51 protein-coding genes (2 of these 51 only partly in view) are annotated in these 55,695 nt (G+C 68.1%); 21 read left to right on the top strand and 30 right to left on the bottom strand.

Translation table 11 applies throughout. The features are described 5' to 3' along the window. Both BM060_RS24015 and BM060_RS24010 read left to right on the top strand, forming a co-directional pair. A protein-coding gene (locus BM060_RS24015; RefSeq protein WP_074983699.1) for an MATE family efflux transporter crosses the window boundary here: on the top strand, positions 1 to 949 show its 3' portion. Its footprint begins 377 nt before the window's first position; only the last 949 of its 1,326 coding nucleotides appear in the window; its start codon lies beyond the left edge, outside the window; its stop codon occupies positions 947 to 949. Between the two features lie 37 nt (positions 950 to 986). Then, on the top strand, positions 987 to 1,205 hold the full coding sequence (locus BM060_RS24010) for a DUF2970 domain-containing protein (protein WP_009619245.1): 219 nt from the start codon (positions 987 to 989) through the stop codon (positions 1,203 to 1,205). On the opposite strand, the gene BM060_RS24005 is transcribed toward BM060_RS24010, so the two are convergent. Continuing rightward, positions 1,202 to 2,281: an ABC transporter substrate-binding protein gene (locus BM060_RS24005; RefSeq protein WP_074983697.1), complete on the bottom strand. Its 1,080-nt coding sequence runs from the start codon at positions 2,279 to 2,281 to the stop codon at positions 1,202 to 1,204. The two genes, BM060_RS24010 and BM060_RS24005, sit on opposite strands and share 4 nt — an antisense overlap. Before the next feature lie 344 nt (positions 2,282 to 2,625). Between BM060_RS24005 and BM060_RS24000 the strand changes: the two genes are divergently transcribed. From BM060_RS24000 to BM060_RS23990, 3 genes are all read left to right on the top strand, one after another. Continuing rightward, positions 2,626 to 3,120 (top strand): PaaI family thioesterase, encoded by a 495-nt coding sequence (locus BM060_RS24000; protein ID WP_009619242.1) that lies wholly within the window; start codon positions 2,626 to 2,628, stop codon positions 3,118 to 3,120. A 238-nt stretch (positions 3,121 to 3,358) separates the two neighbouring features. Continuing rightward, on the top strand, positions 3,359 to 5,017 hold the full coding sequence (locus tag BM060_RS23995) for a nitrite/sulfite reductase (RefSeq protein ID WP_074983694.1): 1,659 nt from the start codon (positions 3,359 to 3,361) through the stop codon (positions 5,015 to 5,017). Beyond that, positions 5,001 to 5,504 carry a DUF934 domain-containing protein gene (locus BM060_RS23990; RefSeq protein ID WP_074983691.1) on the top strand — a complete coding sequence of 168 codons (504 nt, stop codon included), beginning with the start codon at positions 5,001 to 5,003 and terminating at the stop codon, positions 5,502 to 5,504. Before BM060_RS23995 ends, BM060_RS23990 begins: the two co-directional genes overlap by 17 nt. 938 nt (positions 5,505 to 6,442) lie before the next feature. Here the strand turns inward: BM060_RS23990 and BM060_RS23985 are convergent. Then, complete coding sequence (locus tag BM060_RS23985; protein ID WP_074983689.1) at positions 6,443 to 7,021, bottom strand: TetR/AcrR family transcriptional regulator; 579 nt, start codon at positions 7,019 to 7,021, stop codon at positions 6,443 to 6,445. Between the two features lie 135 nt (positions 7,022 to 7,156). On the opposite strand from BM060_RS23985, the gene BM060_RS23980 reads away from it, so the two are divergent. Beyond that, entirely contained in the window at positions 7,157 to 8,008 is an 852-nt protein-coding gene (locus BM060_RS23980; protein ID WP_074983686.1) for an alpha/beta hydrolase family protein, read from the top strand. Between the two features lie 22 nt (positions 8,009 to 8,030). Here BM060_RS23980 and BM060_RS23975 read toward each other — a convergent pair whose 3' ends face one another. Beyond that, positions 8,031 to 9,023: a YhdH/YhfP family quinone oxidoreductase gene (locus BM060_RS23975; RefSeq protein ID WP_074983683.1), complete on the bottom strand. Its 993-nt coding sequence runs from the start codon at positions 9,021 to 9,023 to the stop codon at positions 8,031 to 8,033. 55 nt (positions 9,024 to 9,078) lie between these two features. After that, on the bottom strand, positions 9,079 to 10,101 hold the full coding sequence (gene sohB, locus BM060_RS23970; RefSeq protein WP_074983680.1) for a protease SohB: 1,023 nt from the start codon (positions 10,099 to 10,101) through the stop codon (positions 9,079 to 9,081). A 205-nt stretch (positions 10,102 to 10,306) separates the two neighbouring features. On the opposite strand from sohB, the gene BM060_RS23965 reads away from it, so the two are divergent. From BM060_RS23965 to BM060_RS23950, 4 genes are all read left to right on the top strand, one after another. After that, complete coding sequence (locus BM060_RS23965; RefSeq protein ID WP_074983677.1) at positions 10,307 to 11,017, top strand: histidine phosphatase family protein; 711 nt, start codon at positions 10,307 to 10,309, stop codon at positions 11,015 to 11,017. A 55-nt stretch (positions 11,018 to 11,072) separates the two neighbouring features. Next, complete coding sequence (locus BM060_RS23960; protein ID WP_009619228.1) at positions 11,073 to 11,384, top strand: SCP2 sterol-binding domain-containing protein; 312 nt, start codon at positions 11,073 to 11,075, stop codon at positions 11,382 to 11,384. 257 nt (positions 11,385 to 11,641) lie between these two features. Further along, positions 11,642 to 12,712 (top strand): phosphotransferase family protein, encoded by a 1,071-nt coding sequence (locus tag BM060_RS23955; protein WP_074983675.1) that lies wholly within the window; start codon positions 11,642 to 11,644, stop codon positions 12,710 to 12,712. Between the two features lie 25 nt (positions 12,713 to 12,737). After that, complete coding sequence (locus BM060_RS23950) at positions 12,738 to 13,505, top strand: SDR family oxidoreductase (protein WP_074983672.1); 768 nt, start codon at positions 12,738 to 12,740, stop codon at positions 13,503 to 13,505. A 757-nt stretch (positions 13,506 to 14,262) separates the two neighbouring features. Here the strand turns inward: BM060_RS23950 and BM060_RS23945 are convergent. Then, positions 14,263 to 14,910 carry a hypothetical protein gene (locus tag BM060_RS23945; protein ID WP_074983670.1) on the bottom strand — a complete coding sequence of 216 codons (648 nt, stop codon included), beginning with the start codon at positions 14,908 to 14,910 and terminating at the stop codon, positions 14,263 to 14,265. A 100-nt stretch (positions 14,911 to 15,010) separates the two neighbouring features. On the opposite strand from BM060_RS23945, the gene BM060_RS23940 reads away from it, so the two are divergent. After that, positions 15,011 to 15,802, top strand: a complete 792-nt coding sequence (locus BM060_RS23940; protein WP_074983668.1) for a TSUP family transporter — start codon at positions 15,011 to 15,013, stop codon at positions 15,800 to 15,802. Positions 15,803 to 15,824: 22 nt separating this feature from the next. On the opposite strand, the gene nudC is transcribed toward BM060_RS23940, so the two are convergent. From nudC to BM060_RS23915, 5 genes are all read right to left on the bottom strand, one after another. Next, the gene (gene nudC, locus BM060_RS23935; RefSeq protein WP_074983665.1) at positions 15,825 to 16,667 is read right to left on the bottom strand and encodes an NAD(+) diphosphatase; all 843 of its coding nucleotides are present in this window, start codon (positions 16,665 to 16,667) and stop codon (positions 15,825 to 15,827) included. Next, positions 16,667 to 18,346: a FimL-related protein gene (locus BM060_RS23930; protein ID WP_074983662.1), complete on the bottom strand. Its 1,680-nt coding sequence runs from the start codon at positions 18,344 to 18,346 to the stop codon at positions 16,667 to 16,669. The genes nudC and BM060_RS23930 overlap by 1 nt, the downstream gene beginning before the upstream one ends. 39 nt (positions 18,347 to 18,385) lie before the next feature. Continuing rightward, the gene (locus BM060_RS23925; protein ID WP_074983660.1) at positions 18,386 to 19,198 is read right to left on the bottom strand and encodes a crotonase/enoyl-CoA hydratase family protein; all 813 of its coding nucleotides are present in this window, start codon (positions 19,196 to 19,198) and stop codon (positions 18,386 to 18,388) included. A gap of 137 nt (positions 19,199 to 19,335) precedes the next feature. Then, complete coding sequence (locus tag BM060_RS23920) at positions 19,336 to 20,688, bottom strand: amino acid permease (RefSeq protein WP_074983657.1); 1,353 nt, start codon at positions 20,686 to 20,688, stop codon at positions 19,336 to 19,338. A 37-nt stretch (positions 20,689 to 20,725) separates the two neighbouring features. Then, positions 20,726 to 22,993, bottom strand: coding sequence for an Orn/Lys/Arg family decarboxylase (locus tag BM060_RS23915; RefSeq protein ID WP_009619217.1), 2,268 nt, complete (start codon positions 22,991 to 22,993; stop codon positions 20,726 to 20,728). A gap of 517 nt (positions 22,994 to 23,510) precedes the next feature. Between BM060_RS23915 and BM060_RS23910 the strand changes: the two genes are divergently transcribed. Both BM060_RS23910 and glpD read left to right on the top strand, forming a co-directional pair. Next, complete coding sequence (locus tag BM060_RS23910) at positions 23,511 to 24,266, top strand: DeoR/GlpR family transcriptional regulator (protein WP_043266861.1); 756 nt, start codon at positions 23,511 to 23,513, stop codon at positions 24,264 to 24,266. Between the two features lie 141 nt (positions 24,267 to 24,407). Continuing rightward, on the top strand, positions 24,408 to 25,946 hold the full coding sequence (gene glpD, locus BM060_RS23905) for a glycerol-3-phosphate dehydrogenase (RefSeq protein ID WP_074983655.1): 1,539 nt from the start codon (positions 24,408 to 24,410) through the stop codon (positions 25,944 to 25,946). 6 nt (positions 25,947 to 25,952) lie between these two features. On the opposite strand, the gene BM060_RS23900 is transcribed toward glpD, so the two are convergent. Genes BM060_RS23900 through glnH form a run of 5 tightly spaced genes read right to left on the bottom strand, consistent with a single transcriptional unit; the run spans position 25,953 to position 30,057 of the window. Continuing rightward, on the bottom strand, positions 25,953 to 26,855 hold the full coding sequence (locus BM060_RS23900) for a MurR/RpiR family transcriptional regulator (protein WP_074983652.1): 903 nt from the start codon (positions 26,853 to 26,855) through the stop codon (positions 25,953 to 25,955). Continuing rightward, positions 26,855 to 27,910, bottom strand: coding sequence for a C45 family autoproteolytic acyltransferase/hydrolase (locus BM060_RS23895; RefSeq protein ID WP_245322932.1), 1,056 nt, complete (start codon positions 27,908 to 27,910; stop codon positions 26,855 to 26,857). Before BM060_RS23895 ends, BM060_RS23900 begins: the two co-directional genes overlap by 1 nt. A gap of 10 nt (positions 27,911 to 27,920) precedes the next feature. After that, the gene (gene glnQ, locus BM060_RS23890; RefSeq protein WP_009619208.1) at positions 27,921 to 28,643 is read right to left on the bottom strand and encodes a glutamine ABC transporter ATP-binding protein GlnQ; all 723 of its coding nucleotides are present in this window, start codon (positions 28,641 to 28,643) and stop codon (positions 27,921 to 27,923) included. Continuing rightward, positions 28,640 to 29,296 (bottom strand): glutamine ABC transporter permease GlnP, encoded by a 657-nt coding sequence (gene glnP, locus BM060_RS23885; RefSeq protein ID WP_069866202.1) that lies wholly within the window; start codon positions 29,294 to 29,296, stop codon positions 28,640 to 28,642. The genes glnQ and glnP overlap by 4 nt, the downstream gene beginning before the upstream one ends. Before the next feature lie 17 nt (positions 29,297 to 29,313). After that, positions 29,314 to 30,057 carry a glutamine ABC transporter substrate-binding protein GlnH gene (gene glnH, locus BM060_RS23880; RefSeq protein ID WP_074983645.1) on the bottom strand — a complete coding sequence of 248 codons (744 nt, stop codon included), beginning with the start codon at positions 30,055 to 30,057 and terminating at the stop codon, positions 29,314 to 29,316. 366 nt (positions 30,058 to 30,423) lie between these two features. Here glnH and BM060_RS23875 point away from each other — a divergent pair, with 366 nt between their 5' ends. Together BM060_RS23875 and BM060_RS23870 are read left to right on the top strand one after the other, a co-directional pair. After that, positions 30,424 to 31,752, top strand: coding sequence for an aspartate aminotransferase family protein (locus BM060_RS23875; protein ID WP_074983643.1), 1,329 nt, complete (start codon positions 30,424 to 30,426; stop codon positions 31,750 to 31,752). A gap of 9 nt (positions 31,753 to 31,761) precedes the next feature. Next, complete coding sequence (locus BM060_RS23870; protein ID WP_074983640.1) at positions 31,762 to 32,325, top strand: carboxymuconolactone decarboxylase family protein; 564 nt, start codon at positions 31,762 to 31,764, stop codon at positions 32,323 to 32,325. 587 nt (positions 32,326 to 32,912) lie between these two features. Here the strand turns inward: BM060_RS23870 and BM060_RS23865 are convergent. From BM060_RS23865 to BM060_RS23835, 7 genes are all read right to left on the bottom strand, one after another. Beyond that, the gene (locus tag BM060_RS23865) at positions 32,913 to 33,992 is read right to left on the bottom strand and encodes a PAS domain-containing protein (protein ID WP_074983637.1); all 1,080 of its coding nucleotides are present in this window, start codon (positions 33,990 to 33,992) and stop codon (positions 32,913 to 32,915) included. Positions 33,993 to 34,094: 102 nt separating this feature from the next. Then, positions 34,095 to 34,799, bottom strand: a complete 705-nt coding sequence (locus BM060_RS23860; protein WP_074983635.1) for a type 1 glutamine amidotransferase — start codon at positions 34,797 to 34,799, stop codon at positions 34,095 to 34,097. 163 nt (positions 34,800 to 34,962) lie between these two features. Beyond that, the gene (locus tag BM060_RS23855) at positions 34,963 to 35,304 is read right to left on the bottom strand and encodes a ribonuclease E inhibitor RraB (protein ID WP_009619201.1); all 342 of its coding nucleotides are present in this window, start codon (positions 35,302 to 35,304) and stop codon (positions 34,963 to 34,965) included. A gap of 235 nt (positions 35,305 to 35,539) precedes the next feature. Next, a complete protein-coding gene (locus tag BM060_RS23850) occupies positions 35,540 to 36,439 on the bottom strand; it encodes a DMT family transporter (RefSeq protein ID WP_074983633.1) in 900 nt (299 codons plus the stop codon). Between the two features lie 106 nt (positions 36,440 to 36,545). Then, positions 36,546 to 37,307 carry an SDR family oxidoreductase gene (locus BM060_RS23845; protein WP_074983631.1) on the bottom strand — a complete coding sequence of 254 codons (762 nt, stop codon included), beginning with the start codon at positions 37,305 to 37,307 and terminating at the stop codon, positions 36,546 to 36,548. Continuing rightward, positions 37,307 to 38,248: an alpha/beta hydrolase gene (locus tag BM060_RS23840; RefSeq protein WP_074983629.1), complete on the bottom strand. Its 942-nt coding sequence runs from the start codon at positions 38,246 to 38,248 to the stop codon at positions 37,307 to 37,309. Before BM060_RS23840 ends, BM060_RS23845 begins: the two co-directional genes overlap by 1 nt. Beyond that, positions 38,232 to 39,707 carry a flavin-containing monooxygenase gene (locus BM060_RS23835; RefSeq protein ID WP_074983627.1) on the bottom strand — a complete coding sequence of 492 codons (1,476 nt, stop codon included), beginning with the start codon at positions 39,705 to 39,707 and terminating at the stop codon, positions 38,232 to 38,234. Before BM060_RS23835 ends, BM060_RS23840 begins: the two co-directional genes overlap by 17 nt. Before the next feature lie 153 nt (positions 39,708 to 39,860). Here BM060_RS23835 and BM060_RS23830 point away from each other — a divergent pair, with 153 nt between their 5' ends. Beyond that, positions 39,861 to 40,868 (top strand): AraC family transcriptional regulator, encoded by a 1,008-nt coding sequence (locus tag BM060_RS23830; protein ID WP_074983626.1) that lies wholly within the window; start codon positions 39,861 to 39,863, stop codon positions 40,866 to 40,868. Here BM060_RS23830 and BM060_RS23825 read toward each other — a convergent pair. Next, complete coding sequence (locus tag BM060_RS23825) at positions 40,865 to 41,776, bottom strand: LysR family transcriptional regulator (RefSeq protein ID WP_074983624.1); 912 nt, start codon at positions 41,774 to 41,776, stop codon at positions 40,865 to 40,867. The two genes, BM060_RS23830 and BM060_RS23825, sit on opposite strands and share 4 nt — an antisense overlap. 115 nt (positions 41,777 to 41,891) lie before the next feature. On the opposite strand from BM060_RS23825, the gene BM060_RS23820 reads away from it, so the two are divergent. Together BM060_RS23820 and BM060_RS23815 are read left to right on the top strand one after the other, a co-directional pair. Beyond that, complete coding sequence (locus tag BM060_RS23820; RefSeq protein ID WP_074983621.1) at positions 41,892 to 43,649, top strand: amidohydrolase; 1,758 nt, start codon at positions 41,892 to 41,894, stop codon at positions 43,647 to 43,649. Positions 43,650 to 43,783: 134 nt separating this feature from the next. Beyond that, a complete protein-coding gene (locus tag BM060_RS23815) occupies positions 43,784 to 44,527 on the top strand; it encodes a TorF family putative porin (RefSeq protein WP_074983619.1) in 744 nt (247 codons plus the stop codon). A 488-nt stretch (positions 44,528 to 45,015) separates the two neighbouring features. Here the strand turns inward: BM060_RS23815 and BM060_RS23810 are convergent, their stop codons facing one another. Continuing rightward, entirely contained in the window at positions 45,016 to 46,251 is a 1,236-nt protein-coding gene (locus tag BM060_RS23810) for a methyl-accepting chemotaxis protein (protein WP_370686625.1), read from the bottom strand. Positions 46,252 to 47,024: 773 nt separating this feature from the next. Here BM060_RS23810 and BM060_RS23805 point away from each other — a divergent pair. Both BM060_RS23805 and BM060_RS32620 read left to right on the top strand, forming a co-directional pair. After that, positions 47,025 to 47,312 (top strand): colicin Z C-terminal domain-related protein, encoded by a 288-nt coding sequence (locus BM060_RS23805; RefSeq protein WP_069866230.1) that lies wholly within the window; start codon positions 47,025 to 47,027, stop codon positions 47,310 to 47,312. Positions 47,313 to 47,323: 11 nt separating this feature from the next. Further along, positions 47,324 to 47,698, top strand: a complete 375-nt coding sequence (locus BM060_RS32620; protein WP_135499791.1) for a hypothetical protein — start codon at positions 47,324 to 47,326, stop codon at positions 47,696 to 47,698. A gap of 7 nt (positions 47,699 to 47,705) precedes the next feature. On the opposite strand, the gene BM060_RS23800 is transcribed toward BM060_RS32620, so the two are convergent. After that, positions 47,706 to 48,278, bottom strand: coding sequence for a DUF4124 domain-containing protein (locus BM060_RS23800; RefSeq protein ID WP_074983614.1), 573 nt, complete (start codon positions 48,276 to 48,278; stop codon positions 47,706 to 47,708). A gap of 343 nt (positions 48,279 to 48,621) precedes the next feature. Here BM060_RS23800 and BM060_RS23795 point away from each other — a divergent pair, with 343 nt between their 5' ends. Beyond that, positions 48,622 to 49,158: a C40 family peptidase gene (locus BM060_RS23795; RefSeq protein WP_074983612.1), complete on the top strand. Its 537-nt coding sequence runs from the start codon at positions 48,622 to 48,624 to the stop codon at positions 49,156 to 49,158. A gap of 346 nt (positions 49,159 to 49,504) precedes the next feature. Here the strand turns inward: BM060_RS23795 and BM060_RS23790 are convergent, their stop codons facing one another. The 5 genes from BM060_RS23790 to BM060_RS23770 all read right to left on the bottom strand — a co-directional run. Beyond that, positions 49,505 to 50,563, bottom strand: a complete 1,059-nt coding sequence (locus tag BM060_RS23790) for an OmpA family protein (RefSeq protein ID WP_074983609.1) — start codon at positions 50,561 to 50,563, stop codon at positions 49,505 to 49,507. 1,267 nt (positions 50,564 to 51,830) lie between these two features. After that, the gene (locus tag BM060_RS23785) at positions 51,831 to 52,913 is read right to left on the bottom strand and encodes a M14 family metallopeptidase (protein ID WP_074983607.1); all 1,083 of its coding nucleotides are present in this window, start codon (positions 52,911 to 52,913) and stop codon (positions 51,831 to 51,833) included. Positions 52,914 to 53,026: 113 nt separating this feature from the next. Next, positions 53,027 to 54,295, bottom strand: coding sequence for an MFS transporter (locus tag BM060_RS23780; protein WP_083426829.1), 1,269 nt, complete (start codon positions 54,293 to 54,295; stop codon positions 53,027 to 53,029). 17 nt (positions 54,296 to 54,312) lie between these two features. Continuing rightward, positions 54,313 to 55,500, bottom strand: coding sequence for a M20 aminoacylase family protein (locus BM060_RS23775; protein ID WP_074983603.1), 1,188 nt, complete (start codon positions 55,498 to 55,500; stop codon positions 54,313 to 54,315). Between the two features lie 98 nt (positions 55,501 to 55,598). Beyond that, on the bottom strand, positions 55,599 to 55,695 hold the final stretch of the coding sequence (locus BM060_RS23770) for a LysR substrate-binding domain-containing protein (protein ID WP_074983600.1). 812 nt of this gene lie beyond the right edge of the window; only the last 97 of its 909 coding nucleotides appear in the window; its start codon lies off the right edge, out of view; the stop codon is at positions 55,599 to 55,601.

The raw sequence follows: 55,695 nt of genomic DNA, 5'->3' as shown, positions 1-55,695 counted from the left end.
CGTGCCCTACTTCGAGTGGCGCACGCTCTCGGTGCTGGCCGTGGGCCTGAACTTCTCCTTCCGCGGCTACTGGAACGGCACCCGGCGCTCGGGCACCTACATGCGCACCCTGGTGGTCATGCACCTGGCCAACGCCGCCATCAGCTACAGCCTGATCCACGGCCTGTTCGGCCTGCCGCGCATGGGCGCGGTGGGCAGCGGCCTGGGCACCACCCTGGCGCTGTACCTGGGCTCGGCGATCTACGCCTGGATCACCTGGCGCGACGCCCGCCGGCACGGCTTCCTCGCGCGCCGCCCGAGCGAGCGGGAAATCCGCGTGATGCTGCGCCTGTCGCTGCCCAACTCGCTGCAGCAGTTCTTCTTCGCCGCCGGCATCACCCTGCTGTTCTGGATCATCGCCCAGGTCGGCACCCGCGAGTTGGCGGTGGCCCACGTGCTGATCAACCTGGCGCTGTTCCTGATCCTGCCCGGCATCGGCCTGGGCATGGCCGCCACCACCCTGGTCAGCCAGTGCATGGGCGAGCGCGACTTCGACAGCGCCCACCGCTGGGGCTGGGACGTGGTCAAGGTCGCCGCCTGCGGCCTGGCGCTGCTGGGCACGCCGTTCTGGATGTTCCCCGAGGCGATCCTGCGGCTGTTCGTCAGCGACCCGGCGCTGATCGAGCTGGGCCGCGTGCCGCTGATGTTCACCGGCCTGGGCATGGTCATCGACGCCACCGCCCTGGTGCTGACCCAGGCGCTGCTCGGCGCCGGCGCCACGCGCACGGTGATGGCCGTCAGCCTGGGCAACCAGTGGCTGTTCTTCCTGCCCCTGGCCTACCTGGTCGGCCCGGTGCTGGGCGGCGGCCTGCTGGCGATCTGGAGCATGCAGATCATCCAGCGCGGCCTGGCCTCGGCAATCTTCGCGGTGATGTGGCAGAAGCGCCAGTGGACGCAGATAGAACTCTGAGGCCGGCTATGCTTGTCCCACAGCAAAGGAGGCTTTCATGAACGACGATCCGCAGAACCGCCCGCCGAGCTTCTGGCAGATGCTGCAAAGCGTGCTGGCCGCCGCCTTCGGCGTGCAGAGCGGGAAGAACCGTGCCCGCGACTTCACCCACGGCAAGCCCAGCCACTTCATCGTTCTCGGCGTGGGCTTCACCCTGGTCTTCGTCCTGTTGCTCTATGCCCTGGTGCGCCTGGTGCTGCACTTGGCCGGCGTCTAGTCCAGCAGCGGCTGCAGGGAGAAGCGGTAGGCCTTCTGCTTCGGGTGCAGGGCCAGGCTGAAGTCGCGGAAGTCCAGGCCGTAGCCGGGGCGCTCCAGGTTGGCGCGCAGCTTCTGCGCGCGGCGCTTGTCCAGCAGGATGAACACCGGCAACTGGCGGTCCTTGCCGCCATGGGCGGCGAAGTCCACGCCGGCGTCGTAGTCGTGCAGCAACACCATAGCCCAGCCGCCGAGGGTGAAGTGGCCGCTCATGGCCACGCTGATGCGGCCGTCGATCACCGCGTCGAGCATCTCCGAGGAATTGTTCAGGCCGCTGAACAGCATGTCGCGGCCCGGCACGCGCCCCGCCTCGCTGGCCGCCTTCATCGCGCCGAAGGCCATCTCGTCGTTGGCCGACCACACCAGCCGCACCTGCGGATAGCGCCGCAGCAGTTGCTGCGCCTGCTCATAGGCGCGCTGGCGGTCCCAGCCGCCATAGACCACCTGCAGCAGACGGGCCCGCGGGAAGTCGGCCAGGGCCCGGCGCATGCCCTGCTCGCGCAGCTGCGCCACCGGCGCCTGGGCCAGCCCGGAGAAGGCCAGCAGGTCCAGTCCCTGCCCCGCCGCCGCGCCGGCCTTGAGCAGGCGGTGGGCCATCAGGTAGCCCGCCTCCTCCTCGTTGGCCACCAGGCTGCCGATCCAGTTGCGGTAGCGCTCGCGGCTGCCGCCGACGATGCGCTGCTGGTCGGTGGTCAGCATGTTGTTCACGGCGAACAGGCGCACCGGGGTATCGGCGAACAGGCGCAGCAGTTCCGGGCCGATGTAGCCCTCGTTGGTGAACACCAGGTAGTCGGGCAGCTGGCCGTCGCGCAAAAGCTCGCGCGCCTGCTGCAGGGAGCGTTGCGGGTCGCGCTCGGCGTAGAGCACGCGCAGCGGCATGCCCAGGTCGCCGGCGGCGGCCTGCATGAAGCGGCTATAGCTGAGCCAATAGGGCTCGTTGGACCGCCCCGGGTTGAGGAACACCACCGACGCCGCCTGGCAGCCCAACGACAGCGACAGACCGACGACCAGCAACCAGGACCTGCACAGAAGACTCAAGAACCCACACCCCACCGACCGGAAGCCGGCGAAGTATAGCCATTTGCCTTCATTGTGTTCGCCCACCCCTGACCGGTGGAGCGAAATTATTGATGGCTCACCCAGAATATCGCCGTAGCCACCACCAGCAGGATGAGGATCAAGGCCGCGCGGGCGTCGATCACGCTGTCGCGATTCTCGTTACGGGATTCTTCGCTCATGTTTCCCCCATTTGTTATTGCTGTTTTCGGTGGACCCACCAGCAGTTAAGACCAGGGCACGGGCAGCGACAAGGCGCGGCCCTTCATGAGGGCGGCGAAACCGGCTAGGCTGGGGCCGTTTCCGCGACAAGAACAAGGCTCCCCATGGACAATCTTTCCCTGCAAGACCGCGCCGCGCCCGAAGGCATCTGCTACGGCTGCGGCGGCAGCAACCCCCACGGCCTGCACATCAAGAGCTACTGGCACGAGGACGGTATCCACGTGATGGCCGAGCACCTGCCCGAGGCCAAGTACACCGGCTGGCCGGAACTGGTCTACGGCGGCCTGATCGCCATGCTGGTGGACTGCCACTCGAACTGGACGGCGATGGCCTACCACTACCGCGCCGAAGGCCGCGAGCCGGGCAGCCTGCCGCGCCTGGACTGCGTCACCGGCAACCTCGGCATCAAGTTCATCAAGCCCACCCCGATGGGCGTGCCGCTGACCCTGCGCGCGCACGTGGAAGGCGAGCTGGGACGCAAGAGCCGGATCATCTGCGAGGTGTACGCCGGCGACGTGCTGACCGCCATCGGCGACTCCATTTTCGTCCGCGTCGATGCCGCTCAGCTGGGCGCCCAGGCCCACGGCCGCGAAGGCTGAGGACCTGCCGCGAGGGCCTGCGGCCAGGCGCCGCAAGCCCTGGCGCGGCGCCGGTGGGTGGAGAAGGCTCCCACGGATTCCTCGCTTATATCAGAAAGTTCTCGCCATATACTCAAACTTCACTTTTACGCATATTCCCTAACTGGTATCTTGCCCGCCACTCCGCGTGGAGCGCGTTGCCGTGCGCGCTCGGAAGCGTAGTACGCCCGAGCGCTATAGCCTGACAGCAGGATTTTTCATGTACGTATACGACGAATACGATCAGAGGATCGTAGAGGATCGCGTCAAGCAGTTCCGCGATCAGACCCGCCGCTACCTGGCGGGCGAACTGACCGGCGAGGAATTCCGCCCGCTGCGTCTGCAGAACGGCCTGTACATCCAGCGCTATGCGCCGATGCTGCGTATCGCCGTACCCTATGGCCTGCTCGCCTCCCGGCAGCTGCGCAAGCTGGCGCAGATCGCCCGCGACTACGACAAGGGCTACGCCCACATCAGCACCCGGCAGAACGTGCAGTTCAACTGGCCGGCGCTGGAGGATGTACCGGACATCCTCGCCGAGCTGGCCACCGTGCAGATGCACGCGATCCAGACCAGCGGCAACTGCATCCGCAACACCACCACCGACCAGTTCGCCGGCATCGCCCGCGACGAGCTGGTGGACCCGCGCCCCTGGTGCGAGATCATCCGCCAGTGGTCGACCTTCCACCCCGAATTCGCCCACCTGCCGCGCAAGTTCAAGATCGCCGTCAACGGCGCCGTGAGCGACCGCGCCGCCATCGAGGTGCACGACATCGGCCTGGAAGCGGTGAAGAACGAGGCCGGCGAGCTGGGCTTCCGCGTGCTGGTCGGCGGCGGCCTGGGCCGTACCCCGATCGTCGGCAGCTTCATCAACGAATTCCTGCCCTGGCGGCACCTGCTGTCGTACCTGGACGCCATCCTGCGCGTGTACAACCGCTACGGCCGCCGCGACAACAAGTTCAAGGCGCGCATCAAGATCCTGGTCAAGGCGCTCACCCCGGAAGTCTTCGCCGAGAAGGTCAACGCCGAATGGGCGCACCTCAAGGATGGCCCCAGCACCCTGACCGACGCGGAAGTGCAGCGCGTTGCCGCGTTCTTCGTCGACCCGGCCTACAAGGCCCTGGAAGACCAGGACGCCGCCCTCGCCGCCCTGGACGCCGAGCACCCCGGCTTCGCCCGCTGGCGCGAGCGCAACACCTTCGCCCACAAGAAGCCCGGCTACGTCGCCGTGACCCTGTCGCTCAAGCCCACCGGCACCGCCCCGGGCGACGTGACCGACAAGCAGCTGGACGCCATCGCCGAGCTGGCCGACCGCTACAGCTTCGGCGAAGTGCGCAACAGCCATAACCAGAACATCATCCTCGCCGACGTCGAGCAGGCGCAGCTGTTCACCCTCTGGGGCGAACTGCGCGAGCTGGGCTTCGCCAGCCCCAACGTGGGCCTGCTGACCGACATCATCTGCTGCCCGGGCGGCGACTTCTGCTCCCTGGCCAACGCCAAGTCGATCCCGGTGGCCGAAGCCATCCAGCGCCGCTTCGACGACCTCGATTACCTGTTCGACATCGGCGACATCGACCTCAACATCTCCGGCTGCATGAACGCCTGCGGCCACCACCACGTGGGCCACATCGGCATCCTCGGGGTGGACAAGAAGGGCGAGGAGTTCTACCAGGTGTCCCTCGGCGGCAGCGCCGGCCGCGAAGCCAGCCTGGCGCAGATCCTCGGCCCGTCCTTCGCCCAGGACCAGATGGCCGACGTGATCGAGAAGCTGATCAAGGTCTACGTCGAACGGCGCACCGAAGAGGAACGCTTCCTCGATACCTACCGCCGCATCGGCATCGACCCCTTCAAGGAGCGCGTATATGCAGCGAATCATTAAGCACCGCGAAGTGGTCGACGACCGCTGGCACCTGCTGCCCAAGGACGCCACCCTGGAGAGCGTGCCCAACAGCGACGACGTGATCATCCCGCTGGCCCTGTGGCTGGAACACGGCCCGGCCCTGCGCGGCCGCGACGGCGGCCTGGGCGTGTGGCTGGACTCCGACGAGGAGCCCGAAGCCATTGCCGGGGACCTGGACAGGTTCCAGGTGATCGCGGTGAACTTCCCGGCCTTCACCGACGGCCGCGGCTTCAGCACCGCGCGCCTGCTGCGCGAGCGCTACGGCTACAAGGGCGAGGTGCGCGCCATCGGCGACGTGCTGCGCGACCAGCTGTTCTATATGCAGAGCTGCGGTTTCGACGCCTACGCCATTCGTGCGGACCGCGATCCGCATGACGCGCTGGCCAGCCTGGATGACTTCAGCGAGGTCTACCAGACGTCGGTGACCCAGCCGCAGCCGCTGTTCCGGCGGCGGCAGTTGGCCTGATCGGTAGCGACATGAAAAAGCCCCGCCTTGGCGGGGCTTTTTCGTTGGGTCGGGGTCCTGCTTCTCGTAGGAGCGAGCTTGCTCGCGAACCTTTATCCCGCGCTCCGATCCCCACCCCCGTCATTCCCGCGAACGCGGGACGCGGCTCCATCGCGAACAGCGCTTGCGCTGGCCCGAAGGGGAATAACCCAGAGACTTTTGGGGTTGGGCTCGGCGTAGCGCGCAGCTCCGAGTGCGTTGATATCTCTCGTTTCGCCCCCTCGGGCGAGTCCCTTTTGTCAAACAGTGGAAGGCCACCCCCGCAAAAAGGAACCAAAAAGGCTTGCCCCAACATACGGGCCCGATAAAGCCGGGCTACCCTCACGAACTCCCCCGCCACGGAGGCCCGAACTAGGCGTCCCCCCCGAGCGTACGTCCCTGTAGCCCATCGGGGCTCTCGCGACATCCATGTCGCATGACCTCCTGAGCGCCGGTTTCGCTCGGCCTTCTGAAGGGACGTTCCGGTGCGCTCGGAGGTTTCTCTGGAAGTCCGAATCGCGGACAGAGTCCGCTCCTACGGTTACAGGGAAGCACGGGCGTAGGAGCGGACTTTGTCCGCGATTGGACTCAACGCCCCCGCCGGACACTCCGGTGGCACGAATGGCCCCCTCTCCCGCTTGCGGGAGAGGGCTGGGGTGAGGGCGCTCTTGATCCCCGACCGTCGGCGTTATCCGCCGAATCGCGGACAGAGTCCGCTCCTACGGTTCCAGGAAGCACGGCTTTTCGTAGGATGGCGTTGAGCGAAGCGATACCCATCACCACGGCAGCATGGGTATCGCAAGCTCAACCCATCCTACGGAGAGCACCTCGGCGCAAGGAGCGGACTTTGTCCGCGATTGGACTCACCGGCCACCCCGGTGGCACGGCCAACGGCGCATAACCACGAACGGCTATGCGCCCTACGCCCTCACACTCCCCCAGGCAATCTCCGCCAACAGGTCCCGGCAATCCGCCAGCTCCACCCGCGTCCGCCCGGCCAGCCAGTTGCGCACGTAATCGTGGGTGGGGCCTATCACCACCGAGTTGAACAGCTCGAAGGGCATTTCCCGGAAGGCGCCGGCCTGGCGGTGCACCGCCAGCAACTCGGCGATGCGCCGGCCCTGCTGGCGGTTGGCTTCGCGCAGTTGTTCGCCCATCTCCCCCGCCTCCACCCGGCCGCGGTTGTGCAGGATGAAGCGGGCCCAGTCCGGGTGCGCCACCACCCAGTCGATGTAGCAGGTGACGAACAGCTTGACCGTGGCCTCGGCGCCCATGCCCTCGCGCAGCCCGGCGTCGAGCAGGGCCGCGTACTGGCCGATGCCTTCCAGGTAGAGCGCGCCGATGATCCGCTCGCGGTTGCCGAAGTGGTGGTACAGGCTGCCGATGCTGGCGCCGGAGCGGTCGCGGATCATCTCGATGGTGGTGGCGTCCACCCCGGATTCGCTGAAACAGGCCAGCGCGGCCTGGAGGATGTCGTCTTTGCGGGAAGCTCGGCCCATGGGGTTCCTTGTACGGATCGTTTCTAGAATATTTTTCTAGAATTAATTTCTAGCCTTCGTATACTGCCCTGAGGCACCGCCATCCTTCAACCCGAATCCACGCGGCCTGACCGGCCAGCCCCAGGAGCATGCAGCATGACCACCCCGCAGCCCCGCGAGATCGACAACGGCCAGGGCCAGCGCCTGGCCAGCCACTGGTACCGGCCGCAGGGCGAGATGCTCGGCGCCGCCCTGATCGTCCCGGCCATGGGCGTCGAGCAGCGCTTCTACGGCGCCTTCGCCAACTGGCTGGCCGAGCGCGGCTATCTGGTCGTGACCTTCGATTACCAGGGCATGGGCCAGTCGCGCAGCGGCCCGCTGCGCGAGGTGAAGGCCAACGTCGTCGACTGGGGCCGCCACGACTGCAGCGCCGTGCTCGCGGCGGTGGCCGAGGCCGCGCAGGACAAGCCGCTGTACTGGATCGGGCACAGCCTGGGCGGGCAGATCCTGCCCTTCGTCGACGGCCGCGGGCGCATCACCCGGGCCTTCAGCATCGCCAGCGGCAGCGGCTACTGGCGCGACAACACCGCCGGCCTGCGCGGCCGCGCCTGGCTGCTCTGGCACTTCATCGCGCCGACCGTCACGCCGCTGCTGGGCTACTTCCCGGGCCGCCGCCTGGGCATCGTCGGCGACCTGCCGCGCGGGGTGATCGAGCAGTGGCGGCGCTGGTGCCTGCACCCGCAGTACGCCCTGGGCGAAGGGGAGCAAATGCGCATCCGCTATTCGGCGGTGCACACGCCCATCGTTTCGCTGTCCTTCACCGACGACGAGATGATGTCCCAGCGCAGCACCGAGGCCCTGCTGGGCTTCTACCGCAGCGCGCCCAAGGTGAGCCGGCGCATCGCCCCGGAACAGCTGGGCGTGAAGCGCATCGGCCACTTCGGGTTCTTCCGCGAGCAGTTCGCCGACACGCTGTGGGAGGGCTACCTGCTGCCGGAGCTGGGCTGAACGCCCGGCCCCGGCGCGGGCATCAGTCGAGGTTCACCAGCAGCCGGCCGACCAGCTTGCCGGCGAGGATCTGGTGGATGGCGGTGGACAGGTCGTCGAGGCGGATTTCGCGCACCAGTTCCTCCAGGCGCGGCAGCTTCCACTGCAGCGAGAGCTTGTCCCACATGGACGCCTTGACCACCAGCGGCAGCTCCACCGAGTCCACGCCCAGCAGGTTCACCCCGCGCAGGATGAACGGCAGCACCGTGGCCTTGAACGCGGCGCCGGCGGTCAGCCCGCAGCAGGCCACGCTGCCGCCGTACTGCAGCGACTTGACCACGTTGAACAGGATGTCGCCGCCGACCGTGTCCACGGCGCCGGCCCACTGCTCCTTGAGCAACGGCTTGTCGACGCCATCGGCGACGGTGGCGCGGTCGATGATCTGCCGCGCGCCCAGGCCGTTGAGGAACTCGGCCTGCTCCAGCTTGCCGGTGGAGGCCGCCACGCTGTAGCCCAGCTGGGCCAGCAGCATCACCGCGATGCTGCCGACGCCGCCGCTGGCGCCGGTGACCAGCACCGGGCCGGAGGCCGGGGTCACGCCGGCCTGCTCCAGCTTGTCGACGCACAGCGCCGCGGTCAGGCCGGCGGTGCCGAGGATCATCGCCTCGCGCAGGCTCAGGCCCTGCGGGCGCTTGATCACCCAGGCGGCCGGCACGCGGATGTACTGGCCGAAGCCGCCCGGGGTGTTCATCCCCAGGTCGTAGCCGGTGACTATCACCTCGTCGCCGGCGACGAACTCGCCCACCGAGGATTCCTCCACCACCCCGGCGGCATCGATGCCGGGGGTGTGCGGGTACTTGCGGGTCACGCCCCGGTTGCCGCTGGCCGACAACGCATCCTTGTAGTTCAGCGACGAATACCGCACCCGGATCAGCACCTCGCCGGCCGGCAGCTGGCTGGTGTCGCGCTCGACCACCTGCTGCTCGTAGATGCCATGCGGGGACTCGGTAACCCAGAGGGCCTTGAATGCACTCATCACGCTCTCCTTCTGCAAAGCCTGCCGCGCGGACGCCCCTGCGCCCGCGCCGGAATCATTGCCAGTAACGGCTGCGCCCCAGGCGCTCCCACCAGCTCAGCAGCACGCGGTCGATCACCGTGCTGGCGCCCACGCCCAGGCGCTCCTGGACGCTTTTCTTCTGTACGTACTGCAAGTGGTAGACGTCCGACTCGCGGGCGCGTTCGGCCAGGTACTCGTCGCTGGTCTTCAGCTCGTCCACCAGCTTGCGCCCCAGCGCCGCCTGGCCCAGCCAGACCTCGCCAGTGGCGATTTCCTCGATGGCGAGCTTCGGCCGGTAGTGGGCGACGAAGCCCTTGAACAGCTCGTGGGTGGACTCCAGGTCCTCCTGGAACTTCTCGCGGCCCTTGTCGGTGTTCTCGCCGAACACCGTCAGGGTGCGCTTGTACTCGCCGGCGGTGAGCACCTCGAAGTCGATGTCGTGCCGCTTCAGCAGGCGGTGCACGTTGGGCAGCTGCGCCACCACGCCGATGGAACCGAGGATGGCGAAGGGTGCGGACAGGATGCGCTCGCCGATGCAGGCCATCATGTAGCCGCCGCTGGCGGCGATCTTGTCGACGCACACGGTCAGCGGCACGCCGGCCTGGCGGATGCGCGCCAGCTGCGAGGCGGCCAGGCCGTAGCTGTGGACCATGCCGCCGCCGCTTTCCAGGCGCAGCACCACTTCGTCCTTGGGCGTGGCCAGGCTGAGCAGCGCGGTGATCTCGTTGCGCAGGTGTTCGGTGGCCGAGGCCTTGATGTCGCCATCGAAGTCCAGCACGTAGACGCGGCTCTTCTGCGCGCCGGCCTTCTTCGCCTGCTTGGCGGCCTTGTGCTCGGACTTGCGCAGGGCCTTGAGCTTGTCCTTGTCGAGCACGCTGCCTTGCAGGCGCTCACGCAGCTCCTTGTAGAAGTCGTTGAGCTTGCGCACTTCCAGATGGCCCGAGCTGCGCCGCCCGCGGCCGCGCAGGGCGGCGACCACCACCAGCACCACCAGCACCGCCACCAGCACGGTGAAGGTCCTGGCCAGGAAACCCGCGTAATCCAGAAGAAACTCCACACTTCCCCCTATCAACCTGTGCCCCGCCCGCCGACCGGGCCGGGGAATCCCGCAAGCATACCCAGCCCGCCGGGCCGCAGCCAGCGCTGGCGAACGCCTTCATCAGCGTTGGGAATAGCATTCAAACAAGCGTATGTTTTTTCGTTGACAGCCCTGGGCCTTCCTCATACCCTCGCCGGAACTTTCCCCCTGCCGAGGTCCGTGCGTGGGCAGCATCTATCTGATTCGACATGGCCAGGCTTCGTTCGGCGCCGACGACTACGACGTGCTCTCGACGACCGGCGTGCGCCAGGCCCAGGTCCTGGGCGAACACCTGGCGGGCCTGGGCCTGCGCCTGGACCGCTGCCTGGCCGGCGACCTGCAGCGCCAGCGCCACACCGCCAGCGAAGCCCTGGAACGCATGCGCGAAGCCGGGCTCGACGTGCCGGAGTTGGAGATCGACGCCGCCTTCAACGAGTTCGAGGCCGACGCGGTGATCCGCGCCCACCTCGACGACCTGCTGCAGCACGAGCCCCAGGCCCTGCACATCCTGCGCAACGCCGCGCAGCACCGCGGCGAGTTCCAGCGCCTGTTCTCCTACGTGATCGCCCGCTGGGTTTCCGGCGAGCACCACAAGGAAGGCCTGGTCAGCTGGCAGGAATTCCTCGACACCGTGCACGACGGCCTGCAGCGCCTGCTGCGCCAGGCCAGCGGCAAGGACAACATCGCCGTGTTCACCTCCGGCGGGACCATCACCGCCGTGCTCCAGCAGATCGTCGGCATGCCGGCGATCAAGGCCTTCGAGCTGAACTGGCAGATCGTCAACACTTCGCTCAGCCGCCTGAAGTTCCGCGGCGACGAAGTGTCCCTGGCTTCCTTCAACAGTCACGTGCACCTGGAACTGTTGAGGGCGCCGGAGCTCATCACCTACAGATGAGCCCGGCCCATTGCGCCCCCGGGCGCGCGAGAAAACCTAGAAAAGGGATAGAACCATGAGCGTTGCTGACATCGTCTCCACCATGAAGAGCAAATTCAACGCTGGCGCCGCCGCCGGCCTGGACCTGGTCTTCCAGTTCAACATCGAGGACGGCGACAACCACTACCTGGTGGTCAAGGATGGCACCTGCGAAGTCGTGCAGGGCGATGCGCCGAACCCCAACGTCACCCTGATCATGGACAGCGAGACCCTCAAGGGCATCACCAGCGGCGAAACCGACGGCATGCAGGCCTTCATGGCCGGCAAGCTGCGCGCCGAAGGCGACATGATGCTGGCCATGAAGCTGGGCGAGCTGTTCCCGGTCTGACCTGGAGCGCTGCCTGCCGGCACGAGAAACCGGGGCCCCGCGGCTCCGGTTTTTTTTCGCCCGCGCCGCTCTGGCAAAGGCGTATCAGGCAGCCTGATCGGGGTCCAACACGCTCGCCAATAACGCCCTGCGGCGCTTGTGGGGGTAGGAAGCGAGCATTAGATTAGCCAATTATCTCGGGACACCATTATTGCCCTGCATGATGGATCCCGGGCGCCGCTGCCCCGGCAGCTACCGACTACAAGAAAGGGATAAGCATGTCGCTGACTGACCAGTCCACCCGCATCCGCCAAGGCGAAGAGCTCGACGCCGCGGTCATCGATCCCTACCTGAAGGCCCACATTCCCGGCCTGCAGGGCGAGCCGAAGATCAGCCAGTTCCCTGGCGGCGCCTCGAACCTGACCTACCTGCTGGAATACCCCAGCCACGAGCTGGTGCTGCGCCGCCCGCCGTTCGGCCGCAAGGCCAAGTCGGCCCACGACATGGGCCGCGAATACCGCATCCTCAACCAGCTCAACGCCGGCTTCCCGTACTGCCCGAAGGCCTACGTGCACTGCATCGACGAGTCGGTGATCGGCGCCGAGTTCTACGTGATGGAGCGCGTCAACGGCATCATCCTGCGCGCCGACCTGCCGCCGGAGCTCAAGCTCGACGCGCAGCAGGCCAACACCCTGTGCAAGAACTTCATCGACCGCTTCGTGGAACTGCACAACGTCGACTACCAGGCCTGCGGCCTGGGCGACCTGGGCAAGCCCGAAGGCTACGTGCAGCGCCAGATCGAAGGCTGGATCGACCGCTACGAAAAGGCCCTGACCCCCGACGCGCCGAGCTGGGAACCGGTCAAGGCCTGGCTGCGCGAGAAGATGCCGGCCGACCACCACAAGCCGGGCATCGTGCACAACGACTACCGCTTCGACAACGTCATCCTCGACCCCAAGGACCCGATGCGCATCATCGGCGTGCTGGACTGGGAGCTGACCACCATCGGCGACCCGCTGATGGACCTGGGCAACACCCTCGCCTACTGGATCGAAGCCGACGACCCGGCGCCGGTGCAGCTCATGCGCCGCCAGCCGAGCCACCTGCCGGGCATGCTGACGCGCCGGGAATTCGCCGACTACTACGCCGAACGCGCCGGCCTGCCGCGCATCGACAACCTCGACTTCTACTACACCTACGGCCTGTTCCGCCTGGCCGGCATCGTGCAGCAGATCTACTACCGCTACTTCCACGGCCAGACCCAGGACAAGCGCTTCGCCCAGTTCATCCACATGAACAAGCTGCTGGAGCAGATGAGCCTGCAGGTCATCGGCAAATCGCGCCTGTAACGACGATCACAACAAGGGGAACCCCATGTCCAAGACCAACCTGTTCGACCTCGACGGCAAGATCGCCTTCGTTTCCGGCGCCAGCCGCGGCATCGGCGAGGCCATCGCCAAGCTGCTGGCCCAGCAAGGCGCCCACGTGATCGTCTCCAGCCGCAAGATCGAGGGCTGCCAGGAAGTGGCCGACGCCATCAATGCCTCCGGCGGCAAGGCCACCGCCATCGCCTGCCACATCGGCGAGATGGAGCAGATCCAGAGCGTCTTCGCGCAGATCCGCGAGCAGTTCGGCCGCCTGGACATCCTGGTCAACAACGCCGCCACCAACCCGCAGTTCTGCAACGTGCTGGACACCGACCTGGGCGCCTTCCAGAAGACCGTGGACGTGAACATCCGCGGCTACTACTTCATGTCCATCGAAGGCGGCAAGCTGATGAAGGAGAACGGCGGCGGCAGCATCATCAACGTCGCCTCGATCAACGGCGTCAGCCCCGGCGAGTTCCAGGGCATCTACTCGGTGACCAAGGCCGCGGTGATCAGCATGACCAAGGTCTTCGCCAAGGAATGCGCGCAGTTCGGCATCCGCTGCAACGCCCTGCTGCCGGGCCTGACCGACACCAAGTTCGCCTCGGCGCTGGTGAAGAACGACAGCATCCGCAACGCCGCCCTGCAGCGCATCCCGCTCAAGCGCGTGGCCGACCCGAGCGAAATGGCCGGCGCCGTGCTGTACCTGGCCAGCAGCGCCTCCAGCTACACCACCGGCGTGGCGCTGAACGTCGACGGCGGGTTCCTTGCCTGATCACATAAGCGCAATGAAAAAGGGAGCCTTCGGGCTCCCTTTTTCGTTGGGTGATCCATTGATGCACGCCTCCTACAAGGGAATGGCGCGGGTGGGCGGCGTAGGAGCGGATCTTATCCGCGAATCGCGCCGGGACGTCCGGCTATCGCGGACAAAGTCCGCTCCTACGGGAGGAGGAATACCGTGCCTCCCGGCGACCTGTAGGAGCGGGCCCTGCCCGCGATTTCGCGCGCAGGGCGCGCTCCTACAAGGGAATGTCGTGGGTGGGGCAGCGTAGGAGCGGATCTTATCCGCGAATCGCGCCGGGACGTCCGGCTATCGCGGACAAGGTCCGCTCCTACGGGGGAGGAATGCCGTGCCTCCCGGCAATTTGTAGGAGCGGGCCCTGCCCGCGAAATCGCGCGCAGGGCGCTCCTACAGGGGAATGGCGCGGGTGGGCGGCGTAGGAGCGGATCTTATCCGCGAATCGCGCCGGGGTGTCCGGCCATCGCGGACAAGATCCGCTCCTACGAGGGAAGGAATACCGTGCCTCCCGGCGACCTGTAGGAGCGGGCCCTGCCCGCGATTTCGCGCGCAGGGCGCGCTCCTACAAGGGAATGGCGTGGGTGGTCCGCTCCTACGGGGGAGGAATGGTGCGGGTGGGGCGACGTAGGATGGCGTTGAGCGGAGCGATACCCATCACCACGGCCGCATGGGTTTCGTAAACTCAACCCATCCTACGAAAAACCTCTCGGCGCAGCCGGCAAGACAGCTGCTCCTACCGCCACTCCCGCAGCGCTTGCTGCGCCGCGGCATTGACCGGCTCCGCCTCCAGGCCCGCGGGGCCCAGGCGGACGCTGTAGACCGCCTGGTCCGCCATGGGCAGGAAGTTCACCCGCGCCGCCAGCGGCCGGAAGGTCAGCAGGTCGTGCTGGCCGTCGCGCAGCCAGCGCCACAGGTCGAAGCCGTAGGGGCTTTGCGCCAGCGTCTGCTGTCGCGCCTGGGCCTGTTGCTGCTCGATGGCCAGGTAGCGGCCGGCCAGGCCCTGCAGGCGGTAGCCGGGGTCCAGGCCTATCAGTGCGGCCAAACCACGCCACTGCATGATGCGCACGTCCAGTTGCCAGAGGTCGCCGCCCAGTTCGACGCGGCGTTCGCGGTCGCCTTCGAGGATCTTCACCTCGTAGCGCTGCGGCGCCAGGCGCTGGAAGCTCAGGGTCGCCAGCGGCCGCTCGGCGGGCAGCGCGTCGTAGCTGCGCAGGTCCCAGGCCGCCAGACCCAGCGCCAGCGCGGCGGCGATGAAGGCCAGGCCGGCGCAGCCGCGCAGCCAGCCGAGGAACCAGTGGCGGTCGAAGAGGATGCGTGCGGCGACCAGCAGCGCCAGCAGGGCGATCAGCGCGAACGTCCAGGCCAGGCCGTCGTACTGCATTGAATCAGTTCCTTGCGGGTAGAATTGCCGGCATTATGCGCACCCCTCGACGCGACGGCCAGCCGTGGCGTCGCAGCCTTGAACCCAGGTCGTACTTTTCATGCCCTTCACCCTCCCCTTCGAGCTGGCCATCGACCCGCTCACCCTGCTGATCCTCGCCGTCGTGGCCTTCCTCGCCGGCTTCATCGACGCCATCGCCGGCGGCGGCGGCCTGCTGACCATCCCCGCCCTGCTCACCGCCGGCGTGCCGCCGCACCTGGCGCTGGGCACCAACAAGCTGAGCTCCACCTTCGGCTCGGCCACCGCCAGCTATACCTTCTACAAGCGCAAGCTGTTCCACCCGGCGAAGTGGCGCAACGGCCTGCTCGCCACCGCCATAGGCGCGGCCGTCGGCGCCTGGGCCGCGCACCTGCTGCCGGCGGAATGGCTGAACCGCATGCTGCCGGTGGTGGTGTTCTCCTGCGGGATCTACATGCTCTTCGGCGGCACGCCCAAGGCGCCGCTGGACGCCGACGCCCCGGTCGGGCGCAGGCGCCAGTGGCCGCAAGGCCTGGGCCTGGGCTTCTACGACGGCGTGGCCGGCCCCGGCACCGGCGCCTTCTGGACCGTCAGCAGCCTGCTGATGTACCCCCTGGACCTGGTCCGCGCCAGCGGCGTGGCGCGCACCATGAACTTCGTCAGCAACATAGTGGCGCTGGCGGTGTTCGTCGCTTCCGGCCAGGTGGTCTGGCTGCTCGGGCTGTGCATGGGCAGCGCGCTGATGGTCGGCGCCTACCTGGGCGCGCGCACCGCCATCGGCGGCGGCGCCAGGTTCATCCGCCCGGTATTCATCCTGGTGGTGCTGGCGCTGACCGCGCGCCTGGTCTGGCAGCACTGGTTCAGCGCGGTCTGAAGCGCGGGGAAAGCGCTGGGCGTCAGTAGCCGCCGCCCGGCAGGATGGGATCGGGCCGACCGGCGCGGCGCGCCAGCCAGGTCTCGATCAGGTAGCGGGCGATGGAACGCCCGGCCGGCAGGCGCGGCAGCGAGTCGTAGGGGAACCACTGGGCGTCTTCGATCTCGTCCGGCTGGCAGACGATCTCGCCGCTGACGTACTCGGCGTGGAAGCCGAGCATCAGCGAATGTGGGAACGGCCAGTTCTGGCTGCCCAGGTAGCGGATGTTGCCGACCTGCAGCCCCACCTCTTCCTTCACCTCGCGGGCCACGCAATGTTCCACCGACTCGCCCGGCTCGACGAAGCCGGCCAGGGTGCTGTACATGCCCGGCACGAAGCGCGGCGAGCGCGCCAGCAGCAGTTCGTCGCCGCGGGTGACCAGGACGATCATGCTCGGCGACAGCAGCGGGTAGCGCTGGATGTCGCAGGCGTCGCAGCGCATGGCGCGTTCGCGCGGCACGGCGCGCATCGGCTGGCCGCAGCCGCCGCAGAAACGGTTCTCGCGGGCCCAGGTGCCGACCTGGCTGGCGAAGCCGAGCATGGCGAACTGGTCTTCCTCGGCTTCCAGCATGACGTGGCGCAGGCCTATCCAGCTGCAGCCCTCGACGCTGGCGGGAGACTCCAGCTCCAGCAGGTACACGGCATCGCCATCGAAGTGGCCGACGCCCTGCTCGGAGAGCACCGGCAGGTCCTGGCGCTTGAGCCAGTCACGGGGGAAGAGCACGCCATTGGCATCGCCGAGGAATTGCTGGCGATAGTGGGCCAGGGCCCAGCCACCTTTCTCCGCCGGGTCGAGCCAGGCGGACTCCCAACGTCCGGTACGCATCAGGCAGCCACCTCCAGGCCGAGGGCGCGCACGCTCTCGCTGGCCACGTCCAGCACGTCGGGCTGGCCTTCGGGACGCAGCACGGCGCCGCCCTCCAGGTAGTATTCGAGGCCGGTCAGGGCATCGGCCAGGGTTTCCAGCATCTGCTCGGACGGCATCTGCGTGGTTTCGATCATCTGCCGCTGGATGTAGTCGGCGCAAGCCCCGACCAGCCGGGCGGCGCGTTCCTGGCCGAGGAACCAGAGCCCGCCGCGCACGGCCTGCAGGCTGCCGGGGACGTTGGCCAGGTGCAGCTTGTCGCCGTTGGATTCCAGGTAGGCGGTGATCGCCCGCTTGGCCAGGGCCAGGCCGCCCTGGGCTTCGTCGATGACCACGATGCGCGCCTCGGCCAGCTGGTGCACGGCGAAGGACTCGGCGGTGGGCTCGAGGTCGATGATGGCGGGGGCGGCCAGGCGCTCGCCGCGCTCCAGGCTGCCGACCAGGCTTTCCACGTAGAGCAGCGCGTCGGCCAGGGCGTTCAGCGCCACCGGCGATTCCACCGCGCCCCTGGCCACCCAGCCGGACACCACCGAAACCTGGCCCTGCAGCACGTTGGCCGCGGAGTTCAGGCCGACCATGCCGAGGGTCTTGGCCAGCTTGCCCAGCTGGGTGTGCAGGGTGCCCAGGGCATCGGCCGGGGACACGCCGCGCTCGATCAGGTCGAGCTGGTCCTTGACCGTGGTGAGTTCCTCGCGAATGGCCGCCGACAACGAGCGCATCACCGCCTGGCCGGGACCGGACAGGCGCTGCGACTCGTCTTCCAGCAGGTGGTCGGTGAACGGCAGCGGCGCCAGGCCGAACACCTCGCGCAGCTCGCTGGCCCGCGGGCCGCGGGTGTCGGCCAGGGCGGTGAGGTAGAGCAGCTCCTTGAGCAGCTGGCGCGGCGCCTCGTAGCTGGCGTTGGCCAGCAGCTGCTTGAGTTCGCGGTCCAGGCGCGAGAACAGTTGCTTGCGCGCCTTGCGCGGCAGCATCTGCGCATCCACCAGGGCTTCCAGGGCGCCCGCGCCTATCCAGCACAGGCGGCTGCGCTGGCCGTAGCCGAGCAGCGCGTCGAGGCGCGCCAGGGCGCGCCCCATCAGCTTGAGGCCGGAGTAATGGTCCTGTTCGCGCACCAGGGCGAGCAGGCCGACCTGGTACATGTGCCGCAGGCGGCGGACTTCCTGGGCGCGGTCGGCCACCGTGGGCACCGCGCGGGGCGCCGCCGGGCGCGGCAGGTCCAGGCGCGCGCTGAAGAAGAAGCTCTCCGGCAGCACCGGCTGGCCGGCGGCCAGGCGCACGTCGTTGATCGCCGGCAGCAGCAGCTCGGGGATTTCCTGGCGGTTGGCCTCCAGGTTCTCCAGGTAGCGGCGCAGCACGTACAGGGCATTGCCCAGGGCGGCCAGCTGGCCGTCGCGCTCCTCGCCGACACCGGTGGGGATGTCGGTGGCCAGCTGCAGGGCTTCCTGGGCCAGCAGCTCGGCGCCGGCCAGTTCGATCAGGTTGAGGGTGCCGCGGATCTGCGCCAGGCATTCGACCGCGTGTTGCAGCAGGCTGCCGTTCTGGCGCTCGGCGATGAATTGCTCGAGGTTCTGCTCGGCCTGCTCCATGGTGGCGAAGAGTTCATCGCGCACCAGACTGAGGGAGGTGGCTCCAGTGACCATCGGGCTAACGCGCCTCCTGCGCGAGGGGGTAATGGGGCATCAGTCGGCGAACTCCGGCTGCTGCTTGCTCATGTGGGCGGCCATGGCCTTCTGCAGGTCGGCCGATTGCAGCATGGCGGCGTTCCAGGTGGCGATGTATTCCAGGCCGTCCTCGACGCTGTGGTCGCGGGCGTAGCGGATCATCTCCTTGGTGCCGCGGATGGCGATCGGCGACTTGCCGGCGATCTGCCGCGCCAGCTCGAACACACCGTCGAGCAGCGCCGCGCTGTCGGCGTAGCTGCGGTTGACCAGGCCGATGCGCACCGCCTCGGCGGCGTCGACCATGCGCCCGGTGTAGGCCAGCTCGCGCATGATGCCGTCACCGATCAGCCGCGGCAGGCGCTGCAGGGTGCCGACGTCGGCGGCCATGCCCATGTCGATTTCCTTGATGGAGAACTGCGCGTCCTCGCTGCAGTAGCGCATGTCGCAGGCCGAGATCAGGTCGATGGCGCCGCCCAGGCAATAGCCCTGCACGGCGGCGAGCACCGGCTTGCTGCAGGCGTCGATGGCGTTGAACGAGGCCTGCAGTTCGAGAATCTTGCGGCGCAGGGCGCGGGCGTTGCGGCCGACGTCCTTGCCCAGTTGGCTGCCGGCCTGGGCCAGCAGCATCAGGTCGATGCCGGCGGAGAAATGCTTGCCGGCACCGGAAACCACCACCACGCGGACTTCATCCGTTTCATCGGCCCAACGAAAGATATCGACGATCTCGCGCCAGAAATCGGCGTTCATCGCGTTGACTTTTTCCGGGCGATTGATGATCACATGCGCGATCTTGTCGGCCAGTTCGACGCGAAATGCTTTGTACTCGGTCACGGGGGAAACCCTCGGGAATGCCCTGCTCTGCTGTGCGCGGCAGTTCTTGTAGTGATGGCGTGCCACTATAACAAGGCAAGGGCAAAAGTCGATGCCGGCCTATGTGATGCAGGGCACGCTCCAGCTGCGAACGGGCGCTAGTCGATTTCCGCCACCGGTAGGCCCTGCTGGCGGTTGCGCCATTGCCGCCAGGTGTACATCGGGATGCCCGCCATGAACACCAGGAAGCCCCAGAAGATGGCCTGCTCGCCGGTGCCGTAGAGGGCCCACAGCGAGTAGAGGAAGCCCAGCGAGCCGACGGCGATCAGCTGCGGCCGCGAGCGCGGCGAGAACTCGCTGGTGCGCACCGCCAGCAGCTGCAGCAGCGCCGCGGTGCAGAAGGCGTAGGGCACCACGCCGGTCATGGTGCCGAGCAGGATGATGACGTTGAACACGTCCACCAGGTTGCCCTGGCCGTCGATCAGCACCAGCACCGTCACCAGCAGCCCCGAGGCCCACAGGCCGTTGGCCGGGGCGCCATGCTTGTTGAGCTTGCCGAGGGATTCGGGGAACAGCCCGTCGCGCGCCGGCGCCACCGGGATCTGCCCCTGCAGCAGCACCCAGCCGTTGAGCGCGCCGAGGCAGGCGATCACCGCGCCGGCGGCCACCAGGTAGTAGCCCCAGTCGCCCATCAGCACGCGCGCGGCGTCGGCGAAGGGCGAGGTCGACCTGGCCAGTACTTCCGGCGGCATCAGGCCCTGCACCGAGGTGATCGACAACACGTACACGCCGGCCGCGGCCAGGGTGCCGAACAGGGTGGCGCGCGGGATGGTGCGCTTGGGGTCGCGGACGTCGTCGGCCGGCACCGTCGCCGATTCCAGGCCGATGAACGACCAGAGCGTCAGCGCCGCGGTGGTGGCGATGGCCTGGGCATAGCCCATGTTCGGCAACTGCTCGCGCGGCGGAATGGTCAGGTAGTCGGGGTTGAAGTGCAGCCAGCCGAGCACCCCGACCAGCAGCAGCGGGATCAGCTTGAGCGCGGTGAGCAGGTTCTGCACCACGGCGAAGGTGGCGATGCCGCGCAGGTTGATGAAGGTGCACAGCCAGATGGCGCCGATGGCGGTGGCCACCATCAGCAGCGGGTCGGCCAGCGCCGGGATGAACACCCGCAGGTAGCCCACCAGGGTCACGGCGATGGCGGCGTTGCCGATCCACGCGGCCTTCCAGTAGGTCCAGGCGCACAGGTAGCCGGCGAAGCTGCCGAAGCCCTCGCGGGTGTAGGCGTAGGGCCCGCCGGCGCCGGGGTTGAGCCGCGCCAGGCGGGCGAAGGTGAAGGCCAGCAGCACCGCGCCGGTGCTGGAGACCAGCCAGCCGAACAGGCTGAGCCCGCCATAGGCGGCGAGGCTGGAGGGCAGCAGGAAGACGCCCGAGCCGACCATGTTGCCGATCACCAGCGCGGTACAGCTCCAGAACCCCATGCTGCCTTTCTTGGCAGCCTCTCCCCCGCTCATCCTCGCTCCTTAGGTCCCGTCGCCCTGGACGACGGAATCAGCTGTCGGCATTTTCCACGATGCACTCAACGGTATAGCAGCGCCGGCCGTCCACGTCCTGCACCTGCAGGCCATGCACATCGGAATCGAAACCGGGGAAGTCGTGTTCGAAGGTCCGGGCAAAGGCCAGGTAGTCGAGGATCGAGCGCGTCGCCTCGGTGAAGCGCTCACCGGGCATGATCAGCGGGATGCCCGGCGGGTAAGGCACCAGCATGACCGCGGCGATGCGCCCTTCGAGGCGCTCGATGGGCACCGCCTCGACCTCGCCGCGCACCAACTGGGTGTAGGCGTCGGCCGGGCGCAGCGCCAGTTCCGGCAGGATGGTGTACATGCGGCGCATGGCCTTGGCCGTGGCGTGCTCGCGGTAGCAGGCGTGCAACTGCTCGCAGAGGTCGCGCAGGCCCATGCCGGCGTAGCGCGCCGGGGCGGCCTGGAGCACGCTGGGCAGGGCCTCGGACAGCGGCGCGTTGCCGTCGTAGCTGCGCTTGAACTCCAGCAGCTCGGTGACCAGGGTGCTCCACTTGCCCTTGGTCACGCCCATGGAGAACAGCACCAGGAAGGAGTACAGGCCGGTCTTCTCCACCACCAGGCCGCGCTCCCAGAGGAAGCGGCCGACCACCGCGGCGGGAATGCCGTGCTCTTCAAGACGCCCGGCGGCGTTCAGGCCCGGGGTGGCCAGGGTGACCTTGATCGGGTCGAGCAGCACGTAGTCGTCTTCCACCTCGCCGAAGCCGTGCCACTCGGCGTCGGGCTCCAGCAGCCAGTCGCGGGTGCGCACCTCGTCGGTGCCCTCCACGCCCGGCGGCTGCCACACGCAGAACCACCAGTCGCCGGCCGCCAGGTTCTGCTGCACGTTGGCCAGGGCGCGGCGGAAGCTCAGGGCCTCGTCGAAGGTCTCCTGGATCAGCGAACGCCCGGCCGGGCCCTCCATCATCGCCGAGGCCACGTCCAGCGAGGCGATGATGCCGTACTGCGGCGAGGTGGAGATGTGCATCATGAAGGCTTCGTTGAAGCGCGCGCGGTCCAGGCGCCGCTTGCCGCCGTCCTGCACGTGGATCATCGAGGCCTGGCTGAAGGCCGCCAGCATCTTGTGGGTGGAATGCGTGGTGAACACCAGCGGCCCGTCCTCGCCGCGGCTGGTGGCCATGCCGTAGCGGCGGTCGTAGAACTCGTGGAAGGCGGCGTAGGCGTACCAGGCCTCGTCGAAGTGCAGCACCTCGACGCTGCCGTCCAGGGCCTGCTTGATCAGCTCGGCGTTGTAGCACAGGCCGTCGTAGGTGGAGTTGGTCACCACCGCCAGCCGCACCTTCGGCTCGCGGCCGCGGGCCAGGGGATTGGCGGCGATCTTCGCGGCGATCGACTCGCGGCTGAACTCGGACAGCGGAATGGGCCCGATGATGCCCAGCTCGTTGCGCTCCGGGCACAGGTACAGCGGGATGGCGCCGGTCATGATGATCGAGTGCAGCACCGACTTGTGGCAGTTGCGGTCCACCAGCACCAGGTCGTCGCGGCTGACCATGGAGTGCCAGACGATCTTGTTCGCCGTGGAGGTGCCGTTGATCACGAAGAAGGTGTGGTCGGCACCGAAGTTGCGCGCCGCGCGGGCCTCGGCCTCGGCCAGCGGGCCGGTGTGGTCGAGCAGCGAGCCCAGCTCGGGCACCGAAACGGACAGGTCCGAGCGCAGGGTGTTCTCCCCGAAGAACTGGTGGAAAGCCTGCCCCACCGGGCTCTTGCGGTAGGCCACGCCGCCGCCGTGGCCAGGCGTGTGCCAGGAATAGTTGGACTGCGCGGTGTGCTCCACCAGGGCGCGGAAGAACGGCGGCAGCAGGCCCTCCAGATACTTGCGCGCGGCCCGCGAGACCTGGCGGGCGAGGAAGGGCACGGTGTCTTCGAACAGGTAGAGGATGCCGCGCAGCTGGTGCAGGTCGGCCATGGACTCGGCCGGTGCGTTCTCGATGGTCATCTGCTCGCCGAGGGCGAAGATCGGCAGCTGCGGCGCCCGCACCCGCGCCACGCGGATCAGCTCGACCACGTCCTGCAACAGGCGCTGGTTCTCCCCCGCCCCCTCGGCGGCGACCAGGATGCAGGCCAGGCCATGGTGGGTGGAGGCGACGATGCGCCCCTCGGTGGCACTGGCGGTGGAAAGGATGCTGAAGCCGTCCAGCTCCAGCTCGCGGGCGATGCCGCGGACGCGGTCGCCGGCGACGGTGTCGGCCTTGATGTCGCGGTGGACGATGAGGATGGGGAATTTCAGATCTTTATACATTGTGAGCCCCGAATGCTGACGGAGGCTTTCCGTCGATCCCCTGCAGCGTATGGGCTTACATTCCGCAGGGGAATAGGGTCGGCTGTTGGCTATAAGAATAGGTCGCACGGGCGAAAGGCGGGGCCGGGGAGGTCGGCTTCAAGAGCGCCCTATCCCCAGCGCGCGGAGGTTTCTGCGGAAATCCGTACGGCGTTATCCGCTGAATCGCGGACGGAGTCCGCTCCTACGGTTCCAGGAGGCACAGGCGTAGGAGCAACTGTCTTGCCGGCTGCAGCGAGACGCTTTTCGTAGGATGGGTTGAGTCTTGGCGAAACCCATGCGGTTGCGGTGATGGGTATCGCTTCGCTCAACACCATCCTACGAAAAGCCATGCTCGCTCATGCGGTAGGAGCGGACTCCGTCCGCGATTGGATTCACCGGCTACGCCGGACACCCCGGTGGCACGAACACCCCCACATGACAGCCCCGCCCCACTCCGGCATCCTTGACCCTCCGCCCCGCCCCCACGAGAGCGCAGATGAACCTGCCCCCCCGACAGCAAGACATCCTCGATCTGGTCCGCGAACGCGGCTACCTGAGCATCGAGGAACTGGCCCAGCAGTTCGCCGTCACCCCGCAGACCATCCGCCGCGACATCAACCAGCTCGCCGAGCGCAGCCTGCTGCGCCGCTACCACGGCGGCGCGGCCTGGGATTCGAGCATCGAGAACACCGCCTACAACACCCGCGCCGACCAGATGCGCGACGAGAAGCAGCGCATCGCCGAGGCGGTGGCGGCGCAGATTCCCGACGACGCCTCGCTGTTCATCAACATCGGCACCACCACAGAGGCCATCGCCCGCGCCCTGCTCGGCCACCGCCACCTGAAGATCATCACCAACAACCTGCACGTCGCCGCCACCCTCAGCGCCAAGGACGATTTCGAAGTGCTGGTGGCCGGCGGCACCGTGCGCGGCGACGGCGGCGTGGTCGGCCAGGCGGCGGTGGACTTCATCGAGCAGTTCCGCGCCGACTTCGCCCTGGTGGGTATCAGCGGCATCGACGAGGACGGCAGCCTGCTGGACTTCGACTACCAGGAAGTGCGCGTCTCCCGCGCCATCATCGACAACGCCCGGCAGGTGTTCCTCGCCGCCGACTCCAGCAAGTTCGGGCGCAACGCCCTGGTGCGCCTGGGGCCGATCGGCCTGGTCGACCGCCTGTTCACCGACGCCGCGCCGCCGCCCGCCGTGGCGCGCCTGCTGGCCCAGCACAAGGTGCAGCTGGAGCTGGTCTGACGCGGCTTGTGTTCGAATACGAAAATCCCCGGTAAATCAGCCGAATGGCTGGGCTTCAGCCTGGCCATCCGGCGTTCTCTCGCCTATCATATTTTCGAATTCGAACGCATTTATGTTCATTTCCAGCCAAGAGGACGCCCCATGAGCCATTCCCACAAGCGCTCCGCTCCCCTGGCTGAGGTCTACGACCTGGCGGTGGTCGGCGGCGGCATCAATGGCGCGGGCATCGCGGCGGACGCCGCCGGGCGCGGCCTGCTCACCTTCCTTTGCGAACAGCACGACCTGGCCAGCCACACCTCCTCGGCCAGCAGCAAGCTGGTCCACGGCGGCCTGCGCTACCTGGAACACGGCGAATTCCGCCTGGTGCGCGAGGCCCTGGCCGAGCGCGAGGTGCTGCTGGCCAAGGCGCCGCACATCGTCCACCCGCTGCGTTTCGTGCTGCCGCACCAGCCGCACCTGCGCCCGGCCTGGATGATCCGCGCCGGGCTGTTCTTCTACGACCACCTGGGCCGGCGCGAGAAGCTGCCCGCCTCCCGTAGCCTGCGCTTCGGCGCCGACAGCCCGCTGCAGGAACATCTGCGCCGCGGCTTCGAGTATGCCGACTGTTCCGTCGACGACGCCCGCCTGGTGGTGCTCAACGCCATGGCCGCCCGCGAGCGCGGCGCCCACGTGCACCCGCGCACCCGCTGCGTCAGCGCGCGGCGCAGCAAGGGCCTGTGGCACCTGCATCTGGAGCGCGACGACGGCAGCCTCTATTCCATCCGCGCCCGCGCCCTGGTCAACGCCGCCGGGCCCTGGGTGGCGCAGTTCCTCCGCGACGACCTGCGCCAGCGGCCGCCCTACGGCATCCGCCTGATCCAGGGCAGCCACCTGGTGGTGCCGCGGCTGTACGAGGGCGAGCAGGCGTACATCCTGCAGAACGAGGACCGCCGCATCGTCTTCGTCATCCCCTACCTGGGGCGCTTCACCCTGATCGGCACCACCGACCGCGAATACCTGGGCGACCCGGCGAAGGTGCAGATCAGCGACGAGGAAACCGGCTACCTGCTGGCAGTGGTCAACGCCCACTTCAAGCGCCAGTTGCATCGTGAAGACATCCTCTGGAGCTTCTCCGGGGTGCGCCCGCTGTGCGACGACGAGTCCGACGAGCCGTCCGCCGTCACCCGCGACTACACCCTCTCGCTGCAGGGCGCGCCAGGCGAAGCGCCGTTGCTGTCGGTGTTCGGCGGCAAGCTGACCACCTACCGCAAGCTGGCCGAGGCCGCCCTGGCCGAGCTGGCGCCGACCTTCCCGCGCCTGGGCCCGGCCTGGACCGCCGATGCCCCGCTGCCCGGCGGCGAAAACATGAGCAGCCCCGAGGACCTGGCCGTCGAACTGCTGGCCAGGCATCCCTGGCTGCCGGCCGGCCTGGCGCGGCGCTGGGCCACCAGCTACGGCACGCGCAGCTGGCGCCTGCTCGACGGGGTGAAGGGCGAAACCGACCTGGGCGAACACCTGGGCGCCGGGCTCTACGCCCGCGAGGTGGACTACCTGTGCCGCGAGGAATGGGCCGAAGGCGCCGAGGACATCCTCTGGCGCCGCAGCAAGCTCGGGCTGTTCCTCGATGCCGCGCAGAAGCTGCGCCTGGCCGAGTACCTGGCCCGAGAACATCCGCGCAAAGCCAGCGTGCAGGTAGCCTGAGCAGGCTCAGAGCGAGGCGTTCAACTCGCTGATCAGCGCTTCGCGGTGCTTGAGCGAGGCCAGCGCGCTCTCGCCCAGCCGTCCGGCCACCTCGCTGAGCAGCCCCTGGGCCAGGAGCATGAAGGCGCACATGCTGTTGCTGTAGAACAGGCTGTGGTTGGGCACGTAGAAGCTGTGCGCCGCCACCCGCGCCAACGGCGAACTCGAAGAATCGGTCAGGGCCACCACCTCGATGCCGTGGCGCGCCGCCACTTCGGCGGTGGCCAGCACGCTCGGCGTATAGGGGAAGCAACTGGCGACCACCAGCACGTCGCCGGCATCCAGCTGCGCCAGGGCATCGGCCACGCCCTGGCGGTTGGAGTCCAGCGCCGCCACGTCGGGGCGCAGCATGCCCAGGCCGTAGGACATGAACAGCGCCAGCGAGGTGAACTGGCGCATGCCGTGGATGCGCACGCGGCGCGCGCCGGCCAGCAGCTCCACCACGCGGGCGAACACTTCCGGCTCCACCTGCTCGATCAGGCTGGCGATGTTGGCGCTTTCCTGCCGGCCCAGGCGCGTCAGGCGCGACAGGGTGCTGTCGGCGGGGGTCAGCAGCAGGCGCGAGGCCTGGTCGCTGTAGAAACTCTTGCCCTCGGTCAGCTCGCGGCGGAACACGTCCTGGAACTTGCTGAAGCCGCCGTAGCCCAGGCGCTGGGCCAGGCGCGAGAGGGTCGAGGCGTTGACCCCCAGCTGCTCGGCCAGCTCGCTGATGGACGACACCGCGGTGCGCTGCGGCGCCTCGATCAGCGCCGTCAGCACGCGGCGCGAGCTGGCGCCCAGGGAGATGCCCGCCTCGCCGCGCTCGATGTCCTCCAGCAGTTGCTTGAGGGCTCCCAGGTTGTCGGGCAGGGCGGCGGGCGCTTGGCTCATCATGCAGGTCCAGGTGCGGGGTGGGGACGGACACTGCCCCGGGCCTCGACCTCTCGGGTGTCGGGCTGGCAGTGGACGCGCCATTCTACCGAGTTCGCCCCGATGCGGAACACGGCCGTGGCCAGGGTGTTCTCCTCGTCCGGGTCGTCCGCCGCGCGGCGGTACACCGGCAGCCCGGCGTCCGCCGTGTCGCGCAGGATGGCCAGCGCCCGCTCCTCGTCCAGCAGCGCGGGCGCCCCGGCCAGCAAGGCATCGACGCGCAGCTGGCGGCTGCCGGAACTGCCGGTGATGCGCTGGCCGGCGGCGTCCAGGCCGGCATCCAGCAGGTGGTTGGAATGCCCCGCCGGGTGCTGGATTTCCCGCACCGCCACGCCAGAGGAACAGGCCTCGACGCTGAACAGCCGGCTCGCCCCCACCTGCCCCAGGGCATGGTGGAAGGCGCCGGCGCGCCCCGCCGTGGACAGCACGGCGACCGCCTGCGCCAGGCTCCCGGCATCCAGCACCGCCCGGGCCAGCACCTGGCGCGGCAGGCCCGCCGGGATGGCGCGCGGGCGGATGTTGTTGACCGTGCTGACCAACCCACGCTCGTTCACCGCGAAGGTGTGGCCGGGGATCGAACCGGGATAGACGAAACTGGTGAAGCCCAGCCCCTGCTCGGGCTGCGCCTGGAGCAGGCCGCAGAAGCCGTCGAGCGCGGGCAGGCCATCCTCGTTGTGGGCGATCAGCCAGCCGCCTTCGGCGGGGCCGAACACCGTGGTGCAGCCGTCGACGCTGGCGTCCTGGACGAAATCGCCGCGGCAGTTCCACAGGAAGACCTCTTCCAGCGGCAGTTCCAGGCCGTCGGCCAGGCCGCGCAGTTCGTCCCAGATACGCGGGAACTGCGCCTGGACCTGCGCCTGCATATGCTGCACCGCGGTCGAACCGGCCCGCGCCGCCAGGCTGCGCCACAGCGGCAGCGGGCGCAGGCGCTGGTGCACCGCGTCGCGGCCGAAGCGGCCCAGGCCCAGGCCGATTTCGTAGGCGCTGCCGGAAAGGTTCAGGGGGCTCAGGCTCATGGGGCGACCTTCAGGCGACATGTTGCAGGAACTCCCGCAGGCGCGGGCTGGTGGGGTTGCCGATCAGGCTGGCGGGCTCGCCGTCCTCGGCGATGCGGCCCTTGTCGATGAAGATCAGCCGCGAGGCGACCTTGCGCGCGAAGTCGATCTCGTGGGTGACGATGACCATGGTCATGCCCTCCTCCGCCAGGTCCTTCATCACCTGCAGCACCTCGTGGCGCAGCTCCGGGTCCAGCGCCGAGGTCGGCTCGTCGAACAGCATCAGCTTGGGCTTCACCGCCAGGGCGCGGGCGATGGCCACGCGCTGCTGCTGGCCGCCGGAGAGTTCCGACGGGTAGTGCCCGGCGCGCTCGGACAGGCCGACCTTGGCCAGCAGCTCGCGGGCCAGCGCCTCGGCCTCGGCCTTCTTCGCCCCGCGCACGCGGATCGGGCCGAAGGCCACGTTCTCCAGCGCGGTCATCTGCGGGAACAGGTGGAACTGCTGGAACACCATGCCCGCCTCCTGGCGGATCAGGCGTTCGTCCACCTTGGGATCGTTGACCTCCATGCCGTCGACGAACAGCTCGCCGCCGGTGATCACCTCCAGCTTGTTGATGCAGCGCAGCAGCGTGGACTTGCCCGAGCCGGAAGGGCCGATGATCACCACCACCTCGCCGGAACCGATCTTCAGGTTGATGTCGTGGAGCACCTCGGTCTGGCCGAAGTGCTTGGAAACCCGCTTGAACTCGATCATAGGATCTTCAGCCTCGACTCCATGCGCCGCAGCACGTAACTCAATACCAGGGTGATGACCAGGTAGATCACCGCCACCGCCGACCAGATCTCCATCGCCCGGAAGTTGCCGGCGATCACCTCCTGGCCCTGGCGGGTCAGCTCGGCCACGCCGATGACGATGAACAGCGAGGTGTCCTTGATGCTGACGATCCACTGGTTGCCCAGCGCCGGGATCATCCGCCGGAAGGCCAGCGGGGCGATCACGTAGCGCAGGGTGTCGCGCCCGGACAGCCCCAGGGCCAGCCCGGCCTCGCGGAACCCGCGGTTCACCGAGAGCAGCGCGCCGCGGGTGATCTCGGCGATGTAGGCGCCGGAGTTGATCATGATGGTGACCACCGCCGCGCTGAACGGGTCGATGCGCACCGGGATCATCAGCGGCAGGGCGAAGTAGATGAACATCACCTGGACCATGATCGGCGTGCCGCGGATCAGCTCGACGAACACCAGCGCCAGGCGGCTGGAGAAAAAGCCGCCGTAGGCGCGGGCAACGCCGGCCAGCAGGCCGATCACCGCGCCGCCGGCCAGGCCGAGGATGGAAATCCACAGGGTCAGCCGGGCGCCCTCAAGCAGCACCGGCAGCGCGTCCCAGATGGCGGACCATTGGAAATGCATGGGGTTCTACCTCCGGCTCACTTGGGGTCGGTGCCGAACCACTTGCGGTAGATCTGCGCGTAGGTGCCGTCTTCGCGCAGCTTCTTCAGCGCCGCGTTGACCGGCTCGCGCAGCTCGCTGCCCTTCGGGAAGCCGATGCCGTACTGCTGCGCCATCATCTGCTCGCCGACGGCCTTCACCTGGCCGTCGCCGGCGGTCTTGATGTAGTAGAGGACGTTCGGCGTGTCGTGCATGGCGGCGTCGACGCGGCCGGTGCGCAGCTCCAGGTAGGCGTTGTCGATGTTGGGGAACTGGCGCAGGTCGGCGGCCTTGAGGTTGGCCTTGGCGTAGTCCGCCGCCGAGGTGCCGCTCTTCACCGCCAGGCTCTTGCCGGCGATGTCGGCCTCGCCCTTGATGCTGTCGTTGTCGGCCTTGACCATCAGCAGGAAGCCGCTGTCGTAGTAGCCGTCGGAGAAGTCGATGACCTGCTTGCGGTCTTCCTTGATGGTGATGCCGGCCAGCGCGGCGTCGACGTTGCGAGTCTGCAGCGCGGGGATGATGCCGTTGAAGTCCATCGGCTTGAGCTGGTAGGTGACGCCCATCTCCTTGGCGATGGCCGCCCACAGGTCGATGTCGAAGCCCACGTACTTGTCGCCCTGCTTGAACTCGAAGGGCACGAAGGCGGTGTCGGTAGCGATCAGCAGTTCCTTGTCGGCGGCCATGGAGCTGGCGGCGGCGAGCAGGGACAGCGCAGCGAAGGAGGCTTGAAGCAGCTTTTTCATGCAGGTCTTCCTCTTGCAGGTCAGTGGATGCGCCTCGCCTGGGACGGGGCGCGCATTAGCGGCAGTTCGATCGCAACGGGCCGGGGCCCGGACTTTATTGTTTTGAGCGGCTAACCCACGGAAGGGGCTGCATGCACAGGGTGCTTTTTCGCAAAATAAACATGCAACAAAATCGATTGCAAGTATTTTTCTCACACCTTGCCGGGGCTTTGCGGACGAGAGCCAGGCGGAATTTCGCCTGGAGCTTCTCTGTTTCGCCATTTTCAGCCCATCGGGAACTGTCCGGGCTGCGCAACGGGCGCGCAACAAAAGATTGCCAAGATAAAAAATGCAATTAATATTTGCGCAATCACCCCGGAGGTCACCATGAGCCACGTCCTGCACCGCAGCCTCACCCAGTCCTACCCCACGGCCGTCCGCGGCGACGGCGCCTACCTGATCGACAGCGAAGGCCGCCGCTACCTGGACGCCAGCGGCGGCGCGGCGGTGTCCTGCCTGGGCCACAGCGACCCGGCGGTGATCGAGGCGGTGCGCCGGCAGGTCGGCACCCTGGCCTATGCCCACACTTCCTTCTTCACCACCGAGCCCATGGAGCAGTTGGCGGACTTCCTGATCGCCCGCGCGCCGGAGGGCATGCGCTCGGTGTACTTCGTCAGCGGCGGCTCCGAAGCGGTGGAGGCGGCGCTCAAGCTGGCCCGCCAGTACTTCGTGGAGATCGGCCAGCCGCAACGCACACACCTGATCGCCCGCCGCCAGAGCTACCACGGCAACACCCTCGGCGCCCTGGCCACCGGCGGCAACGCCTGGCGGCGCCAGCAGTTCCAGCCGCTGCTGATCGACGTCAGCCACGTCAGCCCCTGCTACGCCTACCGCGACCAGGCCGCCGGGGAAACACCCGAAGCCTATGGCGAGCGCCTGGCCCGGGAACTGGAAGCGGAAATCCTCCGCCTGGGCGCGGACAAGGTCATGGCCTTCGTCGCCGAGCCGGTGGTGGGCGCCACCCTCGGCGCGGTGCCCGCGGTGCCCGGCTACTTCAAGCGCGTGCGGGAAATCTGCGACCGCCACGGGGTGCTGCTGATCCTCGACGAGGTGATGTGCGGCATGGGCCGCACCGGCAGCCTGTTCGCCGCCGAGCAGGAAGGCATCGGCGCCGACCTGATCACCGCCGCCAAGGGCCTGGGCGCCGGCTACCAGCCGATCGGCGCCACCCTGGTGAGCGAGCGCATCCACAATGCCATCGCCCAAGGCTCGGGCTTCTTCCAGCACGGCCACACCTACATCGGCCACGCCACCGCCTGTGCCGCGGCCCTGGCGGTGCAGAAAACCATCGAGGAACGCGACCTGCTGGCCCGCGTGCGCAGCCTCGGCCTCGACCTGCAGCAGCGGCTGCAACAGGCCTTCGGCGCCCACCCGCATATCGGCGACATCCGCGGGCGCGGGCTGTTCCAGGGCCTGGAACTGGTGGCCGAGCGCGACAGCAAGGCGCCCTTCCCCGCCGAGGCGAAGCTGCACGCGCGGATCAAGAAGGCCGCCATGCAGGAAGGCCTGCTGTGCTATCCCATGGGCGGCACCCTGGACGGCCGCAACGGCGACCATATCCTCCTGGCGCCGCCCTTCATCCTCGAAGAGGCGCAGTTGGACGAACTGGTGGACAAGCTGCAACGCGCCATCGACCAGGCCATCGGCAGCCTCTGAGGAAAGCCCATGAAGATCACCTCGCGCCTCACCCCGCTCACCGACGAGAACATGGACGACGAGCAGCGCCGCGTGCTGAGCGACATCCTCAGCGGCCCGCGCGGCAACCTCGACGGCCCCTTCCTGGCCTGGGTGCACAGCCCGCAGCTGGCCGACAGCGCGCAGAAGCTGGGCGCCTTCTGCCGCTACGGCACGCGCCTGGAACTGCGCCTGAGCGAATTGGCGATCCTGCTTACCGCGGCCTGGTGGCAGTCCCAGGCGGAATGGCAGATTCACGAGCCCATCGCGCGCCAGGCAGGCTTGGCCGAGGGTGTGGTCGAAGCGCTGCGGCGTGGTGAAGAACCGACTTTCGAGCGGGGCGATGAACGCCTGGTCTATCGCCTGGGGCGGAGTCTCTATGCGAATAAGCGCATCGAGCAGGCGCTCTATGACGAGGGCGTGGCTGCCTTTGGCGAGGCAGGGATGGTGGAACTGGTGGGCATCTTCGGTTACTACGCGCTGGTGGCCATGACCCTCAACGCCTTCGCGGTGCAGCGCGAGACGGAGGCGCCCCTGCCCTTCGCCGAGCATTGAGCGACGGCCCCTGCCGGCGCAATCGCGGATGAATCCGCTCCTACAGGGACGACGGCGTATAACCGCGAACGGTTATACGCCCTACCCCATCCCACACCATTCCCCTGCGTGCGCAACTGACTTGCAGGCCGCGCCGGAGCGCTCTTCGTAGGAGCGAGCTTGCTCGCGAATAAGCCCTGCAGCGGAATCTGTTCGCGAGCAAGCTCGCTCCTACGAAAAGCCGTGCATCCTGGAACCGTAGGAGCGGACCTTGTCCGCGATAGCCGGACATCCCGGCGCAATTCGCGGATGAGATCCGCTCCTACGCTGCCCCACCCACGCCATCCCCCTGTAGGAGCGCGCCCTGCGCGCGATATCGCGGGCAGGGCCCGCTCCTACAGATTGCCGGGAAGCACGGTATTCATCCCCCACAGAAGCAACTGCCTTGCAGGCCGCGCCGAGGTACTCTTCGTAGGAGCGGACCTTGTCCGCGATAGCCGGAGGTATCGGCGCAATTCGCGGATGAGATCCGCTCCTACGCTGCCCCACCCACGCCATTCCCCTGTAGGAGCGCGCCCTGCGCGCGAAATCGCGGGCAGGGCCCGCGCCTACACGGCCAGCTGCGCCTCCAGTTCGGCGATGCGTGCCTGCAGGCGTTCGCGTTCGGCGCGGGCCGGGCCTATGTCTTCGTAGACGCTGATCAGGTGCTCCGGCAGGCCGTCCTGGCGGCGACGTTGCAGCGAGGTGCGGGCGCGCACCCAGACGTAGCGGCCGTCCTTGCGCCGGCAGCGCTTCTCCACCACGTAGCGGTCGATCTCGCCGGCCAGCATGCTGCGCAGCAGTTGCAGGTTGCGCTCCAGGTCGTCGGGGTGGGTGAGTTGCTGGAAGGTCATGCCGTAGAGTTCCTCGGCGCTGTAGCCGAGCAACTCGCAGAGGCTGCCGTTGACGCGCTGCCAGGTGCCGTCCAGGCCGATGTAGGCCAGCGCGCCCCAGGTCAGCTCGAAGATGGCGCGGAAGCGCTCCTCGCTGTTGCGCAGCTCTTCCTCGGCGGCCATGCGCGCGGTGTTGTCCATGCTGATGCCGACTATCTTCACCGAGCGCCCGGCGCTGTCCTTGACCACCCGGGCGCGGGAGGCGATCCAGCGCAGCTCGCCGTCCGGGCGGTAGATGCGGAAGTCGCACTCGCAGCCGCTGCCCTCGGCGATAGCCTGGTCGTACATGGCGCGCATGGCGGCCACGTCCTCGGCCGGCAGGTGCGGCCAGAAGTCCTGGTTATGACTCACCGGCCAGCCGTAGACCTCCTCGACGTTGGGCGAGTAGGTCACCTCGTCGCTGATCAGGTTCCACTCCCAGGTGACGATGCGCGCGCTTTCCTGGGCCAGCTTCATGCGCGCCTCGCTCTCCATGATCTCGGCGGTGTAGCGGCGGCGCACGTCGGTCATCGGCAGTTCGATGGGCTCCAGCGCCTGCAGGTCGCGCACGGCTTCCTCGCCGTAGCGCAGCCAGATCCAGTTGACCTTGAGGAAGTCCGCCAGCTTGCGCAGGTTGTCGTAGTCGATCTCGCCGCCGCGCGTCCACTTGTGCACCGCGGTGCGCGAGATGCCCAGCGCGGTGGCCACGGCCTGCAGGGTCAGCTTGTTGAGCTCGAGCAATTCCTTGAGGCGGAAGGCGAAGCTGTTTTCCGTCATGCGCGGTCCTGTCCTGGAAGAAGCCTGGAGCCGCAGTATACACAGTTGTAAACCAGTGGATTACAGCAAACCCCGGGGCGCACGGCCGTGCGCCCCGCTCGCTCACGCCAGGCCGGCCAGCCTCAGCCAATGGCTATAGAAGCCCTCGGCCACGCGGTTCAGTTCAGCCACCTTGCGCGGCAGGTCGGCGAGCATCACCTCGGCGCTTTCCTGGCTCGGCTGGCTGGGGTCCAGGTACTGCGGCCAGCCGTTGATCCAGCCGCTGACCAGTTCCTCGGTCATCTCCGGGTGACCCTGCAGGCCGAGGACGAAGCCGCCCCAGGAGAAACCCTGGTTGGCGCACCAGGGGCTGGACAGCAGGTGCTCGGCGCCCTCGGGCAGCTCGAAGGTGTCGCCGTGCCACTGGTAGATCGGGAATTCCTCGGGCAGGTGCGCAAGCCACGGACTCGCGGACTCCAGGCGGCGCATCGGCTGCCAGCCCATCTCGGTGTAGCCCTGGTGGTGGATCGGCGCGCCGAGGGCCTTGGCCAGCAGCTGGCCGCCCAGGCAGTGGCCGATCAGCGGCACGCGGCGCTCGATGAAGCGGCGCAGCGCCGCCACCTCGGTGCGCAGCCAGGGCAGGTCGTCGTTCACGCTCATGGGGCCGCCCATGATGGCCACGGCTTTCGGGCGCTCCAGGTCGTAGCCGTCCAGCTCGCCGTGGTCGGCGCGGCGCACCTCGAAGCCCAGGCCGGCGCGGTCGAGCACGCGGGCCAGATGGCCCGGCGGGCAGAAGTCGGCGTGGGTCAGGATCAGGATATCGGTCATGCTTACCTCCGCGCGGCAGTCTGCCGCAAAAGGCGCGCGACCATAACCCCCAGCGCGCCCGCGGGCAGGCCCGCACCGCCTTCCGGCGGCGCGGGCGCATTGGGTTCATGGGAGTGGGAAGCCACCGGCCGACGCGGCCTGGCGGCGAGACGAACGTGTTGGATCAGGGACGCAGGCTGCTCACTTCCTGGGTAACCCCCCAGCCGTCGAGCACACCTCCGAGCGGCGCCACGACTTCCTCCAGGTCGTGTTCGAATGCGCCGATCGCCGCGTGGGTGGCGAACATCACCTTGCTGATCTGCAGGTTCCAGCCACCGTCGGAACGGGCTTCGACCTGGGCCCTCAGGGATTCGCCGCGGAATTGCCGGGCGGCCTGGCGGGCGTTCTGTTCATCGGGAAAGATGGCGAAGAAGTCGATGGGATGAATGCGGGCGAAATCGAAGCCCCCTTCCTTCATCCGGCGCAGCACATTGACACTGATATCCTCCGAGAGGGGCTTTTCCATGGTACGCACCTCCTTTCGAGACGTTCAGGGTTTCACCTAGTTTCCCAGCCGATGCGGGCCTGGCTTGCGACCGGGCCCGCGGCGGGCACTCGCTGTGCCACAGGAAACGCCAAAAATGCTTCAACGTCCCCCAATTGGTCGCCAAAGGTCTTGAACTGGCAGGCAGGAAGGCCCGTCTGCCGGCAACCAACAGTTTCAGCGTAGCGTCTATGCAGGCCGAATGCCGCCCTACCGGTCAGTCGGTACGTTCGGCGGCGACGGGCGGCAGCGCCGCGGGGCGCGTCGCCAGCAGCAGGGCCGCCAGCACCAGGGCCATGCCCAGGGCGTGGCTGGCGCCGAAACGCTCGCCCAGCAGGCTCACGCCGACCAGCGCCGAGCCCACCGGCATCAGCCCGGTGAACAACCCGGCGGTGCTGGCCGGCACCCGGGAGATGCCGCGGTACCACAGCAGGAACGACAGCACGCTGGCGCTCAGGGCGTAGAACAGCGTCCAGCCCCAGGTCGCCGTCGGCACCGCGCGCCAGTCCAGCGCCCGCGCCTCGGGCAGCGCCAGGGGCAGGAACAGCAGCAGCCCGGCGAGGTTGACGCCCAGGGCCATGGTCCAGGGGTGCAGGTGCAGCGACAGGCGCCGCGAGTAGATGGCGAACAGCGCCTCGGCGAGCACGGCGCCCAGCACCAGGGCATTGCCCGGCACGCCGCTCTGGCCGCCCGCCGGGCGCTCCAGCAGGTTCAGCGCGGCGATGCCCAGCACCGCCAGGGCGATGGCCAGCAGGCCGCGCGGCTCCAGGCGCTCGCGCAGCCATAGCCAGGCCAGCAGGGCGATAACGCTGGGCGTGGCGCTGGTGATGATGCCGGCGCTGGTCGCCGAGGTCAGTTGCACGCCATGCAGCATGCAAATGCTGAACAGGAAGCAGCCGAAGAAGGCCTGCAGGAACAGCCCGCGGCAGGCGCCGCCATCCAGCCCCGCGCGCACCCGCGGCAGGGCCAGCCCGGGCAGCAGCACCAGGCTGGCGATGAGGAAGCGCAGCAGGGCGAACAGGTAGACGGGCAGCTCTTCCAGCACCAGCTTGCCGATGGCGATGTTGCCGCCGACCAGCAGCATCGACAGGGCCAGGCAGAAATAGGCGAAAGGCATGGCGGCTTCCTTGCGGCGGGCGAAGGGAAAGGCGGCCGACTTCCTACGGCCGCGGACCAGCCCTACAGCATCCGGGCTGCACCCCATGGGTGCAAGCCCCTTTCCGTCACTCGCGGCTGAGCCAGCCCATCACCCAGCGGTTGAGCGCCGGCGGCGACAGCTGGCCGGACCAGTACATCGCCCGGAACAGCGCGCCGATGGGCCGGTGCACCCCGCTGCGGTGGGCCTGGCGCCAGGCCGCCGCGGCGATGTCCTCGGCCCGCAGGTGCAGGCCCAGGCGGCGCAGCACCGGCGGCTCGTAGCCCTGGCTGGTGACCATGGGCGTGCGCACGAAGGGCGGCATCAGGTCGGCGACGCGGATGCCGTGGCGCCGCCACTCCAGTTCCAATGCTTCGGTGAAGCCGCGCACGGCGAACTTCGAGGCCGAGTAGGTGGCCATCTCCGGCACCCCGTACAGCCCCGAGGCCGAGCCCATGTTCAGCACCTGGGCGCCGGGAGTGGCCTTGAGGTGCTCGAAGGCGGCATGGCAGCAGTTGAGCAGGCCCTGCACGTTGATCGCCAGCAGGCGGGCGTGGTCCTGCGCGGGAATTTCCTCGAAGCGGCCGAAACGCAGGATGCCGGCGCAGTTGAACAGCAGGCGCAGGCGGCCGTCGCCGGCGCCGACGAAGTCCGCCAACGCCTCGCGCACCGCCGCCGCATCGGTGACGTCCAGCGCCCGCTGCCAGGCGCCGCCCAGTTCGGCGGCGAGCCCGGCCAATGCCTCGGCGTTCAGGTCCAGCAGGCCGACGCGCCAGCCGCGGGCATGGAACAGCCGCGCGCTGGCCGCGCCTATGCCGGAGGCCGCGCCGGTGATGAGGATGCTGTGCATCAGCGCCCTCCCCCGAGGTGGCGGCCGAGGAAGCCCGCCACCTCGCCCAGGGCCTGGTCGGCGATGCGCAGCACCCCGGCGTGGGCCTGGAACACGTGCCAGCAGTCGCGGTAGCGCTGCAAGGTGACGTCCACTCCCCGCTTACGCGCCGCGCCGGCCAGGCGCAGGCTGTCGTTGCGCAGCACTTCGTCCTCGCCGACCTGGATCAGCAGCGGCGGCAGCCCGGCCAGGTCGGCGAACAGCGGCGACAACTGCGCCGAGTCACGCGCCACGCCGGGCGGGCAGAACATCGCGATGGCGCTCTCCACCCAGGCGCGGCTGATCAGCGGGTCGCCGGCTTTTGGCTGGTGCCACTGGGTGCAACTGACGTCGGTGACCGGCGAGAACACCACCAGCGCGCCGGGCAGCGGCAGGCCGCGTTCCTTCAGCGCCACGGCCAGTTGCAGGGTCAGGTGGCCGCCGGCCGAATCCCCGGCCACGGCCAGCCGCGCCGGGTCCTGGCCGCGCGCCAGCAGCGCCTGGTACACCGCCAGGGCATCCTCCAGCGGCGCCGGGAAGCGGTGTTCCGGGGCCAGACGGTAGTCCGCCGCGCACACGTCGAGGCGGCCCAGGCGCGCCAGGTTGGCGGTGATCGCCCGGTGCGTGGCCGGCGAGCCCACCAGGTAGGCGCCGCCGTGCAGGTAGAGCAGCGTGCGGCCTTCGCCCCGGCCCGCGCGCTGCCATTCGCAGGGCACCCCGGCGATGACTTCCGCGCCGCGCTGCACGCCGCGCGGGGTCAGGGTGGCGGCGGTGAGCGCATTCAGCACCCGGCGCTGCATCGGCACCGGGATCGACGGGCGCATCAGCCCGCGGAACAGCAGGCGCAGGGTGCCGCGCAGCAGGCCGGCCAGCAGGCGCTGCGAGGTGGAAACGGGCGGTACGAACTCAACGGGCGCATTCATAGTCGGCGAACTCCGGCTGGCGGGTCTGTTGGCGGTAGCGGAAGGTGAAGCCCGGCCAGTTGTTGGTGTTGCGGCCGGCGGCGGTCTTGTACCAGCTGTCGCAGCCGCTCTCCCACACGGTGTGCTGCAGGCCGTGCTGCAGGGCCTGGTTGTAGGCGCGCTGCACCTCGGGCTTCACGTCCAGGTAGCGCAGGCCCTGGCGGTCCAGGTGGCGCAGGCAGGCCAGCACGTAGGGGAACTGGCTCTCCAGCATGTAGACGATGGAGTTGTGCCCCAGGTTGGTGTTCGGCCCGTAGAGGATGAACAGGTTGGGGAAGCCGGCGACGCTGATGCCCTTGTAGGCCTCGGCGCCCTCGGCCCAGGCCTGCTCCAGCCAGCGCCCGCCCAGGCCCTGGACGCGCAGCGGGGCGAGGAACTCGGTGGCGGCGAAGCCGGTGCCGAAGACGATGGCGTCCACCGGGTAGCGCTGGCCGTCGCGGGTGACGACGGCGTCCCCGGTCACCCGCTCGATGCTGGTGTCGATCACCCGCACGTTGTCCCGCGCCAGCGCCGGGTAGTAGTCATTGCTGATGAGGATGCGCTTGCAACCCAGCGGGTAGTCCGGGATCAGCCGCCGGCGCAGCTGCGCGTCGGCGATGCCGCGGCGCAGGTTCAGGCGGAAGCTCAGCTGCATGAACTTCATCAGCGGCGGGAAGGTGGAAAAGGCCAGTACCCGCGCCTCGTGCTGCAGGTACTTGAGCCCGCGGTCCAGGCGCTGCAGCCAGGGCAGGCGCGCCTTCAGGCGGCGCTCCCAGGCGGCATAGGGGCGGTCCGGCTTGGCGATCACGTAGGGCGCGCTGCGCTGGAACAGCAGCAACTCAGCCACCTGCGGGGCGATGCGCGGGACGAACTGGATGGCGCTGGCGCCGGTGCCGATCACCGCCACGCGCTTGCCGCGCAGGTCGGCGCGGTGGTCCCAGCGCGCCGAGTGGAAGGCCACGCCCTTGAAGCCGTCGAGCCCGGCGATGCGCGGGTACAGCGGCCGGCTCAGCTGGCCGGTGGCGCAGACCAGGGCGCGGGCGCGCAGCGTCTGCCCGTCGGCACAGCACACCTGCCATTCTCCGGCGGCCTCGTCGAAGCTGGCATCCACCGCCTCGCAACCGAAGCGGATACGTTCGCGCAGGCCGTACTTGTCGGCGCAGTGGCGCAGGTAGTCGAGGATTTCCCCCTGCGGGGCGAACTTGCGGCTCCAGTCGGCCTTGGGCTCGAAGGAGAAGGAATACAGGTGCGAAGGCACGTCGCAGGCGGCGCCGGGGTAGCTGTTCTCGCGCCACACGCCGCCGACGTCGGCGGCCTTTTCGAGGATCAGGTAGTCGTGGATGCCGGCCTGCTGCAAGCGGACGGCCAGGCCCAGGCCGCCGAAGCCGGCGCCGATGATCAGCACGCGCAAGGGTGCCGGATCACGGGAAGTATTGTGCATTGTTGTGCTCCCGGTTTGGCTGGACGGCGGCCGCGCGGGGCCTGCCGTCATCCGCCGCGCTGGCGGATGAGCATAGGCTAGTGCCGCCGGCGGCGCCGGTTTATGGCATAGTCGGACATTAAATTGTGATTTCCGGACAAGACGGAGCCCGCGATGCCCGACCAGCCCCGGCCCATCCGCCGCAGCGCCCTGAGCGTGCAACTGCTCACCCAGTTCGGCCTCGACCATGGCCTGGCGCTGGAGGACTGCCTGCACGGCAGCGGCCTGGACCTGGCAGTGCTAGCCGACCCGGCCCGCGAGATCGACGCCGCCTGCGAGCTGCGGGTGCTGCGCAACCTGGCGCAGCGGCTGCCCGCCGGCAGCGGCCTGCAGGCCGGCCTGCGCTACCACCTGAACACCTACGGCATCTGGGGTTTCGCCCTGCTCAGCAGCCCGACCTTCCGCAGCGCCGCCCTCCTCGGCCTGCGCTACCTGGGGCTGACCTACGTGTTCACCCGCCTGGATTTGCTGGAGGACGGCGCCGAGGCCCACCTGCTGCTGGACGACAGCGGCGTGCCGGAGGACGTCCGCGCCTTCGCCTGCGAGCGCGACCTGGGCGGCGTGCTGCGCATCCAGCGCGACCTCACCGGGCGCCCGCTGCCGATCCTGCGCGCCGAGTTCCGCCGCCCCCGGCCTGCCGACAGCAGCCTGTACCTGGCCGAACTGGGCGTGGAACCGGCGTTCGGCCAGCCCGCCAACCGCATCGTCTTCGCCAGCGCCGCCCTCGATCTGCCATTGCCCGGCGCCAACCCGCAAGTGGCGCGGCACTGCGAGGAAGAGTGCCGCGCACTGCTGGCCCGCCGCCAGGAACTGGGCGGCCTGGCCGGGCGCATCCGCGACCGCCTGCTGCGCACGCCCGGGCGCCTGCCGGACATGGAGCAGGTGGCGGCGGAATTGCACATGACCTCGCGCACCCTGCGCCGCCGCCTGCAGGACGAGGGCAGCAGCTACCGCGCCCTGCTCGACGAGGTGCGCCAGGCCCTGGCCGAGGAACTGCTGGGCACCGGCGCCATCCGCCTGGAAGAGATCGCCGAGCGCCTGGGCTATGGCGAGGTGTCCAACTTCATCCACGCCTTCAAGCGCTGGAAGGGCGTGCCGCCGGGGCGTTTCCGCGGGCGCTAGGCCTCGATGCCCAGTTGGCGCAGGGCCTCTTCCAGGTGCTCGATGAAGGCGAGGATCTTGCGCGTGGCGCGCCTGTGGCTGGGGTAGACGGCGAGGATGCGCTGGCCGAAGGCGTCGGGGTCGAAGTGGTAGTCCTCCAGCACGCTGCGCAGGCGCCCGTCGCGCAGGTAGGGCTGGACGCTCCACAGCGGGCAGGGCATCAGGCCCCTGCCCTTGAGGCAGGCGGCCAGCAGCAGTTCATGGTTGTCGCTGGTCAGGCGCCCCTCGCGCAGGATGGAGAAGCGCTCGCCGTCGCGCTCCAGCCACCAGCGGGTGTCCAGCGCCGGGTGCCAGTAGGTCAGGCGGTCGTGCTCGGCCAGTTCCAGCGGGTGCAGCGGCTCGCCGCGGCGCGCCAGGTACTCGGGGCTGGCGCAGAGCACCAGGCGGTTCGCCACCAGCGGCCGCACGATCAGCCCCGGCAGGTTGCTGTGGCCCAGGCGCAGGGCCAGGTCGTAGCGGCCGTCGAGCAGGTCGACGTAGCTGTCGCTGAGGTCCACCTGCAGGCGCAGTTGCGGGTGCTGGATGAGGAAGTCGGCGCAGACGTCATTGAGGAAGGCCGCGCCGAACGCCAGCGGCGCGGTGATCCGCAGGCTGCCGCGCAGGCTGTGCTGCAGCTGGCCGATCTCCTCGGCGGTCTCGTGCATGCGCGCCAACACCTCGCGGGCGCTGTCCAGGTACAGCTGCCCGGCCTCGGTCAGGGCCATGCTGCGGGTGGTGCGCTCGAACAGGCGCGCGCCGAGGCTGGCCTCCAGCTGGCCGATGGCCTTGGTCACCGCCGAGGGCGTCTTGCCCAGTTGCTCGGCGGCGCGGCTGAAACTGCCGGTCTCGGCGCAGGCGACGAAGAGGGCGAGGCTGCTGAACCTGTCCATATTCTTTCCAGATTTTCACAAGTCTTGTGCCAGTGACTGGCTTTCGGGAAATAGCCCCAGGCCATTAGCCTCTTGCCCAGACCAATAAAAATCAACCACCAAGCAAGGGGGAAGCATGCGAAGGCTCATCAAGGGCGCACTCGCTGTCGCAATCGCACTGGGCACTTTGGAAGCCCACGCACAAACCGCCGACCTGATCCTGTACAACGCCAAGGTCTTCACCGCCGAGCCCGGGCAGCCGCTGCAACAGGCGCTGGCCATCGCCGGCGACAAGGTGCTGAAGGTCGGCAGCGACCAGGAAGTGCGCGCCCTCGCCGACGCCCACAGCCACCAGGTGGACCTGGGCGGCAAGCTGCTGATGCCCGGCTTCATCGACAGCCACTCGCACGCCATCTTCGGCGGCCTGGAGCTGATCGCCGCGAGCATGGAGGACGAGCAGGTCGGCCTCGACGAACTGGCGCAACGCCTGCGCGAGGCCCGCGACAACGGCAAGGCCCGGGTCGGCGACATCCTGGTGCTGAACGGCATGCACTCCAGCTACTGGTCCCAGGCCGAGGGGCTGGCGAAGATTTTCAATGCCGGCGAATGGGCCCAGGTGCCCATCGTGCTCATCGGCAGCGACCACCACACCGCCTGGGCCAACGCCGCCATGCTGCGCCGCGCCAGGCTGGACGCGGCGCTGGTGCGCTCGCTGCCGGCCACCGAGCAGCAGAACATCGGCCACGCGCCGGACTTCACCCCCAGCGGCTTCGTCGTCGACTCCGGCTTCGACCGCGTCGCCGCAGCCATGCCCGCCGCCGACCAGCAGACCCTCGACCGCGCCGGCCTGGCCGCCGTGCAATACAACAACAGCCTGGGCATCACCGCCTGGATGGACCCGGCGGCCAACGGCAGCCCGGGCCAGGCGCTGTTCGACATCAAGCCCACGGAACGCACCGTCGGCGTGCTGCCGGTGTACCGCGACCTGGCGCAACAGGGCCGGCTCAGCGCCCACGTCGCCGCGCTGCTGGTGGTCAACCCGAAGAGCCGCCCGGCGGACCTGGCGGTGATCGACAAGGTGCGCCGGCAGTTCCAGGGCATTCCCAACCTGAGCCTGCCGGGCATCAAGGTGTTCGCCGACGGCGTGCTGGAATACCCGGCGCAGTCCGCCGCGCTGCTGGAGAACTACAGCAACCTGCACAAGCCCGGCGAGTTGCTGCTCGATCCGCGGCACTTCGGCGAGCTGGTCAGCGCCGCCGACGCCCGCGGCTGGCTGGTGCACATCCACGCCATCGGCGACCGCGCGGTGCGCGAATCGCTCAACGGCATCGCCCAGGCGCGCAAGGACCGGCAAAGCGGCGTCACCCACTCCATCACCCACCTGCAACTGGTCAACCCGGCGGACTTCCCGCGCTTCAAGCAGTTGGGCGTGATCGCCTCGATGCAGCTGGACTGGGCCACCGCCGAGGACTACACCCTCGACCTGGTCAAGCCCTACATCGCCGACGACGCCTTCCGCTACATGTACCCGGCCAAATCGCTGCTGGACGCCGGCGCCACCATCGCCGGGGCCAGCGACTGGCCGGTGTCCACCCCAGACCCGCTGAAGGCGATGTACCAGGCGGTGACGCGCCAGGGCCCGAAGGGCGTGCTCAACCCCGAGCAGCGCATCGACCGCCAGGCCATGTTCTACGCGTACACCGCCAATGCCGCGAAGGCTATCGGCCTGGGCGAGAAGATCGGCAGCCTGGCCCCCGGCAAGCAGGCCGACCTGGTGGTGCTCGACCGCGACCTGTTCAGCGTCCCCGACGCCGAGCTGGGCGAGGCCAAGGTGCTGCACACCCTGTTCGGCGGCCGCGAGGTCTACCGCGCCGACGGCCAGGAAGCGCTCTGACGCCGTTCGCTCCACTGCCGGGCTGAAGCCCGGCCCTTCCCGCCGCTCCTTCCCTTTCGCTTCCCGGCTCGCCGGCGGGAGGGGGCTGCGCGGGCTTTTTTCCTGCCCACACAAGCACAACAAAGGGTAAGTCCATGAAGTACAAAGCACTCGTCCTCGGCGCGGCGCTCGCCTGCGCGCCTTTCACCAGCAGCCATGCGCTGGAGCTGACCGAGGACCTCTCGGTCCAGCTGGAGGCCACCCTGGCCAGCGACTACCGCACCCGCGGCATCTCGCAGACGCAGAACGACCCGGCCATCCAGGCCGCCGCCACCCTGCAGCACAGCAGCGGCCTGTACCTGGGCGTGTGGAGCTCCAACGTCGACTTCGGCTACGGCCTGAAGACGCGCCAGGAGCTGGACTACTACGCCGGCTGGTACTGGCAGGCCACCGACGCGGTGAGCCTGGACCTGGGCTACATCCAGTACCGCTACCCGAAGGAAGGCCAGTTCAACCAGAGCGAGGTCTACGCCGTCCTCAACGCCTACGGCTTCGAATTGGCCAGCTATTACTCCAAGGACATCACCACCTACGTCGGCAAGGACCAGAGCCAGCTCTACAGCTACGTCGGCTACGGCTTCGAACTGCCGGCCGGCTTCCAGGCCAAGCTGCGCTACGGCCGCAACGACGCCAAGGACTCGCTGTACCTCGCCGGCGACGGCGGTACCCGCAGCACCTACCACGAATGGGAGGCGAGGCTGGACAGGGAGTTCGCCGGCATCGACTGGTCGCTGAGCTACATCGACACCGACCTGTCGCAGAGCGAATGCTTCAACTGGCAGGGCTTCAAGGACATCTGCACGGCAACCGTGGTGGCGCGGGCGACGAAGCGGTTCTGACGTCGCGGCGGGTCTCGCGCCCCGGTGGCACGAGCGGCCCCCATTCGCGAGCCGTCGTAGGATGGCGTTGAGCGAAGCGATACCCATCACCCCCAACTGCATGGGTTTCGCAAGCTCAACCCATCCTACGAAAAGCACCTCGGCGTAGCCGGCAAGACAATTGCTCCTACAATGTGTGGGGCGCATAACGCCGACGGCGGATAACCGCGAACGGTTATGCGCCCTACGGTGCCCCATTCCATTCCCCTGCGCGCCCCGAGGTGCTCTTCGTAGGAGCGAGCTTGCTCGCGAACCGCATGGCACCGCGTTTGTTCGCGAGCAAGCTCGCTCCTACGAAAAGCCATGCGTCCTGGACGCCGTAGGAGCGGACTCTGTCCGCGATAGCCGGACATCCCGGCGCGATTCGCGGATGAGATCCGCTCCGCCCTGACTCAAACGAAAAGGCCGCACATCCTCGGATGCACGGCCTTTTTTGCTTCCCCCGGCTCTCACCGGGCCGAGGCGGCCTCGCGCCGGCCTGGGCTGCGCAGCGCCGGCGTCTCGCTCAACGGCATGCTCTCGGGCCGGTAGCCCAGGCGCAAGCCGCCCCAATGGCGGCCGTTGACGAAGATCGGCACCGACAGGTCGTGCATCTGCTCGCCGGTGTCACGGCAGTAGGTCTGCAACAGCAGCGCCTGCTGGTGGCTGCCGCAGCGGATCCCGGTGCGGTCGTCGAACAGGCGCTTGCTGCGGCTCTTCAGGCGGTCCACCTCGGGGTCGCCGGTCGGTGCCTGTGCGAAGGCGCGGTTGTGCGTCGGCACGTAGCCCTCGGCGGTGCAGGCGATGGCGAACACCAGGCCCTCGTGGCGCTGCAGCAGGTCTTCCTGGATCTTCGGCAGCACCTCGTCGGTGTAGCGGTCGAAGCGCGTGCTGTACTTCTGCGGCTCGGTGCCCGGGATCGGCTGGTAGTGGCGGTCGAACAGGTCCTCGGCGGAAATCCGCCCGTCCTCCAGGTCGGCGGCGAAGCGCGCGCCTATGCTCGATGCACCTTCGCGGGCCAGGTCGTAGACGCGCTGGTGGTAATCGTCCAGGCCCACTTCGGCCAGGCGCTCGCTGATGGCCTCGGCCTGGGCCTCCAGGTGCACAGCGGCGTCGGCCAGGCGGTGGGTCTGCTCGTCGCTGACGCGGATGTCGGCGCGCATGCGCTCCACCGCGGCGAACAGGTTGTCCAGTTGGTGGCGGTTGATCTCCGCGCCTTCGGCGATCTCGGTGATCTGCCGCTCGACGCCAGCGGCCAGCCCGGCGATGCCTTCCAGCTGCCCGCCGGTGCGCTCCACCTGGGCCACGCCTTCGTCGAGGTCGGCGGCCAACTGGAGGATCTGCTCGGCGACCTGGGCGGTGCGCTGCTGGATGTCCTCGACCATCTGCCCCACCTCCTCGGTGGCCTCGGCGGTACGCGCAGCCAGCCCGCGCACCTCGTCGGCGACCACCGCGAAGCCGCGGCCGTGCTCGCCGGCGCGGGCCGCCTCGATGGCGGCGTTGAGGGCCAGCAGGTTGGTCTGGCTGGCGATCGACTGGATCACCTGGGTGACGCGCTGGATGTCCTCGCTGCGCTGGCTCAGCGCCTCGATCAGCGCGCGGCTTTCACCGGCGCGGCCGCTGAGCTGGTGCATGCGGGCGATGGCCTGCTGCAGCTCGCTGCGCCCGACATCGCTGCCGGCGCGGGCCTGGGTGGCGGCGTCCATGGCCTGGCGCGCCAGGGAAGAGGTGGCGCGCTCGGTGTGAATCATCACCTCGGCGCTGCCGACGATCTGCTCGGCCGCCGCCAGTTGCGACTCCAGGCGCTCCACCAGGCGCTGCACCGAGTAGGACACGCCGGCGGCGGACAGCGCATTGTGGCTGGTGCTGTGCGACAGGTCGCGGGTCAGCGCGGCCAGCTCCGGCGCGGCGGCGGATACGCCGGGCAGGCTGCGCCGCTGGCCGACGAACCAGGGCAGCCAGAGCAACGCGAAACCGAGCAGCAGGCACAGCGACAGCGGCCAGCCGCCCAGCGACTGGGCGATGAACAGCGCGAGAAGGCCGGTGGTCTGCAGGGAAAGAACGAGGAAGATACGCGAACGCGTCGGGTCCATGAGGGCACCTCTCCAGCCATCGCCCGCCCCGTGGAACACCCGGGTTGGCGCAGGCCCTGAATTATTGTTGTCAGGGCCATTAGGCGACCATTTGCCGGCCGCGGCTATCGTCCCTTAGTCGGTAGTGTGGCCGTCATTGCGAGGCGGTGCACTGTTGCGATTCGATCCACAGCCTTACCGAGCCCCTGAGCACAGGACACTGCCGACCAAGGAAGTGGAGAGCCGGCGGAGGAATTAGCGTTCCCGACAGCAATTCCTACAGCGCCTAGTCCCCGGCCATCCGAGATAAAAAGCGAATAATCGGATGCAATGCTGCAAGGCATGACAAAAGCAAACGACATGTCATTTTCGGCTCCTTGGCTTCAGAACAGCAAAAGGAGACGTCCATGAACCAATTGGAAGGCTGGGCTCCGCCGGCGCGGGCCTGGGGACCCTGGATAGTCATCGGCGAACAGATGGGGGGCCCACTCTCTTACAAAGTCGAATTCGAAACTATTTCAGGCAGTTCGACCTTCGACGCCGAGATTCGCTATTTCCAGGGAGGCACTGAAATGAGCGATATCGTCGTTGGCCCGGGAACACACAATTTCACCAGCGGCATCTGCGTCTGTGTATCTCGGATCAGGTTCAGAAGCCACAGCATCGGGCAAGTGATTGCCATTACCGTTCGTTAGGGAATACCGAGATGAAAAAGACCATCCTGCTTTCCGCAATGTTTCTGGTTGCGGCCTGCGCCAGCACAGCTGAAGAAGGGGTTCTGTTCAGTGTCGAGAATCGCAGCTATCTGCTGACACGAGAATGCGTCAAACGCTCCGAGGTATCACACGACCTTGAGCGGCATGCCTATATACAGGTCGAACTGACCGATCCTTGTGCAACTTCACTGGCCGGTTTCCTGAATGCAGAGCGAGGTGCCCTGCTTTCCGTTTCGGTCAAAGGGCAATATCTGTCGAGATCATTGCCGATCCTTGGCGAGTTTCAGGCCAGAAGCCTGAGAATCTCCAGTCCGGATACAAAGCTGGCAATCGAGGTCGAGCGCTTGCTGTCTCCACCTCGATAAACCCGACTTATTGAGATGAACCGGACTGGTAGCTGTTCACCACGCAGCCATTGGCGTCGTAGTTGATGCTGAAGAAGTTCAGGTACTTGTCGTTCCAGTAGGTGCTGCTGCCGGCGCCGTGGGCGCTGGCCTGCTTGCTCGGGGTGCCGAACATGCTCTCGATTTCCTTGCGGCTCATGCCCGGGACGATCTCCTTGCGCACCATGGCGGTCCGCAGGTCGCGCTCGGAAAGCCCGGTGGAGCAGCCCGGCCGCTCCTCCGAGCCGCCCACCACGGTCACCCGCGTGCCGCCGGCCGGCGCCGGGGCCGGGGCCGCCGGCTGCTGCGCCGGATAGGCCCCCGCCGGGGCGTAATCCGTAGCCGGCGCCTGAAGCGCCGGCTGCGCCATCACCGCCCCCTCGCCGCCGCCACTGGGCCGGCGGTTCTCCACGTTCAGCTCGACGCCGGCGTTGCCGCCGTTGGGGCAGGCCTGCTTGGTGAAAGTCACCTTGCCCTGCGCATCGACGCATTTGTAGATCGTATCCGCCTGCGCCCAGGCGGCGCAGAACAGCAGCGGAACAGCAACGAGAACACCCTTCATACAGCCTCCCTGGCTGATCAATGGCAGATTGACACCTCAGACCGCCGCGCCGGCGAAAGTTCCAAGGCCGATACACGAAATCCTAACCGCATCGCCAGGAATAACCCACGCCCGGGGGCTCCGTGCTTTCTGCCAGCGTCCCTTCACCGATCCCGCACCTGCCCCGCCGCCACGGCCTGCCCTGGCCGGCACGAATACTGGAGAGCCCCAGCAGCTACCAGGGAAGTAGCGGCCAGCCCTGCATCACCCATGCCTCCCTCGTCCGCGCGGACCAGGGCCTGGTGCAGGCTTGCCAGCAGAAGGATTGCGCCACGACTCAACCTTCACCCCGTAGTGTTCCGAAATGCGTGCTCTTCATTGGTTTATCGCTCTTTTACTTCTCGTGCTGATCGTTCCCCTCGCCCACGCCGATGACCTCGGTATCCCGCAGTGGCGCCGCTACGCGCCCGCATCGGCCCAGCAGGCACCGACGGGCCAGCCCGGCGCCGTCAATCCGGACACGCGCCAGCTCATCGTCGCCCGCGCGCACCAGCTCGTCGGCCAGCGCTACCGCTGGGGCGGCGAATCGGAGGAAACCGGGTTCGATTGCAGCGGCCTGCTGGTCTACCTGTATCGCAGCGTCGCCGACCAGCGCCTGCCACGCACCACCCGGTCGATGATTGCGCGGCGCGACGCGACTATCGCCCGCCACGAACTACAACCTGGCGACGCCGTGTTCTTCAGCCACAACGGCAGCGATAGAGTCAGCCACGTCGGCCTCTACATCGGCGACAACCGCTTCATTCACGCCCCCAGCACGTGCAAGAAGATCCGCATCGACTCCCTCGCCTTCCCCTACTGGAAGCGTGCCTACGTCACCGCGCGCAATTTCAGCGGCTGACGGAATCGGCGCCATCGGGAATATCACCGCCCAGGTGCGGGCGTAGACGCAGTGAAACCAACGGAATAGCGCCGGGAGCGCCCGTGGAGCCGAGGGCGCAGGCCTGGGTTGCCGATCTTCTGCGGAGGCCCAACCGAGCCCCAGCCGGCGTGGCGGGATGCGTTTGGCCGATGGAAAGGCGTTTGCCTGCGTTGAGGGCTGGTATCGGGGGTTTGCTGCTGGATCACCGCCCAGGGCCATCGAGGTCCTGGACGGTGAAGATCCCGATCCAGTGGATGGAAAGGCTGCTCCGCTTGAGTGAACGGCATTGCAGCCTAGATCGGGCTGACTCGTCAGCTCAGGCCGATCACTGCTTGGCCTGGGCTTCCACTTCGGCTTCCACGCGACGGTTGACGGCGCGGCCTTCGGCGGTGCCGTTGTCAGCGACCGGACGGCTCTCACCATAACCCACGGCGCTCACGCGGCCGCCTTCCACGCCGTACTCGTTGACCAGCACGTCACGAACGGCGTTGGCACGACGCTCGGACAGCCTCTGGTTGTAGGCGTCGGTGCCGACGGAGTCGGTGTGGCCTTCAACGGTGGTGGAGGTGGACGGGTACTGCTTCATGAAGTCGGCCAGGTTCTTGATGTCCACGTAGCTGTTCTGCTTGACCCTGGACTTGTCGAAGTCGAACTTGACGTCCAGCTGGACGCGCACGGCCTCGGCCACGACCGGGCAGCCGCTGGCGTCGACGGTGACGTTGGCCGGGGTGTTCGGGCACTTGTCGACGTTGTCGCAGACGCCGTCGTGGTCTTCGTCGGAGCAGACGTCGGCGACCGGCTCCGGAGCCGGGGCCGGCTTGGAACCGCCGCCGAAGTTCAGGCCGACGCCGACGCCGGCCATCCACTCGCCCTGGTGGCCGCTTTCACGCCTTTCCATGCCGTACTGGCCGTCGAGGCCGGCCCTGGCATAGAAGTTCTCGGTGAAGTAGTACTTCAGGCCGGCGCCGATGTTGGCCATGGTCAGGTTGCGGCGGCGTCCGTCTCCGCTGTTGACGTCGGTCAGGCTCTGGTGGCCGATGCCGGCGGAGAGGTACGGGCGCAGGCCCGCGCCGGGAGCGCCGAAGTGGTAGATGGCGTCCAGCGAGGCCAGGCTGCCACGCACCTTGGCATTGCCGCTCGAGGAGGTGCCGCGGAGGTCGTGGTATTCACCGTAGGACAGCGCCAGCTCGACGTCGTCGGTCAGGAAGTAGCCGAGGGAGCCGCCGTACAGGTCGCCGTTCTGCATGTTGCGATTGCTGTCGGTGAAGTAGCGCTTGCCGAAAGCCTCGACCTCGACCGAATTCCGGCCTTGGGCGAAGCCATCCATGGCAGACAAGGCGACCACGGCACCCACAACGACGCCTAAGGTGTTTCTCAATTTCATTCACGCGATCCTTTCAATAAATACAGGGCACAGGTTCAAGCAACAGCCGAAGACCCACACCAGATGAACGAGTGTGAATCTTTCATCCACGACAGGGGCGAAGTTCCATTTCCTGGAGTCTTTTTCTCGAAATATCCACGAGGCAAGACCGGCGCTATTCAACTTGTTTCAAGCCAAGCAAATGCTATCGGCAGGTCCCGAACCGGTTCCGGGCAGCCAGGATGGTATCCAGGTGAACTCCGGCAACACCATGCGATGCCGTCTGAATTCTTCGCTCCACGATTCCGCCAAGTACGACCACCCCAGGCTGCGGACAGAAGTAGCGGCCAACCCTCCTTGCCACTACACACCACGATCATCTTGAACCCGGCCCCCAACAGCCCTGACTGGAAGAACACGGATTATCTTCCAGGCCTATCAGCGGACATTGACTTCAGAAAGCGCGCAGGAAGTGCATCGACCCAGTAGCGGCGGCCATCAAGCCGATCCCGATATCACCGCCAGCGGAGGCGCATGGAACGGCCTTTTCCGAGGCGGCCATCCCGCAGGCTGCGCGATCCCGGCATATCGAATTGACGAAAAGTAAGGCGCCGATCCAGGCCATTTTAGAACTCGTCAGATACCTGCCCCGCAGGGCGCGGCCCTACTCTTCTCCCCGCAAGACGACGCAACTTCTTCTAAACAGATCAGCGCTGAATTTCTCCTTCGGAAATCCACCGGAGAACTGTTTCTCAAGCGCCGAAAGCGACCCCGAAGACTCATGTCGCCCGCCCCGCGGGCATTGGCACTTTTCGAGACGCTTGTGGGTTCGCGCCTGCTGCAGGATGCGGGAAGAGGGTTGACCCTGTAACTATCTGACTATCCGTACCTAAATGAAAAATCTGATCGATAGCAAAATAAATTTCTCGGTCGTGACCGAAGACTCCCTCATACAGGCATATACCCTGGATGCAAGCCAGGCCGCGCCTGAACAAGTCCTGATGAGCAAGCCTGGCAACCTGTACCTATTGCAGGAGCCCCAGCATGCTTCCCTGAGCGATGCGCTGGTTGCCGAACGCTCCGGAGAAGACCTGCTGTTGGCTTTCCGATCCCAGGAGCAGGCCCGCCCGGCGCTGAAGTTCAAACCCCGAGAATGGGTGCCCGGCAGAACGACAGGAAGCTCAGCGTCTATGTGCCTTACGAAACCATCCAGGAGGAGTGGCGATTCTTCATGGAACGCCGCAACCGCAACGATTCCTGACCGATCGCCAAACCGGCCCCTTCGAAGCTACGCCTCGCACAGGCCCCGGAGCGCCAGCCAGGCCGCCTCGCAGGCCTGCTCCAGCACCTGGCGTTTCCAGTCGTCAGCGTCCACGTAGAAGGCATCACGCAACTGCTGCTTGATGCGCCCGGCCTTGTGCGCCGGCACCTGCGGCGAGCGGGCCAGCCACTGGTCGGCGCGCAGCGCGTCCAGCACCTGCAATCCCGGCAGGGTGCCGAACTCCAGGGTCATGGAGGTCAGCCGTGCCTGGGGGCATTCCTGCAGCGCGGCGTGCACCATCTTGCCGTTGAGCCTCACCGACACACTGTTGCCCTCCTCCGCCGAACGCACCGACTCGCCCCACCAGGCGCGGGAGCGGGCCAACGACGCCGCGGTGTTTTCGCCGGAGTGGATGCGCTCGCCGTGCCCGCGGGGGCCGAGGCCGGTATGCAGGTCGATCCAGCCCAGCTCGCGGCAGCGCCGGCCCTGTTGGCGCAGCACCTGGCGCACCTTGCCGTTGCTCCAGGTGGGTTCGGCGCCGACGTAGAAGAGCCCGTGCGGATGGCTGCTCTGGCCGCAGGAAACGGCCTGTTGCAGGTGCCGGCGGCCATGGCGCAGGACCTGCAGCAGCAAGCGCGCACGACTCAGCCGCGACGGCCAGCGGCGTGGCACCAGCAGCGGATCGAGACGGGCGTAGGCCGGGTTCTCCGGCAGGGGCGCGGAAAAGTCCAGGAAGTTGCGGTTGAGGTCGACGTTCTCGTGGGTCCAGCGCCGCCACCAGGAGAAGCCGTAGGGGTTGACCGCGTGGAGGTAGAGCACGGCACAGCCGCTTTCGTGCACACGCACCCGCCAATGCGGGTCGCGCAGCATCGCGGTCTGCACGGCGGAACCGCAGAAGCCTTCGACGCCGTGACAGCCGCTGCTGATGATCAGCAATCGGCTGGCATCCTCCGGGCCGTCGCGGGCCACGTCCAGGGCCAGCGGCTCGCCGTCGCGCCCGGGCAGCGGGTGGTCATGGGATTCGACGGCCAGGCCGGCGGCGGCACAGGCCGCGAGGAACTTGCCACGCGCCTCGGCGTAGCTCTGGGAGAAGCAGGCGGACGGGTTCATCGTCTCTCCGGGATGAGCGCAGCCGGAACGCGGGCCGCCGGGCCCGCGCCCGGAAGGCGCGAAAGGGATGGGATCAGGGGGCCGGCGGCCGGCTCATGGGCGGCCGCCGCGGCTCATGCCGTGGCGGGCAGGTCCGTGGCGGCGTTGCCGTGCAGCGCCTGGCGGGTACGCTCGGGGGCGATCAGGCGCAGGCCGAGCAGCGCGCAGAGGATCACCGCGGCGCCGATCAGGCCCAGGCCCAGCTCGAAGCCCTGGGCGATGTTGCCGCCCTTGTACTCCACCAGTTGGCCGATCAGCCAGGGCGCGAGCATGCCCGCGCTGGTCAGGCCGCCGATGTGGATGGCCAGCATGGAGCCGCGCTGCGCCGGCGGCGCGATGTGCGCCACTATGGTGTTGCAGAAGGTCGGCAGCAGGTTGATCAGCACGCAGCCGGCCAGGTACAGGCCGATCACCGCCGGCAGGTTGCCGTGGAAACCGCCGAGGCCGACGAAAGCCGCGCCGGCGAGGATCGCGCAGACCACCGGCAGGCGCACCAGCGCGGTCTGCACCGGCACGCCGCGCTTGAGCAGGCGCTGCGACCAGGCCGAAACGCCGAGGTTGAACACGATCACGCCGAGGGTCGCCGCCATCACCGTGTAGCCCGATTGCAGCGGCGTCATGCCCAGGCCCTTCTGCAGGTACACCGGCACCCAGCTGTAGACCAGCGCGTTGGGCAGGTAGCCGAGGAAGCCCAGCAGGGTGATCCAGAGGAAGGTGCGGTTGAGCAGCAGGCGCCGGTACGGCAGGCGCTGGCCGCTTTCTTCGCCGTCCACTTCGGCGTGGCTGCCCTCGCGGCCGAAGGCCAGCCAGGCGAGCATCCACAGCAGGCCGATGAGCGCCAGCGCCAGGTAGGCCATGCGCCAGCCCAGGTGCTGGATGGCCAGCGGCAGGGTCAGCGCGCCGAGCACCGCGCCGAGCATGATCGACACCTGGATCAGCGACGCGGGCAGCACCCGCTCGCGCGGGCCGAACCACTTGAACACCGCGTGCTGGGTCACCGCCGTGCCCGGCCCGGTGCCGGCGCCCAGCAGCAGGCGGCTGGCCACCAGCGCGGCGAAGCCGCTGCTGAAGCTGACCAGCAGCTGCGCCAGCATCCACACCAGCGACATGCCGAAGAGGATCCAGCGGGTCGGGAAGCGGTTGGCGAGGAACCCCACCAGCACTCCGGAGACCGAGTAGAGGAAGAAGAAGGCGCTGCCGATGAAACCGAACTCGCTCGGCGTCAGCTTCAACTCGTCGATGATCTGCGCCCCGGCGAAGGCGAAGATGGTCTTGTCCATCACGCTGATGACCATCACCAGCATCAGCAGGACCAGCACCAGGGTACGGCGTGCGTTGCGCATCGTTGCTCCATTGGCCATCAGGCGGCCAGGTAGGTCTCGACCAGGCGCACCCAGAGGCTGGCGCCGAAGGGGATGGCCGCGTCGTTGAAGTCGTAGCCGGGGTTGTGCACCATGCAGCCGCTCGGCCCGCTCTGGCCGTTGCCCAGGGCGATGTAGCAGCCCGGCCGGCGTTCGAGCATCCAGGCGAAATCCTCGCTGCCGAGAAAGCCCGCCGGCGGCTCGGACAGCAGCCGCTGCGGGCCCACCAGTTCGCTCGCCACCTGGCGCAGCAGGCGCGTTTCGGCCGGGGTGTTGACCAGCACCGGCACCAGCTCCTCGTAGTCCAGTTGCGCTTCGATGCCATGTACCGCCGCCACCCCCTGGGTGACTTCGGCGATGCGCCGCTTCAGCAGCTGGCGCACGTCCGGGCGGGTGGCGCGGACGCTCAGGCGCAGTTCGGCCCGGTCGGGAATCACGTTGGCCGCCTCGCCGGCGTGGATGGCGCCGACGGTGATCACCGCGACCTCGCTGGAAGGCACGTTGCGCGAGACGATGCTCTGCAGCGCCAGCACCAGTTCGGCGGCGGCCACCACCGGGTCCTTCGCCGCATGCGGCATGGCGCCGTGGCCACCGACGCCGAGCAGGCGGATGGTGGCACGGTCGCTGGAGGCGGTGAGCGGCCCCTCGCGGGTCAGGAAGCAGCCCACCGGCAGGCCCGGCGCGTTGTGCAGGGCGTATACGGCATCGCAGGGGAAGCGCTCGAAGAGGCCGTCCTCCATCATCGCCACCGCGCCGCCCAGGGTTTCCTCGGCGGGCTGGAAGATCAGGTTGAGGGTGCCGTCGAAGGCGCGCGTCTGCGCCAGGTAGCGCGCCGCGCAGAGCAGGATGGCGGTGTGCCCGTCATGCCCGCAGGCGTGCATCTTACCGGGTTGCTGGCTGCGATGGGGCACGCCGCTGGCTTCCTCGATGGGCAGCGCGTCCATGTCGGCGCGGATGCCGATGCTGCGCGGGCCCTGGCCCTGGCGCAGCACGCCGACCACGCCGGTGCCGCCGACGCCCTCGTGCACCGCGTAGCCCCACTGGCGCAGGTAGCCGGCCACCAGTTCGGCGGTGCGCCGTTCCTCGAAGCCCAGTTCGGGGTGCTGGTGGATCTGCCGGCGGATGGCGACGAACTCATCCTGCCAGTGCTGGATGCGCGCAAGCGGCTCGGGGCTGGCCCGGGTCATGGCCCTAGTCCTTGTTGTAATGACGACGGCCGGCAGCATGCCTCAGCCATGGCGGGCTGAATAATGACCTCTGCACATGCTTATCCAGGCTGGTTATGTCAGCCGGCGGGCTTTTGCAGATGCGGGCCCTTGAAGGCGTAGACCAGCTCGTCGACCAGCATCTGCGCCTCGCGGGTCATCAGCTCGGGCGGCCGC

This window comes from Pseudomonas citronellolis (assembly GCF_900112375.1).
GTDB lineage: Bacteria > Pseudomonadota > Gammaproteobacteria > Pseudomonadales > Pseudomonadaceae > Pseudomonas > Pseudomonas citronellolis.
This window is presented reverse-complemented; position numbering and strand designations above follow the sequence as displayed.

Excerpts from the sequence above, each read along its gene's own strand:
- BM060_RS24010 (WP_009619245.1), top strand. The coding sequence starts at position 987 with ATGAACGACGATCCGCAGAACCGCCCGCCGAGCTTCTGGCAGATGCTG.
- BM060_RS24000 (WP_009619242.1), top strand. The coding sequence starts at position 2,626 with ATGGACAATCTTTCCCTGCAAGACCGCGCCGCGCCCGAAGGCATCTGC.
- BM060_RS23995 (WP_074983694.1), top strand. The coding sequence starts at position 3,359 with ATGTACGTATACGACGAATACGATCAGAGGATCGTAGAGGATCGCGTC.
- BM060_RS23990 (WP_074983691.1), top strand. The coding sequence starts at position 5,001 with ATGCAGCGAATCATTAAGCACCGCGAAGTGGTCGACGACCGCTGGCAC.
- BM060_RS23985 (WP_074983689.1), bottom strand. The coding sequence starts at position 7,021 with ATGGGCCGAGCTTCCCGCAAAGACGACATCCTCCAGGCCGCGCTGGCC.
- BM060_RS23980 (WP_074983686.1), top strand. The coding sequence starts at position 7,157 with ATGACCACCCCGCAGCCCCGCGAGATCGACAACGGCCAGGGCCAGCGC.
- BM060_RS23975 (WP_074983683.1), bottom strand. The coding sequence starts at position 9,023 with ATGAGTGCATTCAAGGCCCTCTGGGTTACCGAGTCCCCGCATGGCATC.
- BM060_RS23960 (WP_009619228.1), top strand. The coding sequence starts at position 11,073 with ATGAGCGTTGCTGACATCGTCTCCACCATGAAGAGCAAATTCAACGCT.
- BM060_RS23955 (WP_074983675.1), top strand. The coding sequence starts at position 11,642 with ATGTCGCTGACTGACCAGTCCACCCGCATCCGCCAAGGCGAAGAGCTC.
- BM060_RS23950 (WP_074983672.1), top strand. The coding sequence starts at position 12,738 with ATGTCCAAGACCAACCTGTTCGACCTCGACGGCAAGATCGCCTTCGTT.
- BM060_RS23945 (WP_074983670.1), bottom strand. The coding sequence starts at position 14,910 with ATGCAGTACGACGGCCTGGCCTGGACGTTCGCGCTGATCGCCCTGCTG.
- BM060_RS23940 (WP_074983668.1), top strand. The coding sequence starts at position 15,011 with ATGCCCTTCACCCTCCCCTTCGAGCTGGCCATCGACCCGCTCACCCTG.
- nudC (WP_074983665.1), bottom strand. The coding sequence starts at position 16,667 with ATGCGTACCGGACGTTGGGAGTCCGCCTGGCTCGACCCGGCGGAGAAA.
- BM060_RS23930 (WP_074983662.1), bottom strand. The coding sequence starts at position 18,346 with ATGGTCACTGGAGCCACCTCCCTCAGTCTGGTGCGCGATGAACTCTTC.
- BM060_RS23920 (WP_074983657.1), bottom strand. The coding sequence starts at position 20,688 with ATGAGCGGGGGAGAGGCTGCCAAGAAAGGCAGCATGGGGTTCTGGAGC.
- BM060_RS23915 (WP_009619217.1), bottom strand. The coding sequence starts at position 22,993 with ATGTATAAAGATCTGAAATTCCCCATCCTCATCGTCCACCGCGACATC.
- BM060_RS23910 (WP_043266861.1), top strand. The coding sequence starts at position 23,511 with ATGAACCTGCCCCCCCGACAGCAAGACATCCTCGATCTGGTCCGCGAA.
- glpD (WP_074983655.1), top strand. The coding sequence starts at position 24,408 with ATGAGCCATTCCCACAAGCGCTCCGCTCCCCTGGCTGAGGTCTACGAC.
- BM060_RS23900 (WP_074983652.1), bottom strand. The coding sequence starts at position 26,855 with ATGAGCCAAGCGCCCGCCGCCCTGCCCGACAACCTGGGAGCCCTCAAG.
- BM060_RS23895 (WP_245322932.1), bottom strand. The coding sequence starts at position 27,910 with ATGAGCCTGAGCCCCCTGAACCTTTCCGGCAGCGCCTACGAAATCGGC.
- glnQ (WP_009619208.1), bottom strand. The coding sequence starts at position 28,643 with ATGATCGAGTTCAAGCGGGTTTCCAAGCACTTCGGCCAGACCGAGGTG.
- glnP (WP_069866202.1), bottom strand. The coding sequence starts at position 29,296 with ATGCATTTCCAATGGTCCGCCATCTGGGACGCGCTGCCGGTGCTGCTT.
- glnH (WP_074983645.1), bottom strand. The coding sequence starts at position 30,057 with ATGAAAAAGCTGCTTCAAGCCTCCTTCGCTGCGCTGTCCCTGCTCGCC.
- BM060_RS23875 (WP_074983643.1), top strand. The coding sequence starts at position 30,424 with ATGAGCCACGTCCTGCACCGCAGCCTCACCCAGTCCTACCCCACGGCC.
- BM060_RS23870 (WP_074983640.1), top strand. The coding sequence starts at position 31,762 with ATGAAGATCACCTCGCGCCTCACCCCGCTCACCGACGAGAACATGGAC.
- BM060_RS23865 (WP_074983637.1), bottom strand. The coding sequence starts at position 33,992 with ATGACGGAAAACAGCTTCGCCTTCCGCCTCAAGGAATTGCTCGAGCTC.
- BM060_RS23860 (WP_074983635.1), bottom strand. The coding sequence starts at position 34,799 with ATGACCGATATCCTGATCCTGACCCACGCCGACTTCTGCCCGCCGGGC.
- BM060_RS23855 (WP_009619201.1), bottom strand. The coding sequence starts at position 35,304 with ATGGAAAAGCCCCTCTCGGAGGATATCAGTGTCAATGTGCTGCGCCGG.
- BM060_RS23850 (WP_074983633.1), bottom strand. The coding sequence starts at position 36,439 with ATGCCTTTCGCCTATTTCTGCCTGGCCCTGTCGATGCTGCTGGTCGGC.
- BM060_RS23845 (WP_074983631.1), bottom strand. The coding sequence starts at position 37,307 with ATGCACAGCATCCTCATCACCGGCGCGGCCTCCGGCATAGGCGCGGCC.
- BM060_RS23840 (WP_074983629.1), bottom strand. The coding sequence starts at position 38,248 with ATGAATGCGCCCGTTGAGTTCGTACCGCCCGTTTCCACCTCGCAGCGC.
- BM060_RS23835 (WP_074983627.1), bottom strand. The coding sequence starts at position 39,707 with ATGCACAATACTTCCCGTGATCCGGCACCCTTGCGCGTGCTGATCATC.
- BM060_RS23830 (WP_074983626.1), top strand. The coding sequence starts at position 39,861 with ATGCCCGACCAGCCCCGGCCCATCCGCCGCAGCGCCCTGAGCGTGCAA.
- BM060_RS23825 (WP_074983624.1), bottom strand. The coding sequence starts at position 41,776 with ATGGACAGGTTCAGCAGCCTCGCCCTCTTCGTCGCCTGCGCCGAGACC.
- BM060_RS23820 (WP_074983621.1), top strand. The coding sequence starts at position 41,892 with ATGCGAAGGCTCATCAAGGGCGCACTCGCTGTCGCAATCGCACTGGGC.
- BM060_RS23815 (WP_074983619.1), top strand. The coding sequence starts at position 43,784 with ATGAAGTACAAAGCACTCGTCCTCGGCGCGGCGCTCGCCTGCGCGCCT.
- BM060_RS23810 (WP_370686625.1), bottom strand. The coding sequence starts at position 46,251 with ATGGACGCCGCCACCCAGGCCCGCGCCGGCAGCGATGTCGGGCGCAGC.
- BM060_RS23805 (WP_069866230.1), top strand. The coding sequence starts at position 47,025 with ATGAACCAATTGGAAGGCTGGGCTCCGCCGGCGCGGGCCTGGGGACCC.
- BM060_RS32620 (WP_135499791.1), top strand. The coding sequence starts at position 47,324 with ATGAAAAAGACCATCCTGCTTTCCGCAATGTTTCTGGTTGCGGCCTGC.
- BM060_RS23800 (WP_074983614.1), bottom strand. The coding sequence starts at position 48,278 with ATGAAGGGTGTTCTCGTTGCTGTTCCGCTGCTGTTCTGCGCCGCCTGG.
- BM060_RS23795 (WP_074983612.1), top strand. The coding sequence starts at position 48,622 with ATGCGTGCTCTTCATTGGTTTATCGCTCTTTTACTTCTCGTGCTGATC.
- BM060_RS23790 (WP_074983609.1), bottom strand. The coding sequence starts at position 50,563 with ATGAAATTGAGAAACACCTTAGGCGTCGTTGTGGGTGCCGTGGTCGCC.
- BM060_RS23785 (WP_074983607.1), bottom strand. The coding sequence starts at position 52,913 with ATGAACCCGTCCGCCTGCTTCTCCCAGAGCTACGCCGAGGCGCGTGGC.
- BM060_RS23780 (WP_083426829.1), bottom strand. The coding sequence starts at position 54,295 with ATGCGCAACGCACGCCGTACCCTGGTGCTGGTCCTGCTGATGCTGGTG.
- BM060_RS23775 (WP_074983603.1), bottom strand. The coding sequence starts at position 55,500 with ATGACCCGGGCCAGCCCCGAGCCGCTTGCGCGCATCCAGCACTGGCAG.